We start from the raw sequence: 57,671 nt of genomic DNA on the forward strand, positions 1-57,671 counted from the left end.
CCAGTCTTACCTCACAAGCACCCACACGAATTGCTTGATTCAGTTGTTAAAGAGCGGTTGGTTAAGTCTTTCGTCTCAACCGAGGCGCGCATTCTACAGCAGCCTCATTTACTGTCAAGCTGTTTTTCGAAGAATTTCTTCAATCTACTCAACCACTTGCGCTTCCGATCAAACCAGCTTCTCGTCAGCGGGAGGCGCATTCTACAGCGTTCAAACTCGCTGTCAACACCTCGTTTTCTACCGCTTTCGATCACCGTGGCGATCACTCTAAAAGGCTTTAAACCACCCTTCAGAGCCCGGCGAATTCTACACAGCTTTCGCTGTTTTGCAACCCCTCTTTTTAAGCTAACTTCTTGTTTTCTAAGAAGTTTTCCGAGAGGTCGACGCCGGAAGAGGTGCGCATTATAGGCACCTCAGTTTTGCCGTCAACTGCTAATTTCAGTTTTATGTCCAAGCGGTTGAATTTAAACCTGCTGTCATTAGATGACGCTCTGCAAACACTGGACTACGCTTACAGGACAATTGAGCAGTCGTTTGCTATAACTGTTTAAGTCGCCGGGGGGCGCGCTAGTGACTATCTATATTTCTCTGCTTGGTTCACTGCGACAGATTTGGTTGTCACATATAGCACCTGCGTATAGCAGCCTGTGCCGTCGCCCTGCGCTGGCACAGACAAACCAGGGCAAGGACTCACGTTCAGACTTCGCTCTGACAAACATGACAACAGCCATTGAGCAACTGTTCGCGGCTGTAAAACAACAAACCACTGTATATAAGCAAGGACCGCTATGCTAAAGCACTCATACAGGTATTTGAGTCTAGCCGTTGCCGCAGCCGTTCTCAGCGCATGCAACTCAATGGAGCCACAGCCCTACTCGGCTGATGACCAGCAAAAACGCATTCTCGAAGACCAGGCCAAGATGTACGAAGGCCAGCAAGCAGTGACTCACCCCATCAGCTTCTATGAAGCAGTGGCGCGCGCACTGAAATACAACCTGGATTACCGTCTTAAACTGATGGAATCCGCCTTGGCCGCAGACCTGCGTGACGTCAGCAGCCACGAGATGCTCCCCCGCCTTGTTGCATCCGCAGGTTACGCAGGGCGCAATAATGACTCCGGTGGTACTTCAATTGGTATTGAAGATCGCCAAGAGAGCTTGCGCGCGTCGACGTCAGAAGAACGTTATCGCACCATCGACAGCCTCGGGCTCAGTTGGAGCCTGCTAGATTTCGGCATGGCCTACTATCGCACCCAGCAAAAGACCGATCAGGTGCTGATGGCCGAAGAACGTCGCCGCAAAGTCGCGCAGAACGTTTTGCAGGACGTGCGCAATGCGTATTGGCGCGCACTCGGCGCCCAGCGCCTGTTGCCAGAAGTTAATGGCCTGCTCGAACGTACACAGAATGCGCTAGCCGCGGCGCGTTCGGCAGAGTCCAAGGGTCTGCTGCCGCGCCAGGAAGCACTTGCCTATCAGCGCGCCCTGCTCGACTCCATCGACCTGCTGAGCATTCGTCGCCAGGACCTCGAATTTGCCCAGGCGGAACTCGCCGCTTTGATCTCACTCCCGCCTGGCTCGACACTTAAATTAGCCGAGCAATCAGAACCAGAAATGCCCGGTCTTAACGTCAATATTTCCCAGCTCGAAGAGAAGGCTCTGCAGAATCGGCCGGAGATTAATGAGGAGTGGTATCGCAAGCGGGTTAACCAGAACGACCTGAAAATTGCAAAAGCGCAACTGTGGCCAAATGTCGGGGTAAATTGGAGCTATCAGTACGACTCCAACGACTACCTGTACAACAACAGCTGGTCGCAAACCGGTATTCAGGTGTCGATGAACCTGATGCGCCTATTGCAGTTACCCGCGCTCAACTCGGCAGAAGAATCACAAACCCAAACGGATGACATGCGCCGCCTTGCACTGTCGATGGCGGTGCTGACTCAAGTTCGCGTAGGCGCGCTGCGATATCAGTTATCACATGAACAACTGGACTTCGCGCAACAGAGTCTGCAAGTCGATGAGCGCTTGCTGCAATACGCACGCGCCGCCAAGACCAGCTCTGTCGGCTCAGAGTTGGAAGTCATTCGCGCAGAGGGACGCTATCTGCTTTCGCGCTACCAGCGTGAGGCCGCTTATTCGAATACTCAGGCTGCCTGGGGACGCCTGTATAACTCGGTCGGGCTGGATATGATGCCGGAGACGATCAAGGACTATGACGTCAAAACCCTCGCCAGCGAAATCGAGCGCACGCTGAAACAACAGGAGCAGGTCAACCTACTGGCTGCCCAACAAGGAAGTGTCAATGTTCCACAGAAACCGTAGTCCACTGATGTTAACCGTACTGATGGCAGCAATAATGGTCAGCCCAGCCGCGACAGCCGAGCTGCCGCAGGTTATGGATAACCCATCTGCCATCCGTATTCTGCTCAGCTCCGAACTGGAAACCACACTGTCCAGCCAAATGAACGGCACCCTCGGCGAGCTCAATGCATCGCTCGGCAAAACAGTCAAAAAGGGTGAGCTGATCGCAAGCCTGAACTGCCTAGAAGCGCAGGCCAGAAGCAAAGTGGCGAGCGCTGAACTGGCGATGGCGCGGCAAAATCTGAATGCCAAGAAAAGCCTGCGCAAGCTTGATGCAGTTGGCGATCTCGAAGTGGCCATTGCCTCGACAGAAGTACAAAAAGCCCAAGGCGCAGAGTCTATGGCCAAAGCCCAGAGTGGCTATTGCTCGGTAGTTGCACCCTTCAGCGGGCGAATTGCCAAGGTCTATGTGAAGTCCTATCAGACCGTGAGTGCAGGCACACCCTTGTTTGATCTGGTCAGTGATGGTGCATTGAAAGTTCGCCTCAACGTTCCCTCAAGCCTGCTGCCTTCTCTGAAGGAAGGCATGGCGTTGACAGTGGATGTTCACGAAACAGGCAAGCGTTATCCGGCCCATATCAGCGCAATCAATGCCCGGGTCGATGCGGTCGCACAAACCATCGAACTCGAAGCCAGACTCGATCAGGAATACCCCGATCTGATTGCCGGCATGAGCGGCACTGCACGTATCCCAACACGCGATGAGTGAACGTCTTCCTCCCTCTCAGGTTTTACTGAGCCTGACGGCGCTGCGTGACCGTGCATTGGCGGCGACTACATTGAATGCTCTGGCTTTCTCGATGGCCAACGATGTTTATCCGCTGCTCGACTATCGCCAGGCGCTGGTCATGGCCAAGAAAGGTTCGGGGCTGGAACTCCTGTGCGTGTCGGGACTGGCCAAGCCGACAGAAGCCTCGCCCTACCTCATTTGGCTGGAGCGCGCGAGCCGATGGCTGCTTACACAGATCGATGGCGACAAGCCTCAGTGGGTTTCCCGCTCTAACGTGACCCCACCTGAAGAAGTGGCTACCGGCTGGAGTGAGTGGTGGCCTGAAGGGGTCTATTGTGTGCCACTCAAAGACCCTTCAAATAATTTGCTCGGCGTGGTTTTCTTCCTGCTTGCACAGCCTCCGGCCGACGCCCTCAGCGAGCTACTCGAAGGGCTGTGGCAAACATGGGCGTATTGTTGGTCTGCGCTTAGCGGCAGCAAGCGCTTGGCAGGCTGGCGTCCCAGCCGTATGCAGGTGATGATCGCCAGCGCAATTATCTTGGCATTGCTGCTTATTCCGGTTCGCCAGACAGCATTGGCACCCGCCGAGATCGTTTCGCGCAATACGCAAATAATCAGCTCACCGATTGATGGCGTAATCGCCAGCATTGATGTGCGCCCGAACCAGACGGTCAGCGCTGGCATGACATTGTTCACGCTGGACAAAACCACCCTCAGCAACCGCGCCGAAGTGCTCGACAAGGAAGTGGCGGTGGCCGAGGCTGAACTGATCGCCGCGAGCCAGCGCGCCTTTGATAACCCGCAGAGCAAGAGTGAGCTGACCCTGCTCAATGCCCGCGTGCAACAGCGGCGCTCCGAGCTGACAGCCGTTGAGTCGCAACTCAAGCGCACTGTCGTGACCGCGCCTAGCCCCGGCGTGGCCGTTTACAGCGACCCGAATGACTGGATCGGTAAGCCGGTCTCCACCGGAGAGCGCATTCTTCAGGTTGCCGATCCAGACAAGCCAGCCATGCTGATCGAACTGCCTGTCGCCGATGCGATTGCCCTGGAGCCCGGCGCGGAAGTCACCTTGTACCTGACGACTTACCCGCTGCAGCCCTTGCGCGGCAGCATTCTGGAAACCAGCTATAAAGCCAAACCCGGCGAAGACGGCGTGGTTGCCTACCGCTTGCTCGCCAGTATCGAGAGCGCAGGCGAGCACACACGTCTTGGCCTGCACGGCACCGCAAAGCTGTATGGCGACCATGTGATGCTCGGCTATTACCTGCTGCGCCGACCACTTTCCGCCTTCCGTGCCTGGACCGGTTGGTAATGGACAGCCCGTTTGATGCGCCTTTACCGGCGCTGCGTGACGATCTCAAACTCAGCGAGTCTGCGACCAGTATTAATGGTGAACCGTCGTGGGTGATTCAAGACACCGTGATCAACCGGTTTTATCAAATCGGTTGGCTCGAGTTTGAATGCCTGTTGCGTTGGGGCGGAACTGCCCGACAGATCAGCAATGAAATCGCCGAACAAACGCCACTTAACCCCGACCCGGAGCAAGTCCTCGAATTTCGTCAGTTTCTTGAAGGGCACCAACTATTACGCCCAACGACAGCTGCTGTTGAACGCCTGCAAAAGCGCAGCGAGGGCAATGCATGGTTGAGCTGGAAATGGTGGCTGCATCATTACCTGTTCTTCCGCATCCCGCTGCTTCATCCGCAAGACGCGCTACGCGCTCTGGCGCAAAAGCTGAATTGGCTGTTCACCCCGGCAGCCGTCGTTTGCATCATAGTCTTGAGCCTGACCGGAATTGTTCTGGTCATGCACCAGTGGGACACCTTCACCCACGACGTGGTCAATTCGTTCTCAATGGAAGGCGCGCTTGGCTTTGCGCTCGCTTTAATAGTCGGTAAAACCCTGCACGAGTTGGGACACGCGCTGGTCGCAACCCGCATGGGTCTTAATGTTGCGCATATGGGCATCGCCTTTGTGGTGATGTGGCCAATGCTCTACACCGACACTGGCGAAAGCTGGAAGCTGCGCAATCCGCGCCAGCGACTGGCTATTTCAAGCGCCGGCATCATGACCGAGCTAACGCTTGCCGGCTTGGCAACATTGGGTTGGGCGTTATGTGAGCCAGGCGCATTGCGCAACGCCCTGCTGTATCTGGCAACGACCAACTGGCTGCTTTCACTGGCGCTGAATGCCAGCCCGTTCATGCGCTTCGATGGCTACTTTATTCTGTGCGACTTGCTCGATTTTCCAAACCTGCACGAACGCTCATCGGCACAGGCGCGGGTCTTTCTCAGACGTTTTATTCTTGGGTTCAAAGAAGACTGGCCGGAGCCGTTCAGCCCCTCACGCAGGCGCTTGCTGATCTGGTTCGCATTTGGCACATGGATTTACCGTCTGGCACTTTTTCTGGGGATCGCAATTGCTGTCTATCTACTGTTTTTCAAGGTGCTTGGCATCGCCCTGTTCATTGTCGAACTGGCCTGGTTCATCTTTATGCCGATATGGCGCGAAATGAGTTACTGGTGGAAGAATCGCCAAAGCATACGCAGCGACAGGCGCCGCTGGATGCTCGCGGTGCTCTTGGGGCTTCTGATTCTGCTCGCCCTGCCCTGGTCGTGGCAGATCCATGCGCCAGGCGTCGCCCGCGCGGAACAACAACTCACCGTGTACTCGCCCTTTCCAGCACGACTGACTGGCGTCCATGCCAAAGGCCCGGTCGCTGCCGGAGAGACACTGGCAACACTTGAGCAACCCGACATCAACTCCAAACTGGCACAAAGCGAAAGCAGTATGCGCAGCTATCAAGACCGCCTCATCGGTTTGCAGGCAGTGCTTGATGGTTTGACTGAACAGATGGCAACGCGACAGCGGGTGATGGTGGAGTATGAGCAAGCCAAATCGGCGCGCTCAGAGATCGCCCGGCTTAACTTGCAGGCCCCATTCAAAGGCGAGTGGCGCGACATTGATGACAACTGGCGGCCAGGCCAATGGCTGGGCAGCAAAGAGGCGATCGGGGTATTGATTGATCCCTCCAGTTGGCAGGTCGATGCTTACGTGGCGCAGGATCAGGTGGCAAAACTAAGCCCTGGCAATAGCGTTCGCTTCTATCCGAAGGGGCAATTTGAAGCAATTGAGGGCAAAGTTGTTTCGATCAGCACCACTAAATCCAACTATCTCACCCACCCTGTTCTGGCTTCGCGTTACGGCGGACCACTGGAAACCGCCGAGAACGAGCAAAATCTGGCACCGAAGAGTTCGGTTTTTCATGTGGTGATAACGCTGGAAAGACCGCCGCAAGGGCTGCAGGAGACACTCGGGGATGCGCAGATAAAAGGCGACAAACGCAGCCTTTTGGGCGATGCCCTCACCCATCTGCTAGCAGTACTGGTGCGCGAAAGCGGTTTTTAAACCCACTGCGCAACGCTCTGACAACAATACCTTCAGGCACTTAGCGCTGCTAACCAATGCGGTCGCTGAGCCGTTCGGCATGCGTGACTGGAACCTGGCTTACTTGGGTTTTGCTACTTGGAGAAGAGATCGCCAACCGATGCAGCGGGTACATCGTTGCGGGCAACCTTGTCGGCAGATTGCTCTGTGGATGACGTATTGGAGGCGTAATTGAAGCCCAACACCAAACCTGGAATCAGCAGAATGAGCAGATAACGAGCCATTGTATTTCCTCTGCCATGTCGTCAGCTTGCATACGCAAACAGCGACTGGATTTATTTTTGTTTGTGGAAATAGTGTGCCTATTACACAGTCGAGCGATTTGACAAACAGCGCCACAATAATGGTAAACGGCGCCAAAATAAGCGCCATTCATCAGCATCAGGTCGCCGAAAACAGTCTAAATATAGGCGTTAACTGGCTATCTGGCAGAAAAAATCAGGTGCGTGGCACACACTGGCAGCGGCCAAGTGAGCGCATCGGACAATGCGCTCGAAGGGATACCCCAGCCCCGGCTGAGTCAAGCCAGGGCTGGGTTACAGCAATGTAGCGTTTAGCGTAAATCAGACATCCGCACGGCTTTAACACCCAATTGACTCTTGGCCTGTTCGATACGCGGATCATCTGGAGCAACCGTCATCAGTCGCTGCAAGTAGCCAATGGCCCCTTTACGATCGCCCGTTGAACCATGCAGATAAATCATTGCATAGAGCAGATCCGGGTCTTCTCCGGCTTGCTCCAAGCCAGCCGCTAATGCCTCCTTGGCCTCATCTACACGTTTCAGCTGCAGTAACAACAGCCCTTGGTTATAGCGAATTCGCGGATTCCCCGGCAGGCCTTGAGCCGCCTCGCCGAACCATTTCACCGCCTCTTCAGGCTTGCCGTGCTCAACCAGCAACAAGGCCAGCATATAAGCCAGATTGCCACGATCCGGTGCCGGGCTGTCCGGCAGCGCCAAGCCATCACGCAGAGACTTCTCGGCCTCATCTGGGCGCAGCGAATTGTTAGCCAGGGTCACCAGATTTACCCGAGCCGGGGTGAAGTACGGGTCGAGCTTAAGGGCTGCCCGATACTCATCCATTGCTTCCAGGTCACGCCCTTCGCGTTCCAGCAGTACCGCAAGGTTAAGCCGGTTGCCAGGCAAACTGGCATTACTGCGCAGGCGCTTCTCGTAATCAGCCAGAGCCGCTTTGAAAGGCTCACGGCTGGCTTCGGGCAAGGCAATAGTCGGTATGCCGGCTAATGCGCGAACGGTCTCATCACGTACTGACTGCAGCGGATCATCGAGCAAGGGCAGCAAACGCTTAACCCGCTCAACAGGCGGCAACGTGGTAAATGCAGACACGGCATAGTTACGCACTAACGGATTCTTGTCTTTTAGCGCCTGCTCGAGAGTCGGCAAAGCCGGGGCGCCGAATGCAGCAATCTCATCGGCAGCAGTCGCACGCACAATGGCAGGCTTACCCAGGTCGGTGATGATCGCTGCGAGCTTTTCCATGGAGCCGGGCTGTCCAGTGCGCGCAGCGTGGAAGTCTTCGCCGTAATGGGGAGGACGCGCCGGGCTGCCAAACCAGCCCTCAATTGCCTTGCTCGCCCACTCGGGCTTCTGATCCTCATGGCAAGTTGTGCAGGCATCCGGGCTCGCTGTTTGTGCAGCGAGATCAGGACGCGGAATGCGCATACTGTGATCGCGACGCGGATCAATGACCATGTAGGTTTCTTCAGGCATGTGACAATTTACACACTGCGCACCAGCTGAGCCGACTTCGTGGTGATGATGCTCCGGCGTGTCGTAATTTTTGGCCTGCAGTGAAGGGAACCGCTTGGGCGGCGTTTCGGTATGGCACTGCATGCAAAGGCCATTGCCTTCGATTTTTACTTTGTTGGTATGCGGGTTATGGCAATCGGTGCAGGTCACACCCGCGTTGTACATTTTGCTTTGGGTGAATGACCCATAGACATACACCTCGCCCTGAATCTGCCCGTCGGCGTGGTAGAGGTTTTCACGCAATGTAGAAGGCACGGCACTGTCGAGCAGCGGCTTGCCAACGTGCGCATCAATACCGAGTGTTTGCCGGCGGCTGTGGCAGCTCGCGCATTGCTCAACCAGCCCCTGACTACCCAGTTTGGCATAATCGACCTGCAAGCCAATGTCTTTGAGAGCGCTGTATTCGCCAGCCGGTTTACCCTCCTCTTTAGCCTTCTCAGCCCAGTCTACGTGAGCTTGTGCGGGGCCATGGCAACTCTGACAACCGACATTCTGCTCTTTCCAGGTGGTCGCGAAAGCATCGGCTTTATCGTCGTAATTGTTAAGGAGATTGGTCGAGTGGCAATCCGCGCACATGGCGTTCCAGTTCTGATAACGACCGGTCCAGTGCAGAGGGTCATCCGGGGTGAAGTGTTGGCCGGGATAGAGTGAGAACCAGCGCTGACCACCTTCAGCCTTTGGCCGACTGTCCCAGGCAATGGTCAGGCTCTGCAGGCGTCCGCGAGACATCTCGACCAGATACTGCTGCAACGGACTGAAGCCGAAGGTATAGCGGATCTCGAAGTCAGTCGGCTTGCCGTCCGGCCCTTCAGTGTTGACGAAAAACTTGTCTGCTTTCTTGAAAAAACGCGCGTTGACCTTACCGTCAGTGAACTCGGCATTGGCAAAATCACCGAGCACATTTTCCGGTGTCGCCAAGCGCATGGCCCACGCGTGATCGGAGTCTTTCCAGGCTTTGGTCTCCTCCACATGGCAGGCAGTACACGTTTGGGCGCTGGCATATCCCTCGGAGTGCTCGGCAAGCCCCGGCGCCTTGCCGGGCTCAGCATGAATGGCTTGCGTGAATAATGCACACAACGCCCAACTCAGTGATATCAATCGAGCAGAAAACATCTCGGCATCCTTAAATTTTTTGCGTGACTGCTGGACACAGGTAGGCAGTCCCTGCCGTGCCATTTAAAACCACAATTATTAGCTGGGGACTAAATACAAAACCAGCCCTATTTGAGCTATCAAAGCGAGCTGCATTTGGCATAATACGCCAAACACTCGTCAAACTACGCCACCCAGCCCTGAGCCTGTAACACGCCTCTGCTATTCGAGTCCCGCCATGACCGACTTTGCCCGTGCATCCACACTATCAGGCTATCGTGAATTTGCTATCAGCCAAAAACTCAACCCGGTCGAGTTGCTCAAAGAGGTTGGCTTGCCCGCTGATGTACTTGAGCAGCCAGAAAGCCTGATCTCCTATCGCAAGTTTGCCAAACTGCTGGATATAAGCTCACAGAGGAGCGGCAACACGCTGTTTGGCTTGCAGTACGGCCTGTTTCAGGGTGTCAGTGTTTTCGGCCCTATTCTCTATCTGCTGCGCAACGCCAACAATGTTGGCGAAGCACTGCAGGAACTGGGTCTGTACTTTCATCTGCATTCGGCCGCGGCTGAAGTTAAGCTTGAAGTCCAGGGCTCGCGCGTTCTGCTTATCTACAGCATTGAAGAGCACAGTTTCCACGGCTTGCGCCACGCCGTTGAATTGGCCCTTGGAGTGGGTGCCGAGTTGATGCGCACCCTGATCGGCAATCGCTGGCAACCGATCGGCGCGATGATGCAACACGCGCCTGCAAGTGACATGCAGGCCTACCGGCGCTTACTCGGCACTTCGCCGCAATTCAACAGCATGCACAACGCCTGGGTCTTCGATCAGAGTTTGCTGCAGATACCGTTGAGCAGCGCGGATGAAGCCCTGCATAGACTGATGCAGCAACATCTGACCCACCTTGATCAGATGTCGATAAAAGAATTGCCCAGCTATGTGCGCCAACTATTGCGCAGCCTGCTCCCCGGTGGCCGGGTGACTATTGAGCAAATTGCTGACTACATGATGCTCAGCACGCGAACCTTGCAACGCTACTTGTCTGACGAGGGCACCTCGTTCCAAACGTTGCTGGATGAGACCCGCCAAAGCATGGCCGAGCGATACCTGCGTGACGCTACGGTGAATCTGACGCAGCTTGCGACCCTGCTCGGCTACTCAGACCTGAGCGCATTTTCAAGGGCTTTTCAGCGTTGGTTCGGCCAGAGCCCGCGCGAATGGAAACGCCAGAATACCGATGCGTCCAAGCGCCCTCGCGTGCGCATTCGCAAACCCACAACTGAGCGCTGGTCAATCGCGCCTAAACCTGCGATCGCAACACCGCCTGCGCGAACCCGGTAGCGATTTTCCCACGCACCAATCCCTTCAATTTGCCTCATCCGAGAGCCTGGTGGCGTGCCTGCAACTGTAGTCGCAACCTGGCACAGGGCCATTCGTGCGCGGCCCAAGCTCAGGCCACACAGTTGCAACAATGAAATCTTTTGATGCAACAGTATGCAATCGCAATAAAGTTGCAATCCCTTCCTGAACCCGCGTTATACCCGCGTTCTAGAGCCTTACCTGGCGAATCCCAACCAAAAGTTTTGGCGTAACTAGTCAAGCTGATGGCGTAAATTATCAAGTAATTAAACAAACACACACCAATACTGTTCCGGCCGCATTACTGGGGAGCTTGCCCCCAATTCAACAAAACCGTTCAAGACCACGCACAGATCGATACCCCCCGACAACAATAACTAGGAGGGTGTTGCTTATGTCAGCACTTCGATACACGAATAAACAAGGTCCACAATGGCTGGCACGTGCAGCCTTATTAATTTCACCTCTCGCCTGCGCCATTTCCCTGCAAGCGCAAGCCAGCGAGTTCCAATGGGGAGAAGTAAGCGGACGCGCCAACGGTAGCATCAACGTTGGTGGCATCTGGAACGCCGAGGACCGTAACAAGAACTGGGCCTATCAGGGCAACGCCACCGCAGCCGGCGCTGGCAATGGCTGGAACCCATCTGGCGGACGCAATAACGATGACGGCCGCTTGAACTTTCGCAAACGCGGCCTGGTTTCATCCCCCATTACCTTGCTCGGCGAAGCAGAGTTCAGCTACAAGAACTACGGCGCGTTCCTGCGCGGTAAAGCGTGGTACGACTACACGCTGGACAACAAAAATGTGGACTTCGGTCACTCCTCCAATGGCTACTCAGCCAACAGCAAACTGGACGACAGCCACTTCGACGAACTGGCCAAATTTCAGGGGCTAGAACTGCTCGATGCCTATGTGTATGGAGACTTCGAGATTGCCGAGCACCCCTTGCATGTCCGTCTCGGTAATCAGGTAGTCACCTGGGGAGAAGGCCTGTTTTTCCAGAACAGCATCAACTCTATCAACCCGATTGACGTAGCCGCGCTGCGCCGCCCCGGATCGCAGCTCAAGGAAGCGCTGTTGCCGGTGCCGGTGCTGTACGGCAATTTCGATGTCACCGACAACCTGAGCATGGAAGCCTTCTACCAGCTGGAGTGGCGCCAGACTGTGCTTGAGGGTTGCGGCACCTACTTTTCAAACAACGACTTCATTACCGATGGCTGCTACGGCGTGCCACGCGGTGGCGCGAATGACTATGAGACGTACGCCAACGATCTGTATATTCAGCGCGCAGGCGACAATGAGCCTGATGACTCAGGCCAGTTTGGTGTGGCATTTCGCTACTTCGCAGACGATATTGGTACCGAGTTCGGCGCTTATGCGATGAATATTCACTCGCGTACCCCCTACGCGAGCGTCATGACCGATAAATATGGCCCACAGGTGCTGGCTGGCGCCCTGGCCAGCAGGACAAGAATCTCAGTTACCTTGCAGATTTCCCGGAAGATATCCGCATCTTTGGTCTTAGCTTTTCGACCAACGTATTCGGCACCTCAGTATTCGGTGAATACAGCTATCGACCGAACCAGCCCGTGCAACTCGCAACGGCTGACCTGATTCCAGCATTTGCCGGCAATCCTGCAGGCTTGGGCGCATTGATCGGCGGCGATCTGGCCCTCGGTCAGGATGCGATCAATGCAGCGCCCGGGAGTAAATACAACGGCTACGATCGGCTGGAAGTCTCTCAAGCGTCGATAAGCTTTATCAAATCCATCCCGCAAATCATCGGCGCAGACAACCTCGCGATGGTAGGTGAAGTGGGCATGAAGTACATGCACGACCTGCCCAGCCTCTCGGAGCGCCGTTACAACAAGCGCGATCTGTACGGCAGCGACTTGGCTTCCGGCAGTGCAAAAGGCTGCGCCGTGGGTGTGCCGACGGCAAAGTACAAAAAGTATGCCTGTTCGAAAGATGGCTATACCACCGACTTCTCGTGGGGCTACCGTCTGCGCGCACAATTGAACTACCAAGGCCTTTTTGCAGGGGTCAACGTTTCACCGTATGTGGCCTTTGGCCAGGACGTTCAAGGCTGGTCTTACGACAGCAACTTTGTTGAAGACCGCCTGCTCGGGGCACTGGGTGTAAAAGCTGAATATATGCAGGATTACTCTGCAGAACTGGCGTGGGCAAGCACTGGCAACACCCCTTTCGCACCGACTGATTCTGATTTTGTCGCGTTCAGCGTGCGCATGGGTTTCTAAGCTAAGGAGTAGCAATAATGAAAATGGATTTACTATCTGCGGCCGTTGTCGGCGCAGCATTGAGCCTGGTAAGTACCGGCGCGCTTGCACAAGACGGCGCTCGCCTGGGCCAGGACCTGACGCCGGTTGGTGCTGAAAAAGCCGGCAATGCCAGCGGCACGATTCCGGCCTGGGACGGCGGCTTGTCAACGCCTCCGGCAGGCTACACCGCCACTTCGGGTTACATCGACCCGTTTACCGATGAAAAGCCTCTCGACACCGTAACCGCTCCCAATATGGCCAAGTACTCGGACCTGCTGTCCGCTGGTTACAAGGCAATGCTCGCCAAGTATCCCGATTTCAAAATGCTGGTTTACCCAAGCCATCGCACTGCTGCACTGCCGCAAGCCGAATACGATGAGATTCTCAAGACTGCAGGCACCGTAAAGTTGGCCGACGGCGGTAACGGCATGGTCAATTACCAGCAAGCGTCGGTTCCATTCCCGGAGCCGAAACAAGCTGAAGAGGTCATCTTCAACCACCTCGTACGCTATCGCGCGGGCGGCTACAGCTATCATCCGACTGAGATGGTGGTTCAGGCCAACGGCAACTTCACGCCGGTACGCCGCTCGGTCAGTATCGTCATGGCATCGTCCCTGGGTAACCCTGAAGAAAACCGCCTGCTCTACTACCTCAGCAAAGTCACTTCACCCGAAAGCGTTGCCGGCTTGCAGACGCTGGTCCATGAGCCCATCGACCAGACCAAGGAAACCCGCCTGGCCTGGCAGTACAATCCAGGCCAGCGCCGCGTATTGCGCGCGCCAGAAGTCTCATACGACTCGCCTGTTAACACGTCAGACGGCTTGCGCACCAACGATTCGGTAGACATGTACAACGGTGCGTTGGACAAGTACGACTGGAAGCTGGTCGGCAAAAAAGAAATGTTGGTGCCGTACAACACCTACAAGCTTGCTGATCGCACGCTCAAGTATGACGACATCATCAAGCCCAACCACCTCAATCAGGATCTGCTCCGCTACGAGCAACATCGTGTTTGGGTCGTTGAAGCCACACTCAAGCCGGGTCAGCGACACATCTACGCCAAGCGCGTGTTCTATATCGACGAAGACAGCTGGGGCATTCTGGCGACAGACCTGTATGACGGCCGTGGCGAACTGTGGCGCATGCAGGAAGCTCACACCGTGCAGCGTTACGACGTCAATTCAAGCATCGCCATCAGTGACCTTGCCTATGACCTGCAAGCACGTCGCTACATCGTTTATGGCCTGGAAAACGAAGAGAAGATCTCCAAGTTCGGCATCAAGGCGAAGCTGAAGGACTTCAGCACCGCCGCCTTGCGTCGCAGCGGCCGCTAAGCAAAACAGCTCCATGGTTTGGGGTGGCAGGCGACCGTCTGCCACCCCCATTTTCAGTTCAGAGACATAGACCCCATGAAGACTTTTTCCCGATCTGCACTCACCCTGCTGATCAGCCTGAGTGTGGGCCTTGCGGCGGCTCAGATCAACGCCGCACCCTTGACCGATCGGGTAGATCGCCCCTCGCACCTGACCGCCAACGCGGCACAATTTCCCCTGATTGACATTCAGTCGATCAACGATCGCCAAGTGATGGTTGGCGAGAGCGGGCACATATTGCTCGGGACCGCCGACGGTAAAATCAAACAGGTCGATGTTCCGGTCGATCTGCTGCTCACTGCAGTGCATTTCGTCGACCCGCAAAATGGCTGGGTGGTTGGCCACGATGGAGTCGTGTTGCACAGCACCGATGGTGGGCAACACTGGATCAAGCAGATCGATGGCCGCGATATAAGCAAGACCATGCAGGTCTGGGCTGAGTCCGCCCTCGCCGACGCTGAGAAAGCCAGCGAGGCCGCGCCCGATGACGAGGATCTTGAGATTGCTTTGGATAACGCCTACTTCGCGCTGGACGATGTTGAGGCCGGCAGCGAGGCGGGCCCGTCACGTCCCCTGCTCGATGTCTGGTTCCGTGATGTCAATGAAGGCTGGGCAGTCGGCGCCTACGGTATGTTCATCCACACAACCGATGGTGGCAGCACCTGGAATTACGTAGCAGCGCTGCCCAATCCGGATCGCATGCACCTCAATACCGTGCTCGGCTTAACCGATCGCACCCTGCTGGTGGGCGGCGAAGGCGGTCGCATGTATCGCTCGCAAGACAATGGCCAAAGCTGGACCGCTAGCCGTAATCCCAGCCAGGCCTCTATCTACAAGATCCTCGAACTCAAGGACGGCAGCCTGCTGGCCCTTGGCTTTGGTGGCGAGTTGCTCAACAGCCAGGATCAGGGCGCCAGCTGGACTGAACTGCAATCACAGACGCGCGTGAGTCTCTATAACGGCACCCAACTGGCTGACGGCAGCGTTCTGCTGGCAGGCCAAAGAGGCACCCTTTTATATAGCCGCGACGGCAAGCACTTCAACGTATGGAAATCCAAGTCCAGCGCTTCATGGTTGGGTGTTGCCGAGAGTTCCCCGCAGATGCTGATGTTGATCGGCAGCAAAGGCTTGCAGCGCCTTTCGCTGAGTGAGCTCAAGGAGCAATTACAATAATGAGCACCCAGACACCCAAACAACCCGAGCGCCCAGAACACAATCCAACCAGCATGCAGCGCGTGGTCGGCTACCTTGAGCGCGCCCTGTTCCACAACCGAATTGCGGTGCTGATTTTCTTTCTCCTCGCGTCAGTGATTCTGGGCTACGCCGCCTTGTCATTGCGACCGGATGCCAGCTTTACCCGGATGATTCCGACTGGCCACCCGTTCATCGCCAACTACCTCAAGTTCGAGGACGTACTGCGCTCGCAAAGCAACGTCTTGCGTGTATTGGTCGAAAACCCCAACGGTGAAATCCTCGACAAGCAGTTCATGGAGACCTCGCGCGAGGTCAACGACCGGGTTTTTTATATTCCGGGCGTCGACCGCGGCAACCTGAAATCCCTGTGGACCCCGAACGCACTGTGGACTGAAGTCACCACTGATGGCATGCGTTCCGGGCGTGTTATTCCGGACGACTACAACGGTGACGAGCAGTCGCTTGCGCAGGTAAAACAGAATATCCAGCGCGCCAACATGATTGGCAGCTATGTGGCCAATGACTTCAAGTCGACCATCATTCGTGTGCCCTTGCTTGAGCGCGACCCAGAGACGGGCAAGCTCCTGGATTACGGCGCCTTCACCCAGGAACTGGAGAAGCAGGTACGCGATCATTTCGACGCCAAAGGGGTGACGATTCGCGTCATCGGTTTTGCCCAGATCATTGGCGACTTGCTCGCCGCCGCCACTGATATCGCGATCTACTTTGCCATTACCGTCGGCCTGATTACGGTCCTGCTGTACCTCTATTGCCGCTGCTGGCGCAGCACCGCCGTCACGGTATTAACCTGTTTGCTGACGGTCGTCTGCCAGCTTGGTCTGCTCAGCCTGCTCGGCTATGGCCTCGACCCATACTCGATTCTGGTACCGTTTCTAATATTCGCCATCGGCATCAGTCACGCGGTCCAGAACATCAACTTGATGATGAGCGAGATGGGTCAAGGCGCAACTCCACTGGAAGCCTCACGGCGGACATTCCGCGCGTTGTTCATTCCGGGTTCTACGGCGTTGCTGGCGGATGCTGTCGGTTTCATGACCTTGCTGGTGATTGATATCGGGGTGATTCAGCAGCTCGCAATCACCGCCAGTATCGGTGTGTTCGTGGCCATCTTCACCAAGATGTTCCTGCTGCCAGTGCTTATGTCATACGTGGGTGTAAGCCCCAAAGGCATGGCGCAACAGCACAAGCGTGCGAACTCCTCCTGGCCGATCTTCCGCCGCGTTGCCCGCGTGGTTGAGCCGCGCAACGCCCTGCCGCTAATCGCATTCAGCCTGGTGTTATTGGGCTATGGCTACTACGCCCGGGAAGACCTGAAGATCGGTGACCTTGATAAAGGTGCGCCAGAGTTCCGCGCCGACTCACGTTACAACGTAGACAACGCGTACCTGCTCGACCACTACACCACCAGTACCGATGTTTTTGTGGTGATCTTCAAAACCCCACAAGAGCAATGCGCACGCTTCAACGCAGCAGACCTCGCCAACCAGATGGAACTCAACTTGTTGGAAGTTGAAGGGGTCGAGTCGATCCAGTCACTTTACAAGACCATGCGCTTCAAGATCCTGGCACACAACGAAGGCAACCCGAAGTGGGCTGAACTCTCGCGTGATCAGTATGTAATGAACACCGCACGCGTGGGCGCGCCGTCCGAACTGGTAGACCCGAACTGCAGCGTTGCACCGATCAGCCTGTACCTGGCTGATCACAAGGCCGAAACGCTGACACGCGTGGTCAACGCGGTCGAGGCCTTCAGCACGCGCTATGATCTTGGCGACTTCGAGATTCTGCAGGCGGCTGGGAACGCCGGTATCGAGGCAGCGACCAACATCGTCATTGATCACTCTGAAAAGCTCATGTTGTTGCTGGTGTTCGTGATCATCTCGGCGGTTGTGTTGTGGGAGTTCCGCTCGATCAAAGTGACAATCGCGCTGATGCTGCCGCTGTACATCTCAACCGTGCTCTGCGAAGCCTTTATGGCGAAGATGGGCCTCGGGGTGAAGATCGCCACATTGCCGGTGATTGCACTGGGCGTGGGCATCGGCGTGGACTACGGGATCTATCTGTATAGCCGCCTGGAAGGCTTCCTGAATCAAGGCATGAAGTTTGGTGACGCCTACTTCGAAGCCCTGAAAACCACAGGTACTTCAGTGGCCTTTACCGGCATCACATTAGCAATGGGTGTCGTAACGTGGTCGTTCTCAGCATTGAAGTTCCAGGCTGACATGGGCTTGCTGCTGGTTCTGCTGTTCATCTGGAACATGGTCGGCGCGCTGCTGTTACTGCCCGCCATTGCCTCGATGCTGATGCGCAACAAGTACCCGCACGACTGACCTGCAAAGCCGTAGAGATCAGCGCCCAATCGGGCGCTGATTTTGTTTCAACGCCTCAAAACCCTCCCCAACACGCCACGCTTGCTGATGCGTACTGCACCCGGCCACGGCAGCCATGCCATCACCCACCTGCTCTGCAAAGCTGACGCGCGTCTTGGCTGCACACGCCAGCAGGCTATATGGGTGAACGTGTTCGGAGCCAACACGAGCTCTCGGGTGCACTGGTTCTTCTTCAATACGCAGAAATCCCAACGCACCGATCACAACGCGCAGATGCAGTATCAGTGATCCTGCCGATCTACGTGTCACTCACGCCCCTCAGCGGGTAATAACAGTCCACAGCGCCAGGGTTTTATTGAACGCGATGCAAGTTGCAAAGGCGTCTACGCAGGTCATCACATCCCAGACAATGCACCCGTCAGAAACGCAAAAGCCCCGAACAAGTCGGGGCTTTTGCGTTTAATCATTGGGTTCACATCGCGTGAGCCCAATGCACTGTCGGTACTGCTTAGAAGCGCTCGATATCAGCTTTGGCTTCCAGTTGCTTGCGGAAAGCAGCGAAGTCTTCCTGACCCGCACGTGAGCCGAGGAAACGGGCGTATGCAGCCTTCTCTTCAGCTGTCAGCGGCTCGGACGGTGAAGCCACGCCGTTGAGGCGAATCACCACATAATCACCGTTATCGAGGCTAACACCAGCGTAGTTAGGCTTGTTCGAGTCGGCAGGTTTAGGCATGCGGAACACAGACTGCACAACAACCGGCTCTACGCCTTCCTGATTACGGGTAGCGGCTTCAACAACTTTCCAGCCGCCCTCACCTGCTTGCTCAACCGGGGTTTTACCTTCAGACATCGCCGCGATCAGTTCATCGCCCTGAGCTTTCGCAGCGTCGGTAGCACGTACATGCGCAAGCTGCACACGGATGCTGTCGGCGACTTGCTCAAGTGTCAGTTGCTGCGACTTCTTGTGCTCTTTCAGGTGCACAACCACAACGGTGTTGGGATCGAGTTCGATCACGCTGCTGTTACGGCCATCTTCCAGAATCTCCGGGCTGAATGCAGCCTGCAGAACCTGACGATTAGCCGTGATGCCTTCGGCACTGCCTTCACGACCGAATGCTTCGGTGGTCTGTACTTTCAAGCCAAGTTCTTCAGCTGGCTGAGCCAGATCAGAGGCTTCAAAAGCCGAGTCTTCAAGTTGCTTGCTGACCTCAACGAAACGGCGCTCGACTTGCTGCGACTTGAGGTCGTGCACGAGCTTGTCTTTGAGGCTGTCGAAGCTTGGGATAGTCGGCGACTGAACACCCAGCAGCTTGATCAGGTGCCAACCGAACTCACTGCGAACCGGTGCAGAGACTTCACCTTCTTTCAAGGCATACAGGGACTTTTCAAACGCAGGGTCGTAAACGCCAGTACCGGCGTAACCCAGCTCGCCACCTTCGTTGGCAGAGCCCGGGTCTTGCGAGACTTCCTTGGCCAGCGCGGCGAAATCTTCACCAGCCTGCAGACGCTTCTGCACGGCTTCGATCTTCGCTTTGGCATCGGCATCGCTGGTGTCGTCGTTCACTTCGACAAGGATATGCGCTGCATTACGCTGCTCGACAAGGTTCGCAATCTCGGCCTGGTAGGCGTCTTGCAGATCCTTGTCATCCAGCTTTACCTGATCGAAGAACGAATCCTTGCTCAGTTCGACGTAGCTCAGAACGACCTGTTCCGGGCTCATGAACTGGCTCTTCTGCGCTTCGTAGTAAGCTTTGACATCGTCATCGCTCAACGTCACGGCAGCATCATCCGCCTTGATCGTCATGGTCGCGAAATCACGCGTCTGACGTTCGATGCGGGCGAATTCAGTCACTTCTGCGTCAGTCACAAAGCTGCTCGCAGCCAGGCCTGCACGCATTTGGCCGATCAGCATTTCCTGCTTGAGCATCTGCCGGAATTGCATGCGGTTGAAGCCCAACTGACGGATAACCTGATCAAAACGGTTGGCGTCAAATTTGCCATCGACGGCAAACTCAGGCGTCTGCAAAATCACCTGATCGAGTGCGGCATCGGAAAAAGAGAAGTTTGCATCCTGAGCGCTTTGCAGCAGCAAAGTGCGCTCAATAAGGCCTTTCAACGCGGCTTCGCGCAGGAGCTTTTCATCCAGCATCGAGGCGTCGAAGTTTTTACCCAGTTGCTGCAATAGCTGGCGACGCTGCATTTCTACAGCCTGACTCAGCTCGTTGCTGGAAATCTTGTCGCCGTTAACATCAGCAGCGTTCTGAGCATTGCTCGTGCCGGTGAAAATGGCATCGATACCGGTCAGCGCCAACAGCGCGACGATGACACCGATAATGGTCTTGGCAATCCAACCTTGTGAATTGTCCCTAATGTTCTGCAGCATGCTTCCCCCAGAACGACTGTACAAAAACAGCAGCCGCGCAGTGTGGGTAATGTCCGGATAGAAGAAAGGCGCATCCTAAGATGCGCCTTCTCGTAACTGGCGGAGCGTTGGCAGCCTTGAGGCCACTGCAGTAACAGATCAGCGCTAACTAACTTTACTGGTCGCTCCGCGTCCTGAGTGGCGAACCACTCAGGAAGGCAAGACGTGAGAAACGCTTAGTTAACAGCGTCTTTCAGAGCCTTACCAGCTTTGAAACCAGGGATCTTAGCAGCAGCGATGCTGATCGGATTACCAGTTTGCGGGTTGCGACCGGTACGTGCAGCACGCTCTTTAACAGCGAAAGTACCGAAGCCAACCAACACTACGGAGTCGCCAGCTTTGAGGGCGCCAGTGACAGATTCAATGACTGCGTCCAGCGCACGGCCAGCCACAGCTTTCGGGATATCAGCAGATGCAGCGATGGCATCGATCAGTTCCGACTTGTTCACTCTAAGTCCCCTTAATTTCTATTGAGTTGTTTCTTGATTTTAGTGTAAGCAAAACGGGTGCTGGGAGGCCAGCAAACATAACTAGAGCCGCTTTATAACAAGGGCTCTAAAATCATGTCAAGAAAGCCTCCAAGTTAATGCGTGCTAATTCGCTCCTTGGAATCAGACTCGCGCTTTTCATCCTTTGCAACTAAGTCAGGAGCCGCTTCAGACAAGGGCTCCGGGGCGTATTGCAGCGCAATTTGCAGGACCTCGTCAATCCATTTAACAGGTTTAATCTGTAAGTCGCGTTTAATATTTTCCGGAATTTCTTTCAAATCGCGAACATTCTCTTCCGGAATAATCACAGTTTTGATTCCACCGCGGTGCGCCGCCAGCAGTTTTTCTTTCAAACCGCCGATAGCCAAAACCTGGCCACGCAGGGTGATTTCACCGGTCATCGCAACGTCTGCACGCACAGGAATGTGAGTGAGCGCCGAAACCAACGCCGTACACATGCCTACGCCAGCGCTAGGGCCGTCTTTAGGCGTTGCCCCTTCCGGCATATGGATATGCACATCGCGCTTCTCATAGAAGTCCTGAGGAATCCCCAGGCTCGCAGCGCGACTGCGCACGACGGTCTGTGCAGCCGTGATCGACTCGACCATGACCTCACCCAATGAACCCGTTTTGATCAACTGACCTTTACCCGGAACCACTGCCGCCTCGATGGTCAGCAATTCGCCGCCGACCTGAGTCCAGGCCAGTCCGGTGACCTGACCAATCTGGTCTTCCTGCTCGGCCAAACCGTAGCGGTGCTTGCGCACACCGAGATAATTTTCGAGGTTTTCAGCCGTAACCACCAACTGGAAACGCTTGACCCGGGAGTTTTCCTTGACTGCTTTGCGGCAAACCTTGGCAATTTGCCGTTCAAGGCTGCGCACACCCGCTTCACGCGTGTAGTAACGAATGATGTCGCGGATCGCTTCCACTTCAAATTCCAGCTCGCCCTTCTTCAGGCCGTTGGCCTGAACTTGCTTAGGCGCCAGGTACTTGATGGCGATATTGATCTTCTCGTCCTCGGTGTAGCCGGGCAAACGGATGACTTCCATACGGTCGAGCAACGGACCCGGAATATTCATCGAGTTGGCGGTACACAGGAACATCACATCGGAAAGGTCGTAGTCGACCTCAAGGTAGTGATCGTTGAAGTTGTGATTCTGCTCGGGGTCGAGCACCTCAAGCAGTGCCGAGGCAGGATCACCGCGCATGTCCTGGCCCATCTTGTCGATTTCATCGAGCAAGAACAGCGGGTTGCGCACGCCTACCTTGGTCATTTTCTGGATCAGTCGACCCGGCATCGAGCCAATGTAGGTACGGCGATGGCCGCGAATCTCGGCCTCGTCACGCACGCCGCCCAACGCCATACGCACAAACTTGCGGTTGGTGGCTTCAGCAATCGACTCGGCCAGCGAGGTTTTACCCACGCCCGGCGGGCCCACCAGACACAGCACAGGGCCTTTGAGCTTCTTCACGCGCTTTTGCACCGCGAGATACTCAAGGATGCGCTCCTTGACCTCTTCAAGACCGTAGTGATCGGCATCGAGAATAGATTCGGCCTTGGCCAGATCCAGACGCACCTTGCTCTGTGCAGTCCACGGCACATTGACCAGGCAATCGATGTAAGAGCGAACGACTGTGGCTTCTGCCGACATCGGCGACATTTGCTTGAGCTTGTTAAGCTCGGTCATCGCTTTGGCATGCGCCTCTTTGCTCATGCCAGCGGTGTCGATGCGCTTTTTCAGCTCATCGAGTTCACTGTGGCCTTCATCGATGTCGCCCAGCTCTTTCTGGATGGCCTTCATCTGCTCATTCAGATAGTACTCACGCTGACTGCGCTCCATCTGCTTTTTGACCCGGCCACGAATGCGCTTCTCGACTTGCAGCAGGTCGATTTCCGCATCCAGCAGTGCCATCACATGTTCGACACGTGCAGCCAGATCAATGATTTCAAGAATTTCTTGTTTCTGTTCGATTTTTAGCGCCATGTGCGCCGCCATGGTATCGACCAGGCGACTTGGCTCATCGATGCTGTTGAGCGAGGACAGCACTTCAGCGGGGACTTTCTTGCCCAGCTGCACATACTGTTCGAACTGGCCCAACAGGCTGCGAACAAATACTTCCGACTCGCGCTCGACAATATCGATCTCGTCCAGCAACTGGACTTCAGCACGATAGTGGTTGTCGGCGTCAATGAAGGTTTCGATTTCGCCGCGCTGCTCACCCTCGACCAACACCTTGACGGTGCCGTCTGGCAGCTTCAGCAGTTGCAATACGGTGGCAACAGTACCGACCCGGTAGAGTCCGTCTTCGCTAGGATCATCATCGGCCGGATTCTTCTGAGCGAGCAGCAGAATTTGCTTCTCGCCCGTCATCGCCGCTTCAAGTGCTTCGATGGATTTCTCACGCCCGACGAACAACGGGATGACCATGTGCGGATAGACCACAACATCGCGCAGCGGGAGGAGAGGCAATTCGATGGTTGTCTTCATGATTTCGACTCTACAGCGACCTTACGGTCCTAAACAGTTTGGGTAACCCTTGGTATTTAAGATGGGGCTAGCCATCGGAAAAAACAAGCGCTACCGCAAGAAAAGCAAAGGGGCCCGCAGGCCCCTTTGCTTTCACGATGTAACAAACACTCAGGCGTCTGGCGCAGCCTTGGCCGGAGCCTCGGTGTTTTCATAGATGTACAGCGGCTGTGAAGTGCCTTCGATGACGCTTTCATCGATGACCACCTTGCTGACATCAGTCTGCGACGGGATCTCGTACATGGTATCAAGCAAGATACCTTCGAGAATCGAACGCAAGCCACGCGCACCGGTCTTGCGATCCAGAGCTTTATGAGCAACCGCCTTGAGTGCATCAGGACGGAACTCGAGATCAACCCCTTCAAGCTCGAACAGTTTGGCGTATTGCTTGGTCAACGCATTCTTCGGCTCGGTCAGGATCTGCACCAGTGCAGCCTCATCAAGCTCATCCAGGGTTGCGATAACCGGCAGACGCCCGACGAACTCAGGAATCAGGCCAAACTTGACCAGATCATCCGGCTCGACGCTACGCAGCGACTCACCGACTTTCTTGCCCAGGTCCTGGCTGCGTACTTCAGCGTTGAAACCGATGCCACCTCTGGTTGAGCGCCCCTGAATGACCTTTTCAAGGCCAGAGAACGCGCCGCCACAGATGAACAGGATGCTGCGGGTATCTACCTGCAAGAACTCCTGCTGCGGATGCTTGCGGCCACCTTGTGGTGGAACCGAGGCAACCGTGCCTTCAATCAGCTTCAGCAATGCTTGCTGCACGCCCTCACCCGATACATCGCGGGTGATTGACGGGTTATCAGACTTGCGCGAAATCTTGTCGATTTCGTCGATGTAGACAATACCCATCTGGGCCTTCTCAACATCGTAATCGCACTTCTGGAGCAATTTCTGAATGATGTTTTCAACATCTTCACCTACGTAACCCGCTTCAGTCAGCGTGGTTGCATCGGCAATGGTAAACGGCACATTGAGCAGACGCGCCAGCGTTTCCGCGAGCAGAGTCTTACCCGAGCCAGTCGGACCGATCAGCAGGATGTTGCTCTTGCCAAGCTCGACTTCTTCTTTCTTCTCGCGCTGGTTAAGGCGCTTGTAGTGGTTATAAACAGCTACCGCCAAAACCTTTTTTGCACGCTCCTGACCGATCACATACTGATCGAGGATTGCGCTGATTTCTTTAGGAGCAGGCAATTTATGCGCACTGCTCTCGGCCTGGGCTTCCTGCACCTCCTCGCGGATGATGTCGTTGCACAGGTCGACGCACTCGTCGCAGATAAAGACCGAGGGGCCGGCAATCAATTTGCGCACTTCATGCTGGCTTTTGCCGCAGAAGGAGCAATAAAGCAACTTGCCGTTGTCCTCGCCGTTGCGGGTGTCAGTCATTCGTTCAATCCAATACCGTAGGCTTGAAATACAAGATGAAGGCAAACGCGGGCTTTTTCAAGCCCACAAGCAGTCAGATAGTCTGACTGCTTGTGTCGCTTGCATCTTAAGCAGGCATATTGCGCTTGGCCATTACCGAGTCGATGAGGCCATATTCAGCCGCGCGCTCAGCACTCATGAAGTTGTCGCGCTCTGTGTCACGCTCGATGGTTTCGAGGCTTTGACCGGTGTGATGAGCCAACAGCGTGTTCAGGCGGTGACGGATCTGCAGGATTTCACGCGCGTGGATGTCGATATCCGACGCCTGGCCCTGAAAACCGCCAAGCGGCTGGTGAATCATCATGCGCGAGTTCGGCAAGCAGTGACGCTTACCTGGCGCGCCACCTGCGAGCAGGAAAGCACCCATGCTGCAAGCCTGACCGATACAGGTAGTCGACACGTCCGGCTTGATGAACTGCATGGTGTCGTAGATCGACATACCTGCTGTTACCGAACCGCCTGGCGAGTTGATGTAAAGGTGGATGTCTTTGTCCGGGTTTTCAGCCTCAAGAAACAACAATTGAGCCGCCACCAGGTTGGCCATGTAGTCTTCGACCGGACCAATCAGGAAAATCACGCGCTCTTTAAGCAGGCGTGAATAGATGTCGTAAGCACGCTCACCGCGGGCCGACTGCTCTACCACCATTGGCACGAGGCCGCCGGCAGCTTGGATATCTGGCATTTGCTGCATGAAAGGATTGCGCGACATGCTTTCACTCGCTCCCTAAATAGTCATATCTCAAATACGCATAAGCCAGCACGAAGGCTGGCTTATGGTGTGTTCGAACGAGGCGCTTGATCAGTCGGCTTTTGCAGCTTCAGCCGGCTTCACTGCTTCATCGTAAGAGACCGATTTATCGGTCACATTAGCCTTCTGCAAAACAGTATCTACAACTTGCTCTTCGAGCACAACAGAGCGAACTTCGTTCATCTGCTGATCGTTCTTGTAGTACCAGGCAATAACCTGCTCAGGCTCTTGGTAGGCCGAAGCCATTTCTTTGATCATTTCAGCAACGCGGTCAGCATCCGGCTTCAGCTCGAACTGCTTGACCACTTCAGCAACGATCAGGCCCAGTACAACGCGACGCTTGGCTTGTTCTTCGAACAGCTCAGCTGGCAGTTGGTCTGGCTTGATGTTACCGCCAAACTGCTGAACAGCCTGCACGCGCAGACGATCAACTTCGCTCGACAGCAGCGCCTTAGGCACTTCGATCGGGTTGGCAGCCAAAAGACCGTCCATTACCTGATTCTTGACCTTGGATTTGATTGCCTGACGCAGTTCACGCTCCATGTTCTTGCGAACTTCGGTGCGGAAACCTTCCAGACCTGTTTCCTTGATACCGAACAGAGCAAAGAACTCTTCGTTCAGCTCTGGCAGCTCAGGAGCAGAGACACTGTTTACAGTCACAGTGAACTCGGCAGTCTTACCGGCCAGATCAAGGTTTTGGTAGTCTTCCGGGAAAGTCGGGTTAATGACTTTCTCTTCGCCAGCCTTAGCGCCGACCAGTGCATCTTCAAAGCCTGGGATCATGCGGCCAGAGCCGAGAACCAGTTGAGTGCCTTTGGCAGCGCCACCGGCAAACTCTTCACCATCGATCTTGCCGACGAAGTCGATGTTCAGCTGGTCGCCATTTTCAGCGGCACGCTCAACAGCTTCAAAGCGAGTGTTCTGCTTGCGCAGGACTTCGAGCATGTTGTCGAGGTCAGCTTCAGCCACTTCAGCCTGCAGACGCTCAACAGCGATAGTCTCAAGACCTTGCACTTCGAATTCTGGGAAAACTTCGAATGTTGCAACGTATTCCAGGCCCTGGCCTTTTTCAAAGCTCTTAGGCTCTACAGAAGGCGAACCAGCTGGGTTCAACTTCTGCTCAACTACGGCTTCATAGAAGGTAGCTTGAATCAATTCACCCAACGCCTCTTGGCGTGCGGCGTCTTCATAGCGCTGACGGATCACGCTCATCGGCACTTTGCCAGGGCGGAAGCCCGGGACTTTTGCACGACGGGCAGTCTGTTGCAGACGCTTGTTGACTTCAGTCTCGATGCGCTCGACGGGAACGCCGACGGTCATACGGCGCTCAAGAGCGGAAGTGCTTTCAACAGAAACTTGCATGGATATTCCTCGTTGCACAGACATAAGCCGGCCGTTTACCGGCCCCAGATCAAGGGCATGCATTCTAGAGGGTCAAGTAGAAGAAGTCACCCTAGATGCAGGCGGCAATCGGGAGGGAGCTAAAAGATGGTGAAAATGCAGAGACTCAAGCTCATGCAAAGATCACCCATTTACTGCAGCCCACGTTCATCAGCAGGCTACAGGGTCATTAATCAGCGTGTTGATATTCCCAGAGTGCGCCTGAGTATTGCCGGAGGCAGCTACAAAGACACAGCCGATAGCCACTATACACGCATTAAGGCATTAACTGGTGGAAAAGGCCTGCACACCTATCCGAAATTTGAACAGCGACACCCTCTATAAATCAAACAGTTACCAGCCAGAACCGGGTTATAACCCGAACAATGATGGCGACGCGATCTGCAGGGCGCGAATGCTCAACTCAGGGAGACAACCCCCACACGAAACCGCAACCGGATCTGGATTTGCGCAAACACCGGAAGCGCTAAAACACAAACCCCAGAAACGACAAAAGGCAGCCCTTTCGGAACTGCCTTTTGTACTACTGTGACCGAAGCGATGCTTGATAACAGCAGCTTAGATGGTGCGGACGGAGAGACTCGAACTCTCACAGCTTGCGCCGCTGGAACCTAAATCCAGTGTGTCTACCAATTTCACCACGTCCGCGTGGTCTAACCTTTGAAACAAAAGCGCCGGGCTTTTTAAGACCCAGCGCTCTTTTCGAATATGGGGTGGACGATGGGGATCGAACCCACGACACCAGGAGTCACAATCCTGTGCTCTACCAACTGAGCTACGCCCACCATATTGCGTTTACATCTACATCTGCTGCGCCTAGCTGCCTAATGGCACGCCCGGCAGGACTCGAACCTGCGACCATCCGCTTAGAAGGCGGATGCTCTATCCAGCTGAGCTACGGGCGCTTATCAATCTGCAAGCAGACTTTAAGTCTTTCGGCATCTGCAGTCACAGCCTATCACTAGGAGATTCTGCGTTTGCCGTCTTATCCAGCAACTGGCTGTGTTCGACAGCGGGGCGAATATTAATGAGTGTTCTCGTACCCGTCAACACTAAAATCGAAAAAAATCAGTTAGATAAAGGAGTTACATGAAAATAGTAGGCTCGCGCCTTTGCCCGACACCTTCTACATGCGAGAATACACACCCTTTTCCATCCCCCCTCAATGGTTAACCAAGCGCAATGACTGCACAACTGATTGACGGCAAAGCGATCGCCGCCAGCCTACGCCAGCAGATAGCCCACCGTGTCGCCGAGCGCCGCGAGCAGGGTCTTCGTGCACCAGGCCTGGCAGTAATCTTGGTCGGTAGCGATCCGGCCTCTCAGGTTTATGTCTCACACAAGCGCAAGGACTGTGAAGAAGTCGGCTTTGTATCCCAGGCTTATGACCTTCCAGCTAGCACCAGCCAGCAAGACCTTGCCGACTTGATCGACCGTCTTAATGACGAAGCGAGCATCGACGGCATTCTGGTGCAATTGCCGCTGCCGGATCACCTCGACTCATCATTGATCCTCGAGCGTATCCGCCCAGACAAAGATGTCGACGGCTTCCACCCGTACAACATTGGCCGTCTGGCTCAACGCATGCCGTTGCTGCGCCCTTGCACACCGAAAGGCATCATGACCCTGCTGCACAGCACAGGCGTGGATCTTTATGGTTTGCACGCGGTGGTTGTCGGCGCCTCCAATATCGTCGGTCGTCCGATGGCGATGGAATTGCTTCTGGCAGGCTGCACCGTGACCATCACTCACCGCTTCACCAAAGATCTGGCTCGCCACGTCAGCGATGCAGATCTGGTCGTGGTAGCCGCCGGCAAGCCGGGCCTGGTTATGGGTGAATGGATCAAGCCGGGCGCGATCGTCATTGATGTCGGTATCAACCGCCAGGAAGACGGCAAGCTGATTGGCGACGTGGTGTACGAAACCGCCCTGCCCCGCGCTGGCTGGATTACCCCGGTTCCAGGCGGCGTTGGCCCCATGACGCGCGCCAGCCTGCTGGAAAACACCTTGCACGCTGCTGAGCATCTGCACGACTGATTAGCTTGGCGCGTACAGCAAAACGCCCCGACTGCTTGCAGTTCGGGGCGTTTTTGTTTCAACAGCGCGATAGCAGAACCTACTGACGCACCAGACGGCGATTATCCGGCGCAATAGGCGAGGTGCTGCGATACGGATTGATATCCAGCCCGCCACGGCGCACATAGCGCGCATAGACGATGAGTGATTCTGGCTTGAGCAAACGCTGCAGATCCAGAAAGATGCGCTCGACGCACTGCTCATGAAAATCAGCATGCTGACGGAAGCTCACCAGGTAAGCCAGCAAACCGGCCTGATCAATGGCCGGGCCGCGGTATTCGATCACCACCGTGCCCCAATCCGGCTGACCGGTTACCGGGCAATTGGATTTGAGCAGGTTGCTGTATACAGTCTCACTCACCACCCGCTGCGCGTCACAAGCCAGCAATTCCGGACGCGGCTGCGCATAATTGCTTATCGCAACGTCCAACTCGTCAATGCAAGTGCCAGGCAACTGCGCGACGCCTTCGGATGCAACCTCATTCAGGCTGCGCACGCGCACGGCCACCGGCTTGCCCGCAGCAGCAGACAAATCCTTGACCATAACCGCCGCCACAGCGTCGGCATCGGCGAATACGGATTGGTTGAGTGAGTTCAGGTACAGCTTGAACGACTTCGATTCGATGATATTGGGCGAGTCTGCGGGAATCGCGAACTCGGCCATCGCCACGACCGGCTTGCCGCTCGGCAGCAACCACGACAACTCAAAGCAGTTCCAGTAATCCACGCCCTGATAGGGCAACGTCTCAGCCGTCAGCCCCAACTCGGCCCATTTCGGCGCACGCGGTATCGGAAACAACAGCTGCGGCGAATAAGTGGCAATGTATTCACTGGACTTGCCCAGCGGCGAATTTTCAGCAGAGTGATGCATGACGGCAACCCAATCAGAACGCTACGTTAAAAGACTCAAGCCAGCTCAGCGACAATATCTGCCAACGCCTGTGCGGGTGACGCCGCCTTGCTGATCGGGCGACCGATAACCAGATAGTCGGAGCCAACCTGCAGCGCCTGCTTTGGCGTGAGAATCCGCCGCTGGTCGTCCAGCGCACTGCCTGCCGGGCGAATACCCGGGGTAACCAACTGCAATTGCGGATGAGCGATTTTCAGGGCTTGCGCCTCTTGCGCAGAGCAGACCAAACCATCGAGCCCCGACTGCGCCGCCAAACCGGCCAAACGCAGAACCTGCTCCTGCGGCTCAACATCCAGGCCAATGCCTGCAAGATCCTCGCGTTCCATGCTGGTCAGCACGGTCACGCCGATCAGCAGTGGCTTCGGACCATTCAGTGATTCAAGGGTTTCGCGGCATGCTGTCATCATGCGCTGGCCGCCGGAGCAGTGCACATTGACCATCCACACGCCCATTTCAGCCGCTGCCTTGACCGCCATCGCCGTGGTATTGGGGATGTCGTGAAACTTCAGGTCAAGGAACACCTCGAAACCTTTTGCGCTCAATGCCGCGACGATATCTGGCCCGCAACGGGTGAATAACTCTTTACCAACCTTGACCCGGCACAGAGCAGGATCAAGCTGATCGGCAAGTGCCAGGGCAGCATCACGAGTCGGGAAATCCAGGGCAACGATAATCGGCGTCTGGCAAGCAGGCATGGGCGTTCTCTCGGGTCAGTCAATTTCGCCGCGCATTGTAGCGTAAGGCGCTGCGCCTTGCTGACCCGCTAATCAACATTCAACATTTGCACGCGCCGGGCGAGATCTGACGGACAATTGATCTGCACACGCTGCAGCCCGAGCCAGTCGCACATTACCAGCAAGTTTTGCTGCATAGCCCGCAGCGCCTCCTCATCCAGCCCATGCACCTCAGTGTGCAGCGCATGCACAGCCAGAACCCCTGCCGCCCGCTCAGCCCGCAGATCCACCCGTGCCACAAGCTGTTCATTGTGCAGAAACGGCAGCACGTAATAGCCATGCACACGCTTGTGTTGCGGTGTATAAATTTCCAACCGATAGCGAAAATCAAATAGCCGCTCGGTACGCGGTCGCGCCCAGATCAACGAGTCAAACGGGGACAACAACGCACTGCGCTGCACCTTGCGCGGGATGCTGATTTGCGTCGGCGCATAAGCGGTCTGCGTCCAACCCTCAACACTCATCCGCTGCAGCGCACCCTCCTCCAACAGCTCGGCAAGGCGCGTTTTGCTGTCGACAGCATCGAGGCGGAAGTAATCGCGCAGGTCCGCCTCGGTTGCCACGCCTAATGCCTGCGCTGTAATCATCAGCAATTGGCGCTGCGATTCAGCCTCATCCGGCACAGGCTGCTCCAGCACGGACTTGGGCAGGACGCGCTGCGGCAGATCGTACAGGCGCTCAAAGCCTTTACGCTGCGCAACCGTTACCTCACCGGCGGCAAACAACCATTCAAGTGCATGCTTTTCTGCACTCCAGCCCCACCAGCCGCCAGCTCCTTTACCGCCCGAAGCCAAACTGCCCGCCCCTAAAGCGCCACGCTCATGCACCTATTGCAGCACCTGCTTGATCAACGGCTGTTGCTCGCGACCGAAAGCGGCCAACTGTTTATAAATCCCCGTTCCGGCTCGGGCACGCTGCATGCGCCAGACCATCAGCGGATAACGCTCAAGCGGCATTAACGAGGCTTCGTGCCCCCAGCACTCGAAAAGACTGCGTTTAGGCCCCCACGCCTCGCGCTCAAGCAGTACTTGCGGGTAAACACCTAATCGCGAGAACAGCGGCAAATAGTGCGAACGCACTAGCGCATTCACCGAATCGATTTGCACCACAGCCAATCGCTGCAAGGCAGACCGAATCTGCGTCGCCTTCGGCGCCTGCACGCGCTCAGTTACGCGCCCGTGAAACCCTTGCGCCGCCAATGCCAGGCGGCGCGCCTGCTTGAGAGAAAGTGACTGCTCGCTGCGCATTAACCAGCCTCCTTGTGGGATTTCTCCATGATGCCGAGAAACCCTCTCAGGCGCAGCAAGCAATCAACCTTCACTCATTTACTCAAAGGATCATCCCAGAACGGCCGCCGGGTTTCTTGCATGATATCGGCCCGGCTCAAGCCAATATCCTTGAGTGCGGCATCACTCAATGCAGACAGACGCCGACGCTGGCTCGATAGCTGCCGCCACCGCAGAAGCCGCGCAAAGACGGCTCGCAAAGCTGAAAACAGACCGACAGACGCATGAGCCGGCACACTGACAATCGCATAACCTTTTTGACCTTTCATCTCATCGCCCTCCTGTGGGGTTGGCGACAGTTTCACTCCGGGCTTATGATCAATCTAACGAATGTTTCTTATGTCTTACATCTCTGAGATTGATCAATGGCCAACTACCCCAGCATCGACAGCGAGCTGCTGCGCACCTTCGTCGCCATCGCCGATCACGGCGGATTTACGCGCGCAGCCGATGCCGTGAACCGCACGCAGTCGGCTGTCAGCATGCAGATGAAGCGCCTCGAAGAAGATGTCGTGCAGCGCGCGTTGTTTGAGCGCGACGGCCGGCAGGTCAAGCTGACCGCAGAAGGCCAAGTGCTGCTGGGCTATGCGCGGCGCATTCTCAAGCTGCACGGTGAAGTCATGAACACATTGCGCGAGCCGCACATGGTCGGTTCCGTGCGAATCGGTACACCGGATGATTATGTGATGCGCTTTATGCCGGGGATTCTGTCGCGCTTTGCCCAGGAGTTCCCGCTGGTTCAGGTAGAGCTGCATTGCGAGCCCTCCTTTCAGCTTCTGCAACGCCACGACCTCGACCTGACCATTGTCACCCGCGAGCCAGGCACCGAGATTGGCCAATTACTCCGCCAGGAGCGCATTGTCTGGGCCGAGGCTCAGGGCTTCAGCCCGCATGAGCAGGAGCCGCTGCCGTTAGCCATGTTCAATTCGCAATGCTTTTGCCGGTCCTGGGCCTGTAATGCACTGGACGCAATCGGTCGCGAATACCGGCTGGCTTATACCAGCCCCAGCCTGTCGGCAATCATGGCCGTCGTCAGCGCGGGGCTTGCGGTAACCGCGCAACTGCAAAGCCTGATTACGCCCGATATGCGCATTATCGGCGAAGCAGAAGGTTTACCGCCGATGCCATCAGCCAGCATCGTCCTGCTGCGCAATGAGCAAAGCCAGTCTCCGGTGACCGAAGCACTGGCCGAACAGATTGTTGAAGGTTTCAGACTTTAAGCCACAGCGAAGCCGCGCAAACCAACAGAAAACCCGCGAACAAGCCGCGCAGAACCTGCTCTGGCAACGCATGGGCAAGCTTCACGCCCCAACTGATGCTGAGCAGACCGCCGATTGCTAACGGCAAACCAAGCGCCCAGTCCACATGATCATGCAACGCATAGGTGACCAGCGTCACCCCGGTGCTCGGAGCTGCCAGCGCCAGCGAGAGGCCCTGCGCGATTACCTGTGTAGTGCCGAAAATACTGGTCAGCACTGGCGTTGCCAGCACCGCACCACCCACACCAAACAGGCCGCCGAGCAATCCCGCACCACCTCCGAGTGCAGCCAGCCAAGGCCACGGATAGCGCAACTCGGTGCCGCCAGCAGGTGGGCGAAAATAGATCCGCGCCAAGTTGTAGAGGGCCAAGGCAATCAGAAATCCGACGAATGCCAAACGCATGCGCCCGGCATCGAGGCCGACCGCCCAATTCGCGCCCATCAATGCAAAAATGAAGCTGCTTATGGCCAGCGCCAGCGCATGGCGAATATCAATCCGGTTGCGCTGGTGATAACGCCACAGCGCCAACAGCACATTAGGCACAACCATGACCAGCGCAGTGCCCTGAGCCATCTGCTGATCGAGACCGAACAACACCCCCATCGCCGGGATTGCAATCAGACCACCGCCGATGCCGAACAAGCCGCCGAGAGAGCCAAGTGCAGCGCCTAATAACAGGTTTAGAACAAAATCGATCACACAGGCCTCAGGGTCAAAAGAGCTAACACGTAAAAATGCCGCTTACTCAAGCAGCAGGTGGCGCCAGATTAACGGCTCGCGACTATCCCGGAAACGCACAACAGCGCACAATGGCTATGCGCACCATGCAAAAGCAGGACAACCATGAATCCGGATGCACTCAACACTCAACTCAGCCTTTTTCTCGATGTGCTCGACACCGGCAGTTTTTCGGCCGCCGCCAGACGTCACCCGTTAACACCGTCAGCCGTGGCCCGGCGCATGGATTCGCTTGAGCGTTCGCTTGGCACGGTATTGTTTAACCGAACCACCCATTCCGTGCGCGTCACACCCGCCGGCCAAGCTTTTGCCGAGCGCGCCAGACGCATTCTGGGCGAGCTGAATCTGGCCCGCGCCGAAGCGGTATCGCTGACAACCCAGCCAGAGGGATTGATCCGCATTGATGCGCCCTCACCCTTCGGCCGCCGGCATCTGGCGCCGGCCATCGCCGACTTTCTCAAAGCCTATCCGGGCCTTGATGTGCAGTTACGCCTGATCGACAGTTTTGTTGATTTGCAGGGCGAGCATCTGGGCGAAGTTGATTTGGTGTTGCGCATCGGCCCAATGGCCGACACTCGCCTGGTGGCGACGCCGCTCTCACCGCTGGTACGCGTTGCTTGCGCCAGCCCCGAGTATCTGGCGCAACACGGCACACCGCAGTCCCCTTCGGAGTTGACCGAGCATCACGGACTCGATTGGAGCAGCCTCGCCCCGCCGCACGCGTGGCGATTTGAAGACTCAGGGAAAACCAGCGTGTACCGCCCCAAACGCCTGCGCATGACCGCCAATAACGCCGAAGCCCTGCTCTTCAGCGCTATAGGCGGCCTTGGCATCGCCCACCTGCCGACATGGTTGATTCACGAACCTCTGTTGCGCGGTGAACTACAGGCGTTGTTTTGCCAAAACGGCCTGCCGCCCGCCGAACCCAGCGGTATCTACGCCTTGCGCCTGGACCGCGAAAGCACCTCACGCAGCCGCTTGCTACTGGAGTTTCTCAAACAACGCTTCGCCCCCGTAGCGCCATGGGACCTTTCCCTGCAAAGCCTGTTCGCCGCGGGTTAAATACCGCCGCAAAAGCCATACACAAAGCTCCCCAAGCCCAACGATCGCCATGACGGATTAACCTGCGGTTTATCCATCCTCCACATCCCGATCACAGACAACACCAACCCGAAGGATGGATAGCCCCGTCGGGGCAATCCGTCATAGCAATGTGTGCAACGCCGCACCTCCCGCGCGTGGCATTTCATAACCCGGCAAATCGCCAAAACCAAGCACAAACCCCATCACACCCAAAGATCGCCATGACGGATTAACCGGCGGTTTATCCATCCTCCCCCCGATCTCGGGGAACACCAACCCGGAGGATGGATAGCCCCTTCGGGGCAATCCGTCATAGCAATGTGTGCAACGCCACATCTCCCGCGCGTGGCATTTCATAATCCGGCAAATCGCCAAAAACGAACGCAAAAACCCACCACACCCAGAGATCGCCATGACGGATTAACCGGCGGTTTATCCATCCTCCCCCATCTCGGGAAATACCAAAACCGGAGGATGGATAGCCCCTTCGGGGCAATCCGTCATAGCAATGTGTGCAACGCCGCACCTCCCGCGCGTGGCATTTCATAACCCGGCAAATCGCCAAAACCAAGCACAAACCCCATCACACCCAAAGATCGCCATGACGGATTAACCTGCGGTTTATCCATCCTCCACCCTAATCTCGGGGAATACCAAAACCGGAGGATGGATAGCCCCTCGGGGCAATCCGTCATAGCAATGTGTGCAACGCCGCATCTCCCGCGCGTGGCATTTCATCATCCGGCAAACTGCCAAAACCGAACGCAAAAACCCGTCACGCCCAAACCTCGTCGCCCCTACGACCGAAGCCAAATTGCAGCCGAAAAAAAGCCCGGCGCAGTGGCCGGGCTCTTTTGATCGCTGGTTAAAGCAGGTCTTAGACCGGTGCTTTAGCGCGCGACTTGTACTCGCCAGTGCGGGTATCGATTTCGATCCAGTCGTCGATTTCGCAGAAATCAGCAACCTTAACTTCGGTACCGTTGCTCAGCTTGGCAGGCTTCATCACCTTGCCAGACGTGTCGCCACGTGCAGAACCTTCGGTGTAAGCGATCTGACGAACGATGGTAGTCGGCAGGTCAACAGAAACAACTTTGCCTTCGAAGAATACGGCTTCGCAAACGTCGGTCATGCCGTCAACGATGAAAGGCATAACGCTTTCCAGGTCGTCTTTGTTCAACTCGTACTGGTTGAACTCTTCGTCCATGAAAACGTAGTTCGGCTCGCTGTAGTACGAGTAGGTTACGTCTACGCGATCGAGGATAACCGGCTCAAGCTTGTCGTCAGCCTTGTATACGGTTTCAGTCGAGGAACCGGTCAACAGGTTGCGCAGCTTCATTTTAACGATGGCACTGTTACGACCGGACTTGGTGAACTCGGCCTTTTGGATAAGCCAAGGTTGGCCGTCGATCAGAGCCACACTGTTGGGCTTCATTTCTTGTGCGGTTTTCATACTAATATCCGGATTTGAATGGAGTTACAGAATTCTGAGCCGCGTATCATAGCCAATTTTGCTGAAACTGCACCAGCGTCGTCGCAAGATCTTGATATTCGGCCTGCTGCTCACACCACTTTTCGGCATGCTCCGACAGCTCATCCCAATGCAGCAACACCGCCTGCCAGGGCTCTGCAACCGACTCCTGCGCACTCCAAGCCTGCCACAGCGAGGTGATTGCGGCGCCAGCCAGCGGCGATAAGTCGCGACAGTAAAGCGACAAAAAGGCCTGCATTTTTTCCCAATGGGCGCCTTCTTCCTGCTGATATATATGCCACAACAGCGGTCGGCCCGCCCATTGCGCGCGCAAGAACGAGTCCTCACCCCGCACCGCATTAAAGTCGCAACACCAGAGCAACTGGTCGTATTGGCGCTGCTCTATAAACGGCAAGATGTTGATGTGCAGTGCGCCCCGACGCTGCGAGTCGCCCGCTTTCAGATCATCAACTGCCAGCCAGCGACCAAGGTCCGCGAGAATTCGCCCTTCAGGCACCAGCAACTGGGTGCATTGCGAATCTTGCTCAAGCACATCCAACCAGCTGGACAGACCTGCACTCTCGTAAGTAAACAGTGACATCAGCCGCGCACCGGCGATGGGCTCAACACCTATCGAGCGCAAGAACTGCTGACGAGCCTGCTCATTCGCCACAAAATCCTGGCGCTGTGTAAGCAAACCCGCCTCACGCAGCAAACCACCGGTGCCTTCAGTAAAGCCTGGGAAAAAGAAATACTTCTGCACGCCCCCGGACTGTAACGATGGCAAGCCATGACAACCACTCACCCAGTCCTCTGCGCTCAAATACTCAAGGTTAAGCCAAAGAATCCGCCGCTTGCCCTCGGTAATCGCACGCACATAGGCCGCAGGCAATTCACACGCAAACGCCTCGATTACCACATCAGCAGGTTCGACCGGCTGCCACTGACTGTCCCATTGACGCACCTCGACTCCGAGTTGCACCTGCTCGCTGGCGTCCGGACTGGCCTGAGGGCAGATACGTGCAAATGCAGCGACATCATCGACCCACAAGCGTACGTGCAGCTCATGCTCCGCTACCAATTGCCGGGCAAGACGCCAAGTAACCCCGATATCGCCGAAGTTATCGACAACACTACAGAAAATGTCCCACTTCACAAATTTGCGCCCTTGACTCAACAGCGCCCAGTTTAGCCTTTCGCCGCAGGCTACGGGTATCCGGCAAAAAGCTGCAGACAGAAAAAACCCACCGCAAGGGGTGGGTTAAAGTGAACCGAAGGAGCAACTCGGCTCAAGGGAGGAAACAGGTATTTACATGGTCATCGAGTAATTGCCGGGCTCGAACTCGGACAGTTGCGACGCCCAGGCAGCTTTGCAGCGATCGGCATCCTCACGGGACGCGAATGGACCGGACATCTGCACACCATCAACCACAATAAACCAACAAGCCAACGCACCTCTGGCGCGAAGCGCTTCAGGAACGGCACTGCCGACAAGGGACATAATGCTGAGTTGGGGCATACGAACCTCCATAACTTTGGATGGGTCTATTTTCAGACACCCCCGCAGGAATGAACAATCAGCAGGATTAATAGTGGTTATGGCTTTTTAAGATTGCGCTTTGCAGAGGATCTGTGCGCAAAGCCAGGACGCTGGGTAATGCGTGGCGCGGGCACCGCAGAAATAGCACCCATAGAATGCAAAAAGCCCCGTAAATCTAAGATTTACGGGGCTTTTTGAGAAAGTGGCGGTGAAGATGAGATTCGAACTCATGATACGATTTCTCGTATACACACTTTCCAGGCGTGCTCCTTCAACCGCTCGGACACTTCACCGGATCTCGAAGACATTGCTGTCTGTCGAGGCGCGCTAATGTAGCCGAAGATGGATTTAAACGCAAAAGTTTTTTCAGGCTATTCATGCGCTTATGAGATTTTTCTCTGATCACGGGGCATTTAGCTATCTGTTGGCAGGCGAATCTGCCGAATCGCCCCGCATATCGGCACGGCCTGCTGCGCAATCGCAGGTGGAACAGCTGTACGCTGACCCATCAGTCAGTCACCGCACTTTACCGGCGTCGATTGTATGGGTAACGTCAGCCAACTTCTTGAGTAGGAAACCCGAGCATGAGCGACCTGATTAGCTATCAACTTGAAGACGGTATTGCCACCCTGACCCTGAGCAATGGCAAGGTCAACGCCATTTCTCCAGACGTAATCGCCGCGTTCAACACAGCACTGGATCAAGCCGAGCAAGACAAGGCCATCGTCATCATCACTGGCCAGCCAGGCATTTTGTCTGGCGGCTATGACCTCAAAGTAATGACATCCGGTCCTCAGAACGCAATTGACCTGGTCGCCGCTGGCTCGACGCTGGCCCGACGCATGCTCGCCCACCCCTATCCGATTATCGTGGCCTGTGGCGGTCACGCGGTAGCCAAAGGGGCGTTCATTCTGCTCTCTGCCGACTACCGGATTGGCGTTGAAGGTGCGTTCAGCATTGGCCTCAACGAAGTGCAGATCGGCATGACCATGCACCACGTCGGCATTGAACTGGCGCGTGATCGCCTGCGCAAATCGGCGTTCCAACGCTCCGTCATCAACGGTGAGATGTTCGACCCGCAGGGCGCGCTTTCAGCCGGCTTCCTCGACAAGGTTGTCGCCGCCGACGCGCTACTGCCAACGGCACGGGCCGCGGCCGAACAAATGAAGAAGATCAATATGAAGGCGCATAAAAACACCAAGCTGAAGGTGCGCAAAGCGCTGCTTGAAACGCTCGACAAGGCAATCGAACTGGACAAATCGTTCAGCTTCTAAGTGCTTCTGCCCTGCATGAACATGCCTGAGGGTATGTTTGTGCAGGGTTTTGCGCCTCCCCACTCCCCCCGCAAGCATCAGGCCAGAGCCTCTGCGCCTTGCCCTCGATTGTGCTGGTAACAACCTGTTGTCTATGGCCAATTGCTGTTCCCAAGCGGCCCTCGTACACTGCGCGCCCTTATTTTAAGTCGGTCGTAGCTGATGCTTTTTATTGCCCGGATGCTGTTGATGGGGCTGCACTTCGTAATTGCCGGTGTAGCCGGTTTGCTGCTGTGCATCTGCCGTCCCTTTAACCCCGACAACAGTCGCCTTTGCGCCCGTCTCTACTCAATACCCGCGTTGTGGATTTTGCGCATAAACCTGAAAACCGAGGTCTCCACGCTGTTCGCGAAAAAACGCGCGTGCGTGATCATTGCCAATCACCAATCCAACTATGACCTTTATGTACTTGGCCGCGTCGTTCCTGAACGTACCGTCAGCCTGGGCAAAAAAAGCCTTAAGTGGGTGCCGTTCTTTGGTCAGCTTTATTGGTTGGCAGGTAATGTATTGCTGGATCGCGGCAATGCGCGCAAGGCCAAGCAGGCGATGCAAACCACCACCGAAACCCTGAAGAACCGCGACACCTCGATCTGGGTATTTCCTGAAGGCACGCGCAATCCGGGCCAGCAGTTGTTCCCATTCAAGCGCGGGGCTTTCCAGATGGCGATTGACGCTGGCGTGCCGATTATTCCGGTGTGCACCAGCCATTACGCGAGCACGGTTAAACTCGGTCGCTGGAACACGGGGAAAATCATGATCCGCTCGCTGGCCCCGATTGAAACGGCGCACCTGACCCACAGCGACATGCCAGCATTGATCGAGCAATGCCGCGTGCAGATGCAAGATTGCATCGACCAGATGACCCGCGAGCTGACCGAGCAGGCAGCCGGTTAATCCAGCGCCTATGAAAAAGCCCGATACAGGCAACTGCATCGGGCTTTTTTACGCGTCTTTGCTCACCGGCTAAAGCGCGGCAGAGTCACGGCCATTGGCCACAAAACGCATCATCCACTCAGCAACAGTGCTGCCCTGATGCTGCTGCTGCAAGCTGTCGATGCCTTTGCGGTAGCTGTTTTCGCCGATGCACTGCTGGCGCAGATCGAGCAGCGCACGTGAGTAGCTTGGCACGAACTCGGGATGACCCTGGAAGCACAGGACTTGATCATCAATCGAGTAGGCGGCGATTGGGCAAAACTCACTGGATGCCAACAACGTGGCGTTTTCCGGCAGTTTAGTGACCTGATCCTGATGGCTGATCAGCAATGAAAAATCATTGGTCTGCGGCTGCAACCAGGCAGGCTTATTGGCCAATTGATAATTATGCACGCCAACACCCCAGCCGTTAGTCGCACGCTCAGCCTTGCCGCCTAGCAACAACGCCAGCAGTTGGTGGCCGAAGCAGATGCCCAACAACTTGTCCCCGCGCTGATAGCGGTCAAGCAAGTAGGTCTTGAGGGTTTCAATCCAAGGATCAGTGCCGAAAGAATCTGCCTTGCTACCTGTTACCAGATACGCATCGTAAACCTCGGAGTCTGCCGGGTAATGACCGGCCACCACGTTGTAAACCGTGAACTCGGCAGCGATCGGCTGCTGAGCAAACAGCTGCTGAAACATGTAGCCATAGCCCTGATACTGGTCAACCAGCTCCGGGCGAAGATGATCGGTTTCCAAAATACAGATTTGCAACGGCATTAGGCAGAATCCCTAAACGCAGGTGATTGATATAAACCGTGTAATAGCGTGCCCTGCCAGGCGCAACTAGGCAATAGGCAGGGGCGCCCGTCGGGCAAAATATTACAAGAAAAATCTGCGATCGCAGATCATATTTTCTGATTAGCTAAAAAAAATGGCTGCAGCGTTTAACTGCAGCCATTTATTGCGCCGATTTAACAGCTACTGAAACAACTGGCCCTTGGCAGCCTTGTCGAGCAGCAGCGCCGGCGGCAGGAAGCGATCACCGTATTGCTCAGCCAGATATTCGGCTCGGGCGATGAAGTCTTTGATGCCGTACTGGTTGATAAACTGCAACGCGCCGCCCGTCCAGCCAGCGAAGCCGATGCCGAAGATCGAACCGATGTTGGCGTCGGCGACCGAAAGCAACACGCCCTCTTCAAGGCAGCGCACCGTTTCGATAGCTTGAATGAACAGGATGCGGTCGCGCACATCAACCGCCGGAATTTGCCCGTCCGCTTTCTCGAAGTGCTCCTTCAACCCCGACCATAGATGCTTCTTGGCGCCGGCCGGGTACTCATAGAAGCCGCCACCGGCCGCCTTGCCGCTGCGTTTGAACTCACTGAGCATCAGCTCAATTACCTCATACGCCGGGTGCTCCGGCAGGGTTCGCCCCTCCTCGGCAAAGTCCTTGATGGTTTGCTTGCGAATGTGGCTCATCAAGCTCATCGAGACTTCGTCACTGATCGCCAGAGGGCCAACCGGCATGCCAGCCTTGCGCGCCTCGTTCTCGATCAGCGGCGCCGCAACGCCTTCGCCAAGCATCGCCAGCCCTTCGTTGGTAAACGTGCCGAACACCCGCGAGGTGAAGAAGCCGCGACTGTCGTTCACCACGATCGGGGTTTTCTTGATCTGCATGACGTAGTCAAACGCACGGGCCAAAGTTGCATCGCTGGTTTGCTCACCTTTGATGATCTCAACCAGCGGCATTTTGTCGACCGGGCTGAAAAAATGCAGGCCGATGAACTTGTCTTGTCCGGCCACAGCGGTAGCCAGCCCGGTAATTGGCAGGGTCGAGGTATTCGAGGCAATCACCGCATCATTCAGCGCTACGGCCTCAGCGGCTGCGGTGACATTGGCTTTCAGATCACGGTCTTCGAACACAGCTTCGATAATCAGATCGCAGCCTTCGAAGTCGGCATCCTTGTCGGTTGCGCGAATGCGCTCAAGAAAGGCATCACGCTTGTCGACACTCATCTGGCCGCGACCGACTTTCTTATCCAGCAGCGCAGCCGAATAGCTTTTGCCCTTCTCGGCCGCCTCGATGGATACGTCTTTGAGCACCACCTCGATACCGGCTGCCGCCGAAACATACGCAATCCCTGCGCCCATCATGCCGGCGCCGATCACCCCGACCTTGTGGGTTTTGCTCGGCTCGTATCCCTTGGGGCGCGAACCACCGGCATTGATCTGATTGAGTTGGAACCAGAAGGTGCCAATCATGTTCTTCGCCACCTGGCCAGTGGTCAGCTCGGTGAAGTAGCGCGCCTCAATCAGTTGCGCGGTGTCGAAATCGACCTGTGCGCCCTCGACCGCAGCGCACATGATTTTCTCTGGCGCGGGGTAGCAGCCACGGGTTTTATCGCGCAATACCGAAGGCGCGATGGCGAGCATTTGCGCCACACTCGGCGTTGCCGGTGTGCCACCCGGCATTTTGTAACCGGCCTGATCCCAGGGCTGCTTGGCCTCTGGGTTAGCCATGATCCAGGCACGGGCCTTGGCCATCATGTCTTCACGGTCACTGGCCAGCGCATCGATCAAGCCGACCTTCAAGGCCGCATCAGGGCGCAACTTCTTGCCTTCGGCAAGGTACGGCAGGGCTTTTTCCAGCCCCAGCAAACGCACCATGCGCACCACCCCGCCGCCGCCCGGCAATAAACCGAGAGTGACTTCCGGCAAGCCGATCTGCACCGCGCTGCTGTCCAGCGCGATACGATGATGACAGGCTAGGCAAATCTCCCAACCGCCGCCCAACGCAGCACCATTGATTGCCGCCACTACCGGCTTGCCAAGTGTTTCAAGGCGGCGCAATTGCGCCTTGATGTTAAGCGTCATCTGGTAGAACTGCGGCGCATCGGCCTGAGTCACCTTAACCAGTTCATTGAGGTCGCCGCCGGCAAAGAAGGTCTTCTTCGCCGAGGTGATAATCACCCCGCGAATCTGCTCCTTTTCAGTCTCCAGGCGTTCCACAGTCGCCGCCATGGCGCTGCGGTAATCCGCATTCATGGTGTTGGCGCTCTGGCCCGGCATATCAATGGTCAGGACGACGATATCGTCCGGGCCTTTTTCATAGCGAATAGCTTCAGTCATGCTGTTCTTTCCCCGACACTGTGCAGGCCTGCGCCGCTCAAGTTGGCGCACGGCTTGGCGTGATGATCAGATACGTTCAATGATGGTGGCGATACCCATACCGCCGCCGACACACAGCGTCGCAAGGCCGTAACGCAGCTCACGCGCTTCGAGTTCGTCGAGCAAGGTGCCGAGAATCGCGCAGCCGGTCGCACCGAGCGGATGCCCCATGGCAATCGAACCACCGTTGACGTTGACCCGCGACTCATCGACGGCCATTTCCTTCATGAACTTCATGACCACAGAGGCAAACGCCTCATTGACTTCAAACAAGTCGATATCACTGACTTGCAGCCCGGCCTTGGCCAGCACTTTGCGCGTAGCAGGCGCCGGGCCAGTGAGCATGATGGTCGGGTCGGTGCTGGTCACCGCCGTGGCAACAATCCGTGCGCGCGGTTTCAAGCCCAACTCCTCGCCCTTGGCCTTGGAGCCGATCAGCATCAGCGCCGAGCCATCGACAATGCCCGAGCTGTTGCCTGGCGTGTGTACGTGCTCGATTTTTTCGAGGTGGCTGTAAACCTGCAACGCGGTGCTGTCGAAACCCATCTGGCCGACCATGGCAAAACTCGGTTTCAAATTCCCTAAGCCTTCAAGCGTCGAGTCCGCGCGGATGAACTCGTCATGATCAAGCAGCACTACACCGTTTTGATCGGTGACCGGAATCAGCGACTTGTCGAATGAGCCATCACCGCGTGCGCGTGCGGCCTTCTGTTGAGAGCGCATGGCATAGCTGTCGACATCTGTGCGGCTAAAGCCTTCGAGGGTTGCGATCAGGTCGGCGCCAATACCCTGCGGGGTGAAATGAGTGTGCATGTTGGTTTGCGGGTCCATCACCCACGCGCCGCCGTCAGAGCCCATCGGCACGCGCGACATCGACTCGATACCGCCAACTACGACCAAATCTTCAAAGCCGGAGCGAACCTTCATCGCCCCCAAGTTCACGGCTTCGAGCCCGGAGGCGCAAAAACGATTGAGCTGTACGCCGGAAACGCTGACATCCCAGTCGGCAACCATGGCTGCTGTTTTGGCTATGTCTGCGCCCTGATCTCCGACCGGCGTTACGCAGCCGAGCACAATGTCATCGACCTGGCTGGTATCGAGGTTATTGCGCGCCTGCAACGCGCGCAGTAGTCCAGCCACCAGATTCACGGGCTTGACGCTGTAAAGCGCGCCGTCTTTCTTGCCTTTACCACGGGGCGTGCGCACTGCATCGAATATGAATGCTTCGTTCATGTCGTCCTCATTCCTTTGGCGGCGGTCACACCAGCTTTGGCTGGCACTCTACCGGTTCAGACTCCACCATACGCGCCAGCCCAGCGGACTCAATGACAGAACTGCTCAGGCCAATTGACCTGAGCGCTCAGACGAACGGTCAAATACTGGCGCTTTAGTGGCCAGCTCTGGAATTTCCTGTCTAGCGCAAGGGCTGCTCAATTCCTCGCGCATCAATTAATAACCATAAACCCAAGAACGTGTGGCTTTAGAAACCAAATCTTATAAATAGAACTTCTCAGGCCCCCTACAGTTACCCGTGCTGGCAGTAAACGCGAGAGCGGTTCTGCGCATGATTCGCTGCCGGGTTTTGCCGGAGCGGTTAGCACCACACTGGGCACTTTAAAGAGCCACTGGCTTTTGCTTGAAAGTCGCCCCATTAACAAAAAGGGTATCTGGCCATGTTCAAACAGCCTAAGTACCGTCAGGCAGGTCTCATCGTCTTTGCGATTACCGTGGTGCTGATTCTGCCCAATCTCACGCGCCTGGTTAATTAACCGGGCTTGGCAATTCCCGCCTGACATTCGGCCTATAAGCGCAATATGCTAGGGTGATTCTCACCGTTCAGTTGAGAGACGCCATGCGTATTCTTTGTGCTTTTGCCCTCATGTTTTTCAGCCTGATGACTCAGGCCAGCGATACTCAGCTAAACGCCGCACTTGAGGCGCTCAACGCCCCGCAAACAGTCCTGATAGATGTGCGCACCCAGCCTGAATTCGCGGCGGGCTCAATTGCCGGCGCCACACGCATCGGCCACGAGCAGATTGCCCAACAAATAGGCCAACTGAGCCCGGACAAAGACACCCCGATTGTTCTCTATTGCCGCAGCGGCGCACGCTCAGGCATTGCGCAAAACACCCTGCAAGCCATGGGCTTTCGCAATGTGATCAATGCCGGCGGTTACGAAGCGCTGGCCAAGGCGCTGGAGTCACAGCCATGACGCGCCTGCTCGGGATATTCCTCGCCGCTTCGCTGTTCAGCACCACCAGCCACAGCGCGCAGCTCAGTGTGCAAACCAATATCGGCACCCAGCACTGGTCAAGTGAACAATTGCTTGCCCATCCGCAGGTGCAAACTGTCAGCATCCCGGCCGATGTCAGCTACAAGAAACCCATGCAATACCGCGCTGTGCCGCTCAAGGCACTGCTGGGTGAACTGCAACCGCACGATCATCTACAGGCGATCGCACTGGACGGCTTTGCTGCCGAATTACCCCTGCCGGTTATCCTTGGCAACACAGCAGCACAGGCTTGGCTGGCGGTGGAAGACCCTAAAGACCCGTGGCCCGCACTGGCTGCGGGCAAGCCCAGCGCCGGGCCGTTTTATCTGGTCTGGCTGAACCCCGAAGCCAGCGGCATTGGCGCGGAACAGTGGCCGTTTCAAATCGCGACCTTGCGCCAGCAAACCTCAGTGGCGCAGCGTTACCCTGCGCTGGTACCGGGTGAGGATGCGAGCGCAGCGGTTGAACGTGGATTCGTCCAGTTTCAGAAAAACTGCCTGGCCTGCCACCGCCTCAACGGCGCTGGCGATGCGCAGTTCGGGCCCGATCTGAACGTGCCGCACAATCCGACCGAGTATCTGGCCGGGGATTTTCTAAAGTCCTACATCCGTGACCCGCAGAGCCTGCGCCGCTGGCCACAAGGCAAGATGCCCGGATTCGACAGCCGCGCCATCAGCGATGAGCAACTCAATGACCTGATCGCCTATCTGGCGCACATGGTGCAGCACAAGGTTCAACTGCCCTAGCCACTACAAGCCATAGCAGTTGCTCGGCTCGGGCAACTCAGTGAGGGCTTTGCTCAGCTCCGCGCTCCAGCGCTGGCGGATCAGGTTGTAGTACTCATCATCTTCTTCAACCCGAAAGCCAGCCGGGATATTCAGGCTGTCACTGTGATACACCAACACATCCAGCGGCATGCCTACCGACAAGTTGCTGCGCAAGGTCGAGTCGAACGAGATCAAGGCGCAGCGCAGCGCATCCTGCAAGCTGCTGAAGCAGTCCAGCGAGCGATCCAGTATTGGCTTACCGTATTTGCTCTCGCCAATCTGGAAGTAAGGCGTGTCTTCGGTGGCGGCAATAAAGTTGCCTTGCGGGTAGATGTTGTAAAGCTCAGGCGCCCCACCCTGAATCTGCCCGCCAAGCAAGAACGAGCAGCTCATGTCCACGCCTTTGGCCAGTACGCCCTGCATATCACGCTCGAGCACTTCGCGCATGGTGTCACTCACCAGCGTGGTCGCAGCAAACAAGCTGCTCACGCTGTTCAGGTTGACCCAGTCCGTGTTGAGCCGCTGCTGCAACAAGCTGATGACCGCCTGCGAGGTGGCCAGATTGCCAGCCGACTGCAGGACAATCAGCCGCTCGCCCGCCACACCAAATACATGCAGCTTGCGAAAGGTCGCGATATGGTCGATACCGGCATTGGTGCGGGTATCCGAGATGAACACCAGTCCGGCTGTGAGTTTGGCTGCCACGCAATAGGTCATGATTAATCCCTTAAAAAGACAAAACGCTCAGACCAGACAAGCCGGGCTGAGCGCGTGTTGAGGCTACAAAGTGGTTACTGTTCTTGCACCATGGGCGTCGATGCAACTTCGACCCGGGCGCGCATTTGCTCGATACCGCCACCGCGCCGCATGCCACGTACCGGACAGGCATCCAGATAGTCCAGCCCGACCGCCAACTTCAAGTGACGCGACGGTTTATCCAGGCAGTTGGTGACGTCAAAACTGTACCAGGCATCATCCAGCCAGGCCTCGGCCCATGCATGGCTGGCCAGATGATCACTGCTGTCTGTGTACAGATAACCCGAGACATAACGCGCCGGAATCCCCAACGCGCGAGCACAGGCAAGAAACGCATGCGCATGGTCCTGGCACACCCCTTGGCGGCCGGCGAATGCCTGCGCTGCGCTGGTTTCAATCGCCGTAGTGCCCGGCACATATTCAATATGCGAATTGAGCGCGTGCATCAGGTCGATCAGAGCACTGCGGTCACGCCGGTCGTGACACTGCTTGAGGCTGAATTCGCGCAATGCATCATCCGCCTCGGTTAATTGGGTGAAGCGCAAGAATGGATACGCTGAAAGCGCTTCGTGTTCGGCTTCAAGGGTCTCGTTGATTTCGACCACGCCCTGCGCGCCGATTACGATCGACTCGTGCGGCTCGTCCATGGTCAGCACATGCAGAATATTGCCGTACGGATCGACCTGCGCACGCACCGGCCGCGGCAGATTCAGCTGCCAGTTGAGTACTTGCTGGCGCTCACTGTCGTGCGGGGTCATGCGTAAATACTGGATGCTCGCCCGCACCTGATCTTCATAGTGATAGGTCGTGTCGTGGCTGATAGAAAGTCTCATGCAACCTCCAGATAGGACGCTTGAATGGTTTGGCCCAATTCGCGGACCACCTGGATAAAATCCGTCAGCCAGGTATGCAACCCTTCTTCAAGCACTTCATCGATGACGGTGTATTGCAGCCGCGCGAGCAATTCGGCGGCCAGACGTTGTGCGGGCCGGCCGTTGTCACCCGGCAAGCCACTGAGCATCAGATTCAACTCGTCTACACAGGCTCGTAATGAGCGCGGAAGTTCTGGGCGTAACAGCAATAACTCGGACACCCGTCTCGAGTTGGGTGAACCTCGATAGATTTCGGCAAAGGCTTCGAACGATGACAACGCCCGAAGCAAAGCGGTCCATTGGTAATAGCTGCGGGCCGGTCGACCGTCAATTTCGTCGATGTCCTCGCCCAGCAATTCATAGCGCGCGTCGAGCAGGCGCAAGGTGTTGTCGGCGCGCTCGATAAAGGTGCCCAGTCGAATGAACCGGTACGGCTCGCCCCGCATGATGGTGCCGAACGTAGCGCCACGGAACAGGTGCGAGCGTTGCTTGACCCACTCACAAAAGTGGCTGATGCCGTAACGCCCAAGCCCCTGCTCGGAGATGCCGCGAATCTCCAGCCAGGTTGAGTTGATGTTCTCCCACATGTCCGCCGTGATGCGCCCACGCACTGCATGCGCGTTGGTACGGGCCGCTTGCAGGCAACAATAGATACTCGCCGGGTTCTGCGGATCGAGGGCGAAAAAGGTCAGCATGCGTTCGGCATGCATCTGTCCGTACTTTTCCAGGTACTCGTCCAGCGTGCCCGTAATCAGCAACGGCATGGCCAATTCATCGAGGCCATGTTTGCTGCCGTCTTGTGGCATCAGAGAAAGTGAATAACTGACATCGAGCATCCGTGCGAGGTTTTCGGCACGCTCCAGATAACGCGACATCCAGTACAAATCCGAGGCAGTTCGACTCAACATAATCAGCCCATGCTCACAGTAATGTGCCAACGCGGAGGCCTGCAGCCAAAACGGTGCAGAACGTGGTGTGATCAATGCCTGGCATAAACCCTCCTTGTTGTCTTGTTGATAGCCCGCAATGCAGTCTGCGCAATGCCCTTGTTCTAGTCCTCGACGACCCAGGTATCCTTGGTGCCACCGCCTTGCGATGAGTTGACGACCAAGGAGCCCTCACGCAGCGCCACACGCGTCAAACCGCCCGGCACCAGCCGGGTTTCGCGGCCAGACAACACAAATGGACGCAAGTCGATATGCCGCGGTGCAATGCCCTGCTCAACAAAGGTTGGACAGGTCGAAAGGCACAAGGTTGGCTGAGCAATGTAGGCATGTGGTTTGGCGATCAGGCGGGCGCGGAACGCCTCAATCTCGGCCTTGCTGGCAGCCGGGCCCACCAACATGCCATAGCCACCCGAGCCTTGAGTTTCCTTGACCACCAGCTCACTCAGATTAGCCAGCACATGTGACAGATCAGCCGGTTTACGGCACTGCCAGGTCGGTACGTTTTTGAGAATCGGCTCTTCAGTGAGATAGAAACGAATCATTTCATCGACGTAGGGGTAGATCGACTTATCGTCCGCCACCCCAGTGCCAATGGCGTTGGCCAGCACCACATTGCCCGAGCGATAGGTCGAAAGTAGCCCGGGTACGCCGAGCATTGAATCCGGGTTGAATGCCAGCGGATCGAGGAAGGCATCATCGAGGCGTCGGTAAATCACATCGACCTGCTTGGGACCCGAAGTGGTGCGCATGAACAGTTTGTCGTCACGCACATACAGGTCTGCGCCTTCGACCAACTCTACACCCATCTCACGCGCCAGAAACGCATGCTCGAAATAGGCACTGTTGAAGCGCCCCGGCGTGAGCACCACCACGGTCGGATTGTCGAGCGGTGATGAGGCGCGCAGCGTGTCGAGCAACAGGCTCGGGTAATGATCAATTGGTGCTACCCGCTGCGCCGCGAACAGTTCGGGAAACAGGCGCATCATCATCTTGCGGTCTTCGAGCATGTAGCTCACGCCGCTGGGCGTGCGCAGGTTGTCTTCGAGGACGTAATAGCTGCCGTCGCCATCGCGCACCAGATCGACACCGGCAATGTGCGCATAGGTGTTGCGATGCAAATCGAGCCCCTGCATGGCCAACTGGTAACAGTCGTTCGCCAGCACCTGCTCGGCTGGAATCACACCGGCCTTGATGATTCTCTGATCGTGGTAGAGATCGGTAAGGAACATGTTCAATGCCTGAACACGCTGGATACAGCCCCGCTCGACCACGGCCCATTCACTGGCTGGGATACTGCGCGGGATGATGTCGAATGGGATCAGCCGTTCGGTGCCCTGATCATCGCCGTAAAGCGTGAAGGTAATCCCGGCACGGTGGAATAACAGGTCGGCTTCACGGCGGCGCTGCGCCAGCAGATCTTGCGGGGTTTCGGCTAACCAGCGGGTGAAGTCACGATAATGTGAACGGCACTCACCATTGGCCATATACATTTCGTCATAAAAGCTGCGGGCCATGCTCTGCTCCTTGTCACCCGATTGATGTGGAGCATTGCAAGGCCTGAGCCAGTCTGATTAATTGTTATTAATCAATTAGTTATAGCCCACGAAAAACAGAGCCGCACCAAAACAGCCCACGTGAACTGCGCCCAGCAAAGCCAATGCTCCAAACCAAAGCACATTTTGCGCAGAAGGTTTGCATCAAGGTGTTACTTGTACGCGCCAGCCACTTTTGCAGCAACAAACCACTCGTTAGGTTCATGCAAGTTTCATAATTGGCGCCAACACCCAGCAGGAGCATAGCTGGATGTTGCATCAAGACTGACCGACCTGATGTTTGGGAGCATTGCGCTCAGCGTTGTTGCCGACCGTTTTGATTGGGTAAATGGGCAGGCCCGGGCACGCACAAACCCGAGCCGTTGCCGTACAGATCAAGCCGCCATCATGGCCAGCCAATGCCGGTAAAAACCCTCGGCGGTGCGATTGAGATCACGCACGCGTTGCTGAAGATTGCTCAGCATCGTGTCCAGCGATTGCTGGCTCGGCTCGGATGGATCAAGCAAGTGCGACCAGTCACCCAGCCATTGGCGGACGAGCTCCTCGGTCATTTCGGGGTGACCTTGCAGCGCCAGAATCTTATCGCCCCAGGCAAATGCCTGATTCTCACACCACGGGTTTCGCAGCAGAGGCTGCGCGCCGTCGGGGAGCATGAAGGTGTCGCCATGCCATTGGAAAATATCAAACTGCTCTGGCAGATGACTCAACCACGGGCTCTGCGCCGCCGTGGGCGTACGCTCAAGGGTTTGCCAGCCGCTCTCGGTGTAGGGCATTTTGTGGATCTGCGCGCCGAGCGCCTTGGCCAGCAACTGGCCGCCAAGACAATGGCCGATCATGGGTATGTCGCGCCGGATAAAGTGCTGCAACGCAGCGACTTCGGTTTGCAGCCACGGCAACGGATCATTAACGCTCATGGGCCCGCCCATGATGGCGACCGCCTTGGGCCGGTCGAGATCGAGACCGTCGAGCTCACCCAGATCAACACGCAGCACGCTGAAATCCAGCTGCGCCTCATCCAGCACCCGGGCAAGGTGGCCAGGGTGGCAATAATCAATGTGGGTCAGAATTACTATATCGGTCATAACAGCCTCCTGCGCCAAGTTTGCGGCATGCAGGCGGTGCGGTCGAGCTTTGGGTGATACACCGGCTGGCCTGTAACCAGCCGGTGTGGTGACGCGGATGTCGCTGAATCAAGGGTTTAGACGCTTGAGCTCCTGCGTCACACCCCAGCCTTCAAGTTTACCTCCCTGCGGAATTACCAGCGCTTCAAGGTCTTGTTCAAAGTCACCAATACCGTGGTATGTCGCAAACATCACCTTGCTTACTTGCAGGTGCCAGGCACCGTCTTCTCGCACGGTAATCTGGGTGTTGCATGACTCTCCACGAAAGTTTTTAGCCACTGTGCGGGCCCGCTCCTCATCCGGGAAAATGGCGTAGAACTCGATTGGGTGAAAGGCCGAAAAATCAAAACCGCCCTCTTTCATCCGCTGCAGTACATTGCTGCTGACATCATCATGCATGGCTGTGCTCATGAAACGACCCCCTCAGGCGATGGACGAAATTAACGCTGTTCCAAAGCAACCGCACATCTAGCTGCGGTGTCGCGACACCCAAACAGGTGGCGCCCGAGAATCAAGCAAGGATCTACTTGATGTGTCATAAGCCAGGCTTGGAATCAAACCCGGACAACGCGCACGAATTCATGACAAACAATCCAGTGGCGTCTATTCCATCCTAGCGCCAACTTGTACAGCTTGCATAGCCTCCTGATAACAAGCAGCAAAACCCCGCTGTGCGGCACTGCAGCCGACTATCAGTCGCGTCCTAGCCAGCGCATGACAAGACGCGTGAGCCAGACAGGACTAATTTGCCCGGACCAATAAAGCAACTTGAACTGCAAGCTGATCGGCCGGTGTACGCGCGGTTGATGCGCCTGTTGCCAGCAGGCTTCGGCTATATCCTCAGCAGCCAGATTAACCCCGAGGCGTTTGAGGACAGGCGGTGAAAACGTCTGGCTAGTCACCATCGGCGTGTTAACGAATGGCGGCATCAGGTCGCCAACGCTGATCCCGTAGCGCTCCCACTCCAGATTCAGCGCTTCGGTAAGCCCGCGCACGGCAAATTTTGAGGCCGAGTACGTGGCCATGTGCTGCACGCCATAGAGCCCCGAAGCAGAGCCCATATTAATCACCTGGGCATCGCTGGTTTGCTTCAGGTACGTAAACGCAGCGTGAGTCATGTTGATCACACCCTGCACGTTGATCTGCAACAACTGCGAATGCGCGGCCGGTTCGATCTCGGCGAAATAGCCAAAGCGTAAAATCCCCGCGCAGTTGAAAAGCAGACGCAACTGCCCATCGTGGGCCTCGGCAAAAAGCTTTACTGCATCTTGTACAGCCGCAAGGTCGGTTACATCCAAAGGCTGATGCCAGGCGCCGTTAAGCTCGGCAGCTAACTGGCTTAACGCCGCTTCGTTGACATCCAGCAGACCGACCTTCCAGCCGCGCTTGTGAAAGATTCGCGCCGTGGCGGCGCCAATGCCCGAAGCCGCCCCGGTGATCAGAATATTGTTCATCAGCAACCTCGTGATTTCAGAAACGCAGTGGCCCGCTCCAAGGCAAAATCAGAGACTTCCAACACGCCTGCGTAAACCTGAAACACGTGCCAAAGCCCTGGATAACGTTCCAGCTCCACCTTCACACCTGCGCGTTCCGCCTGCTCTGCAAGGCGCACGCTGTCATTGAGCAGCGCCTCATCTTCGCCAACCTGAATCAGCATGGGTGCCAGGCCCTGGAGATCGGCATAAACCGGCGACAGCTCAGGGCTCTCGAGCGCCACTTCCATCGGGCAGTAGAGTTGCGCCGATTGCTGCAGCCACGCCGGATGCAACATCGGGTCACCGCCTTCTGGCGTGTGGTGCTGCAATCCCGTGTAGTCGGTCAGCGGCGAAAAGCACACCAGCGCCGCTGGCTGCTGCAACCCCAACTCGCGCAGTCTCAGCGCCAGCACCAGGCTCAGGTTGCCACCGGCCGAATCACCGGCCACCACGATTTGCTCGGGGGCGTAGCCTTGAGCCAGCAACGCCTGATAAGCCGCCAGCGCATCATCGCGCGCGGCCGGAAACGGGTGTTCCGGTGCCATGCGATAGTCCAGCGCGCAAACCTCGATCTGGCCAAGACGTGCCAATGTCGTGCAGATGGAACGGTGGCTACGCGGGCTACCCACCAGGTAAGCGCCGCCATGCAGATAGAGCATCACACTGCCGTTCGGCACCGAAGGTCGATACCACTCGCAAGGACGGCCGGCAATGTTACGCAACGTGCGCGTGCCATCGAGCTTGGCCAGATTGACTGCGGTCAGCAGATTGATCGTGCCGCGCTGAATGGCGATGGGCACCGGCGGGCGCATAACGCTGCGAAAGCAAACTTTGAGAGCGAACCGCAAACAGCGACGCAGGGTCGGCTGAGTGACGGCCGGGGCTGAAAACTCAGCGTACGCATTCATAATCGGTCAGCTCCATCTTCCGTGTCAGTTGCCGGTAACTGAAGGTGTAACCCGGCCAGTTATTGGTGTGTTTGCCCGCAGCGCTGATGTACCAACTGGTACAGCCCTGATCCCACACCGTATGTTTGATCGCGCGCTGAACGCCGCTGTTGTAGTTCGTCTCGACTGCTGGCTTGAGATTGACGTAACGCAACTGCTTTGACTGCAGCTGTTTGATTGCGCTGAGCACATAACGGTACTGGCTTTCGAGCATATAAATGATCGAGTTATGGCCTAGATTGGTGTTCGGCCCGTAGAGCATGAAGAAATTCGGGAACCCGCTGACACTGATGCCTTTGTACGCTTGCGCGCCCTCTTGCCACGCCTGATTGAGCGACACGCCATCGAGCCCGGTAATCTGCATGGGCGCGAGAAACTCAGAGGTCTTGAAACCCGTGCCGTAGATCAGCACATCGAAGGCATGTTCCTGGCCATCCTCAGTGACGATGCCGCGCTCACTGACGTGACTGATGGCCTGATTAACCAGCGTGACGTTGTCCTGCGCCAGCGCCGGGTAGTAGTCATTGCTGATCAGCACCCGCTTGCAGCCCATGGGATAATCTGGCGTTAAAGCAGCGCGTTTGGCCGGATCGCGGATGGCCTTGTTGAGGTTCTGCACAAACCGGTAGCGCATGGGCTTCATCAAGCTCGGCATGCTGATAAACGCCAGGCCACGTGCTTCGTGATGGATGTATTTGAGGCCACGGTCAATCTTCTGCAGCCAGGGCATCTGCTTGACCAGCCCCAATTCCCAGGCGCGGTACAGTCGGTCAGGTTTGCTGATTACATAAGCTGCCGAGCGCTGAAACAAGGTGAGGTGCTCAACCTGTGGCTGGATGCGCGGAACAAATTGGATCGCCGAAGCCCCCGTGCCAATCACCCCTACGCGCTTGCCGTGCAGATCCAGATCATGGCGCCAGCAGGCCGAGTGAAAGGCCGGGCCTTTAAATGCATCGATGCCCGCAAGTTTTGGGTACATGGGCCGGCTCAATTGCCCGCAGGCACTCACCAGCACCGTCGCACTCAGTTGCTCGCCATCCGCCAGGTTCACCCGCCACTCACCTGCGCTCGCGTCGAAGGCGGCGCTCACCACTTCGGCATTGAAGCGAATCGACTCAGTCAACTTGTACTTGGCTACACAGTGCTGCAAATAACCGAGTATTTGCGCTTGCGGTGCGAACTTGCGTGACCAGTCGAGCTTGGGCTCGAACGAGAACGAGTAGAGATGCGAAGGCACATCACAGGCAGCGCCCGGATAAGAATTCTCACGCCAGGTGCCACCCACACCGCTGGCCTTTTCAAGCAAAATAAAATCGTCGATACTCGCCTGCTTGAGTTTGATGGCCAGACCAACGCCGCCAAACCCTGTGCCAATGATGAGTACGCGATGGGATTTATTATACATTATTAACTCCCTGAAACACTCGCCAACAATAGCCCGATGCTAAGCAAATGGCTTATTCAGGGTTATCGCACAGCTGACTTTAAAATTGTTATTTTCGGTCAAAGCATCGGCTAAATAGGCAAGAATGCCACCTCGTGCTGTGCAACCGCATGTCGTGCCAGCCTGAAAACCGAAAAGCTGTGAACTAGGCTTAATGGTGCTGGGGACTCTTAGCTGGCATCTGCGTACAGGCACGCCAATGCGCCCTTTAGCAGCAGCCAGCCTCGATACAGCGAGGTAATAATCATGACAACCCTACAGTGCACTCACCGCGATCATCTGATTCAGGCAGAAGTGATGGAGCATCCGGGCATTCCAACGCCCTGGGCTGGCGGCTGTCGCATCACCCTGCCCAACGGCCAGGTCACCCGACGGCTGCCCTTGCCCATGCAACAGGCTTTTCTCGATGAGCTGGATAAAGCTCAACATGCTTCGATCGCCCACGGTAAATGGCTGGTCGACCAGCATCTGGATAACGGCCTGAGCCTGATGGATTCGGCGCCGCAGCACAGAAGCGCGGCCTGAGCGGGCAAATCTCAGCGCCTGCAGGTTTAACAAGGCGCGGCAAACCAGGTAAGCATTGCTGCAGCGAACGCTGCGAGTCGCGGCGCGAGCTTTGTACTGAGCAAAAGCCGGTCGGCGAGATATTGGCAGGATTTTCACGCAATACCGGGTAGCCGCAGCTACCCGGTGTTTAGCGTTTACTGTTGCAGGTGATGCGCGTCCTTAACCCCGGTGGTGTTATCCAGCAGGCTCTTGGTTGCGGTCTGCAGGAAGGCTTCGAGATCCTTCTTCAACAGCGGATCAATGTCGACGTGCAGACGCTCAGCGCTTGGGTTGGCACCCAGCTGATAGTCGTACAGGCGCGACTCGAATCCTTTCGGCTGAATCAGAATGCGCTCAGGCGTAACGATTGCCACGGTCTGCTCGCCACCCGATGGCTTGATCACACCAATGCCATGATCGCCCTCTGGCAAGTTGAGCAAGTCGCGGCCCCAGCACTGGTGGCGTACTTCGCCGCCAAGACGGCCCATGATGGTCGGCACGATGTCTATCTGGGTGCCCACCGAATGGTTGACCTTGCCGAACTTGTCCTGAATGCCTGGGGCAATCAACAGCAAAGGCACGTTGAAGCGGAACAGGTCCATTTCGGTCAGTTGCTCGTCGCTACCAAAACCGTGGTCACCGACAATCACGAACAGCGTGTCTTTGTAGTACTTCGACTTACGCGCTTTTTCAAAGAACTGGCCCAACGCCCAGTCGGCATAACGCATGGCAGTCAGGTGCTCGTCTACCGAGCCATGCCCGGTGACTGGCTCGACCGGCAGGTCTTTTGGCAATGCGTATGGGGTGTGGTTGGACAGGGTTTGCAGCAAGGCATAGAACGGCTTGTCTTTGCCGGCAAAGTTCTCTTCCAGCTCTTTGGCGCCGCGGTCGAACATGTCCTGATCGGATACGCCCCACGTTGGGTCCATGTACACCGGGTCGACGAAATCTTCGCGGCCAACAAAGTTGGTCATGCCCTGATTACTGAAGAAGCCCGACTGGTTATCCCACTGGAAGTTACCGTTGTAGACATACAGGTTGTCGTAGCCACGGGCACTCAACAGCTGCGGCAAGCCGGAGAACTGGTGCGAGCCTTCCGGGGTACGCATCAAGTATTCAAATGCCGGCAGGTTCGGGAAACACGCCATGGTCGCAAACATGCCCTGATGAGTATGCGTGCCATTGGAGAAGAACCGGTCGAAGAGCAAACCTTCACTGGCCAGTTTGTCGAAGTTCGGGGTGATATCACCCGGTGCGCCCAAGGCGCCGACAAAATGCCCGGCGAAGCTTTCCATCAGAATCACCACCACGTTACGCACCGGCAATGTACCGTCTGCAGGCGGGGTGAAATCGCGGCGGATGGCGGCTGTGTCGGCATCGACCAGTTTGTCGTGCGGGGTCAGCAGCATTTTGCGTACCGCTTCCAACGCCTCGGCATCGGACATGGTCGACTTCCAGGCGTTATCGCGGTGCGACGACATGCTCGCCGAAGCGGCGGATGCCAGCGTCA

Annotated in this window: 47 protein-coding genes, 4 tRNA genes and 1 pseudogene (1 of these 52 running past the window's edge); 19 read left to right on the forward strand and 33 right to left on the reverse strand. The window is 56.3% G+C overall.

The window, feature by feature from the left end:
* Positions 1-788 precede the first annotated feature (788 nt).
* From FEZ62_RS15735 to FEZ62_RS15750, 4 genes are read left to right on the forward strand one after another with little or no spacing between them, the layout of a single operon-like run.
* Positions 789-2,321 (forward strand): TolC family protein, encoded by a 1,533-nt coding sequence (locus FEZ62_RS15735; RefSeq protein WP_172928815.1) that lies wholly within the window; start codon positions 789-791, stop codon positions 2,319-2,321.
* A gap of 34 nt (positions 2,322-2,355) precedes the next feature.
* Positions 2,356-3,069, forward strand: coding sequence for an efflux RND transporter periplasmic adaptor subunit (locus tag FEZ62_RS15740; RefSeq protein WP_242454982.1), 714 nt, complete (start codon positions 2,356-2,358; stop codon positions 3,067-3,069).
* Positions 3,062-4,402: an HlyD family efflux transporter periplasmic adaptor subunit gene (locus FEZ62_RS15745; RefSeq protein ID WP_172928819.1), complete on the forward strand. Its 1,341-nt coding sequence runs from the start codon at positions 3,062-3,064 to the stop codon at positions 4,400-4,402. Before FEZ62_RS15740 ends, FEZ62_RS15745 begins: the two co-directional genes overlap by 8 nt.
* A complete protein-coding gene (locus FEZ62_RS15750; RefSeq protein ID WP_172928821.1) occupies positions 4,402-6,498 on the forward strand; it encodes an HlyD family efflux transporter periplasmic adaptor subunit in 2,097 nt (698 codons plus the stop codon). Before FEZ62_RS15745 ends, FEZ62_RS15750 begins: the two co-directional genes overlap by 1 nt.
* 113 nt (positions 6,499-6,611) lie before the next feature.
* On the opposite strand, the gene FEZ62_RS15755 is transcribed toward FEZ62_RS15750, so the two are convergent.
* Both FEZ62_RS15755 and FEZ62_RS15760 read right to left on the reverse strand, forming a co-directional pair.
* The gene (locus FEZ62_RS15755) at positions 6,612-6,761 is read right to left on the reverse strand and encodes a hypothetical protein (protein WP_170860642.1); all 150 of its coding nucleotides are present in this window, start codon (positions 6,759-6,761) and stop codon (positions 6,612-6,614) included.
* Positions 6,762-7,090: 329 nt separating this feature from the next.
* Positions 7,091-9,418, reverse strand: coding sequence for a tetratricopeptide repeat protein (locus tag FEZ62_RS15760; RefSeq protein ID WP_172928823.1), 2,328 nt, complete (start codon positions 9,416-9,418; stop codon positions 7,091-7,093).
* Positions 9,419-9,635: 217 nt separating this feature from the next.
* Between FEZ62_RS15760 and FEZ62_RS15765 the strand changes: the two genes are divergently transcribed.
* The 7 genes from FEZ62_RS15765 to FEZ62_RS15790 all read left to right on the forward strand — a co-directional run bounded on the left by FEZ62_RS15765 (position 9,636) and on the right by FEZ62_RS15790 (position 18,240).
* A complete protein-coding gene (locus FEZ62_RS15765) occupies positions 9,636-10,736 on the forward strand; it encodes an AraC family transcriptional regulator (RefSeq protein WP_172928825.1) in 1,101 nt (366 codons plus the stop codon).
* A gap of 412 nt (positions 10,737-11,148) precedes the next feature.
* Positions 11,149-12,369 (forward strand): DUF1302 family protein, encoded by a 1,221-nt coding sequence (locus FEZ62_RS15770; protein ID WP_274600703.1) that lies wholly within the window; start codon positions 11,149-11,151, stop codon positions 12,367-12,369.
* The gene (locus tag FEZ62_RS20885) at positions 12,267-13,013 is read left to right on the forward strand and encodes a DUF1302 family protein (RefSeq protein ID WP_345940454.1); all 747 of its coding nucleotides are present in this window, start codon (positions 12,267-12,269) and stop codon (positions 13,011-13,013) included. Before FEZ62_RS15770 ends, FEZ62_RS20885 begins: the two co-directional genes overlap by 103 nt.
* 17 nt (positions 13,014-13,030) lie before the next feature.
* Entirely contained in the window at positions 13,031-14,368 is a 1,338-nt protein-coding gene (locus FEZ62_RS15775; RefSeq protein ID WP_172928827.1) for a DUF1329 domain-containing protein, read from the forward strand.
* A 75-nt stretch (positions 14,369-14,443) separates the two neighbouring features.
* Positions 14,444-15,580, forward strand: coding sequence for a YCF48-related protein (locus FEZ62_RS15780; RefSeq protein ID WP_150549359.1), 1,137 nt, complete (start codon positions 14,444-14,446; stop codon positions 15,578-15,580).
* Positions 15,580-17,952, forward strand: coding sequence for an MMPL family transporter (locus tag FEZ62_RS15785; protein ID WP_172928829.1), 2,373 nt, complete (start codon positions 15,580-15,582; stop codon positions 17,950-17,952). Before FEZ62_RS15780 ends, FEZ62_RS15785 begins: the two co-directional genes overlap by 1 nt.
* 87 nt (positions 17,953-18,039) lie before the next feature.
* Positions 18,040-18,240, forward strand: coding sequence for a hypothetical protein (locus FEZ62_RS15790; protein WP_172928831.1), 201 nt, complete (start codon positions 18,040-18,042; stop codon positions 18,238-18,240).
* A gap of 220 nt (positions 18,241-18,460) precedes the next feature.
* Here FEZ62_RS15790 and FEZ62_RS15795 read toward each other — a convergent pair whose 3' ends face one another.
* The 9 genes from FEZ62_RS15795 to FEZ62_RS15835 all read right to left on the reverse strand — a co-directional run bounded on the left by FEZ62_RS15795 (position 18,461) and on the right by FEZ62_RS15835 (position 27,878).
* Positions 18,461-20,335: a SurA N-terminal domain-containing protein gene (locus FEZ62_RS15795; RefSeq protein WP_172928833.1), complete on the reverse strand. Its 1,875-nt coding sequence runs from the start codon at positions 20,333-20,335 to the stop codon at positions 18,461-18,463.
* Positions 20,336-20,550: 215 nt separating this feature from the next.
* Positions 20,551-20,823 (reverse strand): nucleoid-associated protein HU-beta, encoded by a 273-nt coding sequence (gene hupB, locus FEZ62_RS15800; protein ID WP_010490206.1) that lies wholly within the window; start codon positions 20,821-20,823, stop codon positions 20,551-20,553.
* A gap of 134 nt (positions 20,824-20,957) precedes the next feature.
* Complete coding sequence (gene lon, locus FEZ62_RS15805; RefSeq protein WP_069898587.1) at positions 20,958-23,354, reverse strand: endopeptidase La; 2,397 nt, start codon at positions 23,352-23,354, stop codon at positions 20,958-20,960.
* Positions 23,355-23,504: 150 nt separating this feature from the next.
* Positions 23,505-24,785 carry an ATP-dependent Clp protease ATP-binding subunit ClpX gene (gene clpX, locus FEZ62_RS15810; RefSeq protein WP_069898588.1) on the reverse strand — a complete coding sequence of 427 codons (1,281 nt, stop codon included), beginning with the start codon at positions 24,783-24,785 and terminating at the stop codon, positions 23,505-23,507.
* Positions 24,786-24,891: 106 nt separating this feature from the next.
* A complete protein-coding gene (gene clpP / locus FEZ62_RS15815) occupies positions 24,892-25,533 on the reverse strand; it encodes an ATP-dependent Clp endopeptidase proteolytic subunit ClpP (RefSeq protein WP_069898589.1) in 642 nt (213 codons plus the stop codon).
* Positions 25,534-25,623: 90 nt separating this feature from the next.
* Complete coding sequence (gene tig, locus FEZ62_RS15820) at positions 25,624-26,934, reverse strand: trigger factor (RefSeq protein ID WP_069898590.1); 1,311 nt, start codon at positions 26,932-26,934, stop codon at positions 25,624-25,626.
* 602 nt (positions 26,935-27,536) lie between these two features.
* A tRNA-Leu gene (locus FEZ62_RS15825) sits at positions 27,537-27,621 on the reverse strand.
* Positions 27,622-27,682: 61 nt separating this feature from the next.
* Positions 27,683-27,758: transfer RNA gene (locus FEZ62_RS15830), tRNA-His, on the reverse strand.
* 43 nt (positions 27,759-27,801) lie between these two features.
* A tRNA-Arg gene (locus FEZ62_RS15835) sits at positions 27,802-27,878 on the reverse strand.
* A 277-nt stretch (positions 27,879-28,155) separates the two neighbouring features.
* Here FEZ62_RS15835 and folD point away from each other — a divergent pair.
* Complete coding sequence (gene folD / locus FEZ62_RS15840) at positions 28,156-29,010, forward strand: bifunctional methylenetetrahydrofolate dehydrogenase/methenyltetrahydrofolate cyclohydrolase FolD (protein WP_069898591.1); 855 nt, start codon at positions 28,156-28,158, stop codon at positions 29,008-29,010.
* Positions 29,011-29,089: 79 nt separating this feature from the next.
* On the opposite strand, the gene queF is transcribed toward folD, so the two are convergent.
* The 4 genes and pseudogenes from queF to FEZ62_RS15860 form a co-directional block, all read right to left on the reverse strand.
* Positions 29,090-29,920 carry an NADPH-dependent 7-cyano-7-deazaguanine reductase QueF gene (gene queF / locus FEZ62_RS15845; protein ID WP_172928835.1) on the reverse strand — a complete coding sequence of 277 codons (831 nt, stop codon included), beginning with the start codon at positions 29,918-29,920 and terminating at the stop codon, positions 29,090-29,092.
* Between the two features lie 35 nt (positions 29,921-29,955).
* The gene (gene pyrF / locus FEZ62_RS15850; RefSeq protein WP_172928837.1) at positions 29,956-30,654 is read right to left on the reverse strand and encodes an orotidine-5'-phosphate decarboxylase; all 699 of its coding nucleotides are present in this window, start codon (positions 30,652-30,654) and stop codon (positions 29,956-29,958) included.
* A gap of 68 nt (positions 30,655-30,722) precedes the next feature.
* A pseudogene (locus FEZ62_RS15855) lies at positions 30,723-31,940 on the reverse strand (crosslink repair DNA glycosylase YcaQ family protein).
* Between the two features lie 74 nt (positions 31,941-32,014).
* Positions 32,015-32,248: a DUF1127 domain-containing protein gene (locus FEZ62_RS15860; RefSeq protein ID WP_172928839.1), complete on the reverse strand. Its 234-nt coding sequence runs from the start codon at positions 32,246-32,248 to the stop codon at positions 32,015-32,017.
* A 96-nt stretch (positions 32,249-32,344) separates the two neighbouring features.
* Here FEZ62_RS15860 and FEZ62_RS15865 point away from each other — a divergent pair, with 96 nt between their 5' ends.
* A complete protein-coding gene (locus FEZ62_RS15865; protein ID WP_069898596.1) occupies positions 32,345-33,199 on the forward strand; it encodes a LysR substrate-binding domain-containing protein in 855 nt (284 codons plus the stop codon).
* On the opposite strand, the gene FEZ62_RS15870 is transcribed toward FEZ62_RS15865, so the two are convergent.
* The gene (locus FEZ62_RS15870) at positions 33,189-33,938 is read right to left on the reverse strand and encodes a TSUP family transporter (RefSeq protein WP_172928841.1); all 750 of its coding nucleotides are present in this window, start codon (positions 33,936-33,938) and stop codon (positions 33,189-33,191) included. The genes FEZ62_RS15865 and FEZ62_RS15870 overlap by 11 nt on opposite strands.
* A 144-nt stretch (positions 33,939-34,082) precedes the next feature.
* On the opposite strand from FEZ62_RS15870, the gene FEZ62_RS15875 reads away from it, so the two are divergent.
* Entirely contained in the window at positions 34,083-35,039 is a 957-nt protein-coding gene (locus FEZ62_RS15875) for a LysR family transcriptional regulator (RefSeq protein ID WP_172928843.1), read from the forward strand.
* 898 nt (positions 35,040-35,937) lie between these two features.
* Here the strand turns inward: FEZ62_RS15875 and efp are convergent.
* The 4 genes from efp to FEZ62_RS15895 all read right to left on the reverse strand — a co-directional run bounded on the left by efp (position 35,938) and on the right by FEZ62_RS15895 (position 38,361).
* A complete protein-coding gene (gene efp / locus FEZ62_RS15880) occupies positions 35,938-36,510 on the reverse strand; it encodes an elongation factor P (protein WP_069898600.1) in 573 nt (190 codons plus the stop codon).
* Positions 36,511-36,556: 46 nt separating this feature from the next.
* On the reverse strand, positions 36,557-37,684 hold the full coding sequence (earP, locus tag FEZ62_RS15885; protein WP_172928845.1) for an elongation factor P maturation arginine rhamnosyltransferase EarP: 1,128 nt from the start codon (positions 37,682-37,684) through the stop codon (positions 36,557-36,559).
* A gap of 153 nt (positions 37,685-37,837) precedes the next feature.
* On the reverse strand, positions 37,838-38,047 hold the full coding sequence (locus tag FEZ62_RS15890) for a hypothetical protein (protein WP_150549410.1): 210 nt from the start codon (positions 38,045-38,047) through the stop codon (positions 37,838-37,840).
* A 224-nt stretch (positions 38,048-38,271) separates the two neighbouring features.
* A tRNA-Ser gene (locus tag FEZ62_RS15895) sits at positions 38,272-38,361 on the reverse strand.
* A gap of 291 nt (positions 38,362-38,652) precedes the next feature.
* Between FEZ62_RS15895 and FEZ62_RS15900 the strand changes: the two genes are divergently transcribed.
* Positions 38,653-39,342 carry a crotonase/enoyl-CoA hydratase family protein gene (locus FEZ62_RS15900; RefSeq protein ID WP_069898606.1) on the forward strand — a complete coding sequence of 230 codons (690 nt, stop codon included), beginning with the start codon at positions 38,653-38,655 and terminating at the stop codon, positions 39,340-39,342.
* 201 nt (positions 39,343-39,543) lie between these two features.
* Positions 39,544-40,275 (forward strand): 1-acylglycerol-3-phosphate O-acyltransferase, encoded by a 732-nt coding sequence (locus tag FEZ62_RS15905; RefSeq protein ID WP_172928847.1) that lies wholly within the window; start codon positions 39,544-39,546, stop codon positions 40,273-40,275.
* A 69-nt stretch (positions 40,276-40,344) separates the two neighbouring features.
* Here FEZ62_RS15905 and FEZ62_RS15910 read toward each other — a convergent pair whose 3' ends face one another.
* The 3 genes from FEZ62_RS15910 to FEZ62_RS15920 form a co-directional block, all read right to left on the reverse strand.
* Positions 40,345-41,073 (reverse strand): amidotransferase, encoded by a 729-nt coding sequence (locus FEZ62_RS15910; protein WP_172928849.1) that lies wholly within the window; start codon positions 41,071-41,073, stop codon positions 40,345-40,347.
* 201 nt (positions 41,074-41,274) lie between these two features.
* A complete protein-coding gene (locus FEZ62_RS15915) occupies positions 41,275-43,422 on the reverse strand; it encodes a 3-hydroxyacyl-CoA dehydrogenase NAD-binding domain-containing protein (RefSeq protein WP_172928851.1) in 2,148 nt (715 codons plus the stop codon).
* A 66-nt stretch (positions 43,423-43,488) separates the two neighbouring features.
* Positions 43,489-44,694: an acetyl-CoA C-acetyltransferase gene (locus tag FEZ62_RS15920; protein ID WP_172928853.1), complete on the reverse strand. Its 1,206-nt coding sequence runs from the start codon at positions 44,692-44,694 to the stop codon at positions 43,489-43,491.
* Positions 44,695-45,313: 619 nt separating this feature from the next.
* Here FEZ62_RS15920 and FEZ62_RS15925 point away from each other — a divergent pair.
* Both FEZ62_RS15925 and FEZ62_RS15930 read left to right on the forward strand, forming a co-directional pair.
* Positions 45,314-45,673, forward strand: a complete 360-nt coding sequence (locus FEZ62_RS15925; protein WP_172928855.1) for a rhodanese-like domain-containing protein — start codon at positions 45,314-45,316, stop codon at positions 45,671-45,673.
* The gene (locus tag FEZ62_RS15930) at positions 45,670-46,479 is read left to right on the forward strand and encodes a cytochrome c (RefSeq protein WP_172928857.1); all 810 of its coding nucleotides are present in this window, start codon (positions 45,670-45,672) and stop codon (positions 46,477-46,479) included. The genes FEZ62_RS15925 and FEZ62_RS15930 overlap by 4 nt, the downstream gene beginning before the upstream one ends.
* 3 nt (positions 46,480-46,482) lie before the next feature.
* On the opposite strand, the gene FEZ62_RS15935 is transcribed toward FEZ62_RS15930, so the two are convergent.
* From FEZ62_RS15935 to FEZ62_RS15975, 9 genes are all read right to left on the reverse strand, one after another.
* Positions 46,483-47,217 carry a peptidase gene (locus FEZ62_RS15935; RefSeq protein ID WP_150549417.1) on the reverse strand — a complete coding sequence of 245 codons (735 nt, stop codon included), beginning with the start codon at positions 47,215-47,217 and terminating at the stop codon, positions 46,483-46,485.
* A gap of 74 nt (positions 47,218-47,291) precedes the next feature.
* Positions 47,292-48,089: a transglutaminase family protein gene (locus FEZ62_RS15940; protein ID WP_069898622.1), complete on the reverse strand. Its 798-nt coding sequence runs from the start codon at positions 48,087-48,089 to the stop codon at positions 47,292-47,294.
* Positions 48,086-49,036 carry an alpha-E domain-containing protein gene (locus FEZ62_RS15945; RefSeq protein ID WP_069899675.1) on the reverse strand — a complete coding sequence of 317 codons (951 nt, stop codon included), beginning with the start codon at positions 49,034-49,036 and terminating at the stop codon, positions 48,086-48,088. The genes FEZ62_RS15940 and FEZ62_RS15945 overlap by 4 nt, the downstream gene beginning before the upstream one ends.
* A 143-nt stretch (positions 49,037-49,179) precedes the next feature.
* Positions 49,180-50,589 carry a circularly permuted type 2 ATP-grasp protein gene (locus tag FEZ62_RS15950; RefSeq protein WP_090508477.1) on the reverse strand — a complete coding sequence of 470 codons (1,410 nt, stop codon included), beginning with the start codon at positions 50,587-50,589 and terminating at the stop codon, positions 49,180-49,182.
* 413 nt (positions 50,590-51,002) lie between these two features.
* Positions 51,003-51,710, reverse strand: coding sequence for a type 1 glutamine amidotransferase (locus FEZ62_RS15955; RefSeq protein ID WP_090508478.1), 708 nt, complete (start codon positions 51,708-51,710; stop codon positions 51,003-51,005).
* Between the two features lie 108 nt (positions 51,711-51,818).
* On the reverse strand, positions 51,819-52,160 hold the full coding sequence (locus FEZ62_RS15960; RefSeq protein WP_069898628.1) for a ribonuclease E inhibitor RraB: 342 nt from the start codon (positions 52,158-52,160) through the stop codon (positions 51,819-51,821).
* A gap of 281 nt (positions 52,161-52,441) precedes the next feature.
* The gene (locus FEZ62_RS15965) at positions 52,442-53,203 is read right to left on the reverse strand and encodes an SDR family oxidoreductase (protein WP_172928859.1); all 762 of its coding nucleotides are present in this window, start codon (positions 53,201-53,203) and stop codon (positions 52,442-52,444) included.
* Entirely contained in the window at positions 53,203-54,132 is a 930-nt protein-coding gene (locus tag FEZ62_RS15970) for an alpha/beta hydrolase (protein WP_172928860.1), read from the reverse strand. The genes FEZ62_RS15965 and FEZ62_RS15970 overlap by 1 nt, the downstream gene beginning before the upstream one ends.
* Positions 54,116-55,576, reverse strand: coding sequence for an NAD(P)/FAD-dependent oxidoreductase (locus FEZ62_RS15975; protein ID WP_172928862.1), 1,461 nt, complete (start codon positions 55,574-55,576; stop codon positions 54,116-54,118). The genes FEZ62_RS15970 and FEZ62_RS15975 overlap by 17 nt, the downstream gene beginning before the upstream one ends.
* A 285-nt stretch (positions 55,577-55,861) precedes the next feature.
* Between FEZ62_RS15975 and FEZ62_RS15980 the strand changes: the two genes are divergently transcribed.
* Entirely contained in the window at positions 55,862-56,140 is a 279-nt protein-coding gene (locus tag FEZ62_RS15980; protein ID WP_150549421.1) for a hypothetical protein, read from the forward strand.
* Between the two features lie 176 nt (positions 56,141-56,316).
* Here the strand turns inward: FEZ62_RS15980 and FEZ62_RS15985 are convergent, their stop codons facing one another.
* Positions 56,317-57,671, reverse strand: partial view of an LTA synthase family protein gene (locus FEZ62_RS15985; protein ID WP_172928864.1) — the 3' portion only. Its footprint extends 727 nt past the window's final position; the window shows 1,355 of its 2,082 coding nt (coding positions 728-2,082); its start codon lies beyond the right edge, outside the window — the gene reads right to left on this strand; it ends in the stop codon at positions 56,317-56,319.

The organism is Pseudomonas sp. MS19, assembly GCF_013277615.1.
GTDB lineage: Bacteria > Pseudomonadota > Gammaproteobacteria > Pseudomonadales > Pseudomonadaceae > Aquipseudomonas > Aquipseudomonas marincola.

Bases quoted from the DNA above. Each gene is read 5' to 3' on its own strand.
- clpX (WP_069898588.1), bottom strand. From the start codon at position 24,785: ATGACTGACACCCGCAACGGCGAGGACAACGGCAAGTTGCTTTATTGC.
- FEZ62_RS15755 (WP_170860642.1), bottom strand. From the start codon at position 6,761: ATGGCTCGTTATCTGCTCATTCTGCTGATTCCAGGTTTGGTGTTGGGC.
- queF (WP_172928835.1), bottom strand. From the start codon at position 29,920: ATGCATCACTCTGCTGAAAATTCGCCGCTGGGCAAGTCCAGTGAATAC.
- FEZ62_RS15905 (WP_172928847.1), top strand. From the start codon at position 39,544: ATGCTTTTTATTGCCCGGATGCTGTTGATGGGGCTGCACTTCGTAATT.
- FEZ62_RS15735 (WP_172928815.1), top strand. From the start codon at position 789: ATGCTAAAGCACTCATACAGGTATTTGAGTCTAGCCGTTGCCGCAGCC.
- FEZ62_RS15925 (WP_172928855.1), top strand. From the start codon at position 45,314: ATGCGTATTCTTTGTGCTTTTGCCCTCATGTTTTTCAGCCTGATGACT.
- FEZ62_RS15785 (WP_172928829.1), top strand. From the start codon at position 15,580: ATGAGCACCCAGACACCCAAACAACCCGAGCGCCCAGAACACAATCCA.
- FEZ62_RS15930 (WP_172928857.1), top strand. From the start codon at position 45,670: ATGACGCGCCTGCTCGGGATATTCCTCGCCGCTTCGCTGTTCAGCACC.
- FEZ62_RS15770 (WP_274600703.1), top strand. From the start codon at position 11,149: ATGTCAGCACTTCGATACACGAATAAACAAGGTCCACAATGGCTGGCA.
- FEZ62_RS15960 (WP_069898628.1), bottom strand. From the start codon at position 52,160: ATGAGCACAGCCATGCATGATGATGTCAGCAGCAATGTACTGCAGCGG.
- FEZ62_RS15955 (WP_090508478.1), bottom strand. From the start codon at position 51,710: ATGACCGATATAGTAATTCTGACCCACATTGATTATTGCCACCCTGGC.
- FEZ62_RS15795 (WP_172928833.1), bottom strand. From the start codon at position 20,335: ATGCTGCAGAACATTAGGGACAATTCACAAGGTTGGATTGCCAAGACC.
- FEZ62_RS15970 (WP_172928860.1), bottom strand. From the start codon at position 54,132: ATGAATGCGTACGCTGAGTTTTCAGCCCCGGCCGTCACTCAGCCGACC.
- FEZ62_RS15775 (WP_172928827.1), top strand. From the start codon at position 13,031: ATGAAAATGGATTTACTATCTGCGGCCGTTGTCGGCGCAGCATTGAGC.
- FEZ62_RS15750 (WP_172928821.1), top strand. From the start codon at position 4,402: ATGGACAGCCCGTTTGATGCGCCTTTACCGGCGCTGCGTGACGATCTC.
- FEZ62_RS15740 (WP_242454982.1), top strand. From the start codon at position 2,356: ATGGTCAGCCCAGCCGCGACAGCCGAGCTGCCGCAGGTTATGGATAAC.
- FEZ62_RS15950 (WP_090508477.1), bottom strand. From the start codon at position 50,589: ATGGCCCGCAGCTTTTATGACGAAATGTATATGGCCAATGGTGAGTGC.
- FEZ62_RS15965 (WP_172928859.1), bottom strand. From the start codon at position 53,203: ATGAACAATATTCTGATCACCGGGGCGGCTTCGGGCATTGGCGCCGCC.
- FEZ62_RS15935 (WP_150549417.1), bottom strand. From the start codon at position 47,217: ATGACCTATTGCGTGGCAGCCAAACTCACAGCCGGACTGGTGTTCATC.
- FEZ62_RS15900 (WP_069898606.1), top strand. From the start codon at position 38,653: ATGAGCGACCTGATTAGCTATCAACTTGAAGACGGTATTGCCACCCTG.
- FEZ62_RS15890 (WP_150549410.1), bottom strand. From the start codon at position 38,047: ATGCCCCAACTCAGCATTATGTCCCTTGTCGGCAGTGCCGTTCCTGAA.
- FEZ62_RS15980 (WP_150549421.1), top strand. From the start codon at position 55,862: ATGACAACCCTACAGTGCACTCACCGCGATCATCTGATTCAGGCAGAA.
- FEZ62_RS15790 (WP_172928831.1), top strand. From the start codon at position 18,040: ATGCGTACTGCACCCGGCCACGGCAGCCATGCCATCACCCACCTGCTC.
- FEZ62_RS15865 (WP_069898596.1), top strand. From the start codon at position 32,345: ATGGCCAACTACCCCAGCATCGACAGCGAGCTGCTGCGCACCTTCGTC.
- FEZ62_RS15975 (WP_172928862.1), bottom strand. From the start codon at position 55,576: ATGTATAATAAATCCCATCGCGTACTCATCATTGGCACAGGGTTTGGC.
- FEZ62_RS15940 (WP_069898622.1), bottom strand. From the start codon at position 48,089: ATGAGACTTTCTATCAGCCACGACACGACCTATCACTATGAAGATCAG.
- efp (WP_069898600.1), bottom strand. From the start codon at position 36,510: ATGAAAACCGCACAAGAAATGAAGCCCAACAGTGTGGCTCTGATCGAC.
- tig (WP_069898590.1), bottom strand. From the start codon at position 26,934: ATGCAAGTTTCTGTTGAAAGCACTTCCGCTCTTGAGCGCCGTATGACC.
- clpP (WP_069898589.1), bottom strand. From the start codon at position 25,533: ATGTCGCGCAATCCTTTCATGCAGCAAATGCCAGATATCCAAGCTGCC.
- FEZ62_RS15875 (WP_172928843.1), top strand. From the start codon at position 34,083: ATGAATCCGGATGCACTCAACACTCAACTCAGCCTTTTTCTCGATGTG.
- pyrF (WP_172928837.1), bottom strand. From the start codon at position 30,654: ATGCCTGCTTGCCAGACGCCGATTATCGTTGCCCTGGATTTCCCGACT.
- FEZ62_RS15765 (WP_172928825.1), top strand. From the start codon at position 9,636: ATGACCGACTTTGCCCGTGCATCCACACTATCAGGCTATCGTGAATTT.
- FEZ62_RS15860 (WP_172928839.1), bottom strand. From the start codon at position 32,248: ATGAAAGGTCAAAAAGGTTATGCGATTGTCAGTGTGCCGGCTCATGCG.
- FEZ62_RS15915 (WP_172928851.1), bottom strand. From the start codon at position 43,422: ATGACTGAAGCTATTCGCTATGAAAAAGGCCCGGACGATATCGTCGTC.
- FEZ62_RS15760 (WP_172928823.1), bottom strand. From the start codon at position 9,418: ATGTTTTCTGCTCGATTGATATCACTGAGTTGGGCGTTGTGTGCATTA.
- folD (WP_069898591.1), top strand. From the start codon at position 28,156: ATGACTGCACAACTGATTGACGGCAAAGCGATCGCCGCCAGCCTACGC.
- FEZ62_RS15780 (WP_150549359.1), top strand. From the start codon at position 14,444: ATGAAGACTTTTTCCCGATCTGCACTCACCCTGCTGATCAGCCTGAGT.
- FEZ62_RS15910 (WP_172928849.1), bottom strand. From the start codon at position 41,073: ATGCCGTTGCAAATCTGTATTTTGGAAACCGATCATCTTCGCCCGGAG.
- FEZ62_RS15920 (WP_172928853.1), bottom strand. From the start codon at position 44,694: ATGAACGAAGCATTCATATTCGATGCAGTGCGCACGCCCCGTGGTAAA.
- FEZ62_RS15745 (WP_172928819.1), top strand. From the start codon at position 3,062: ATGAGTGAACGTCTTCCTCCCTCTCAGGTTTTACTGAGCCTGACGGCG.
- lon (WP_069898587.1), bottom strand. From the start codon at position 23,354: ATGAAGACAACCATCGAATTGCCTCTCCTCCCGCTGCGCGATGTTGTG.
- FEZ62_RS15945 (WP_069899675.1), bottom strand. From the start codon at position 49,036: ATGTTGAGTCGAACTGCCTCGGATTTGTACTGGATGTCGCGTTATCTG.